Below are 57,671 nucleotides of genomic sequence, written 5' to 3'. Positions count from 1 at the left end.
TCACGTCATCCGGTGGCTGGTTGGCCAGCAGGTTATCCACATAGGTACTGGGCGAACTGATCAGCTCGCGTTGCTGGTTGACCTCGAACTGGTACAGGCGAATGTTGGCAATGTCGTCCGCCAGGTCGCGGTCCACGGTGAGGCGCGGCAGGGCCTGCTTCTGCTTGTAGAGGATCTTGGACAGCAGCAGGCTGCCCTTGAGCACGTTGATCTGCTCGTCCAGGGCCGAATCGCTCTGGGTCACGGTGTCCAGTTGCTGCTTGGTCTGCAGGTTCTTCTGGGTCAGGTCGTTGAGGCGGTCGGTGCTTTTGAGCAGGTAGTCGGACAGCTTCAGGTTGGCCGCGCTTTCGGTGGCCAACAGGCTGCTGCCCCCGGCCTTTTGCGCCTCGATGGACTGTTGGGTCACGGTCTGTTGGGACTGGGCCAGGCGTTTCTGGTTGATCAGGGTTTGCAGGTCCTGGATCTCTTGTTCCAGGCGCGCGGTTTTTTCCACCACCAGGTCATGCTGGCTGTTACCCAGGTCTTGCAGTTGGCTGTTGCCGGCCAGTTCCTGGCGGCGCAGTGGGATTAGCGCGTTGAGCGCGGCGAGTTCGGCGTTGAGCTGGTTGCGCTGGTCGCCGCTGAGGGTTTTGCCGTTGTCCTTGCCGACCTTGAGGATCGAGTTGATCTGCAGGATGCGGGTCTGGCTGCTGCTGATTTCGGTCTGGGCGCGTTCCGGGCGGGTCTGTGCGGCGATGGTCAGGCTGTTGGCGTCGGCCAGGTCTTTTTGCAGGTCGCCTTGCTGGGTGGTGCGCTGCACCAGCAATTGTTCGAGCTGTGGCACCGGCAGGGTGGCATAGCGCTGGGCGACGGGAATGACTTTGGTGGCCTTGAGCCTTACCAACTCCCGCTGGTTCTCGGTGGTCTGGCGCGGCGCATCTTCCAGCTGGCGCTTGAGGTCGACCAGGCGCTGCTCGTAATCCTGCTTGTTGCCCAGGTACGTCAGGGTCTGCTGCAGGATGGTCTGCAGCGCCTTCATGTCGGCGTCGGGCAGCTTGCGGTCGGGCAGCTTGTCCAGGGTTTGCTGGATAGCGTCGGCGCTGGGCGGGTCGGCCGCGTGAACGGTGCCGACACAAAGGGTCAGGCCCAGCAGGGCAGTGGCGAGAAACGTGCGCAGGGTTGGCATAGAGACCGGTCGAGCAAAATGAAGAAAAGGGAGCGAATTGTCGCTCCGCAGTTTAGAGGAAGAGTCCGGGGCCCGGGCGACTTCCTTCGGGGAATCTGACGCCGACTTTGCCGATCTTGTTCCCGTCCATGACCGCGACGGTCCAGATGGTGTTGTTCCATTCCACCTGGTCGCCGACGATGGGCGCGCCGCCGACTTTCTGGGTAATGAAACTGCTCAATGGCATGTCCGGGTCGATGCCCTCCAGCTTCAAGCCGTATAAGGCTGAAACCGCGCCCAGCTGGGCGTCGCCTTCGAGTACGAAGTCGCCGAAGAAGCGCAGGTCCAGACCCCGTTGCGGGGCCTGGCTGAACAGTTTGCCCAGGGCCGGCAGGTTGTGTTCGTGGCCGATCACGCAGAGCAAATCGCCGACTTCCAGCACCGTACTACCCGACGGATGGAGCAGTTGCTGGCCACGAAACAGTGCCGCGATCCGCGTGCCTTCGGGCATTTTCAGCTCGCGCAGGGCCGCACCGATGCACCATTTTTCCGCACCCAGGCGGTAGACGAACAGCTCCCACTCGCTGGTGACGTGCACTTCCAGGGCTGCGCGGGAGATCGGCGCCGGGTCTGGCGGTACGGTCACTTTCAGCAGCTTGGCCACCCACGGCAGGCTGGTGCCTTGCACCAGCAGGGAGACCAGCACGATAAAGAACGCCAGGTTGAAGTACAGCTGTGCGTGGGGCAGGCCGGCCATCAGCGGGAACACCGCCAAAATGATCGGGACCGCACCGCGCAGGCCGACCCAGGCGATAAAGGCTTTTTCGCGACCGTGGAACGCCTTGAACGGCAGCAGGCCGACCATCACCGACAGCGGCCGCGCAAATAGGATCATCCACAGCGCCAGGCCCAGCGCCGGCAGGGCAATCGGCAGCAGGTCATGGGGCGTGACCAGCAGGCCCAGCACCAAAAACATGCCGATCTGTGCCAGCCAGGCCATGCCGTCGAGCATATGCAGAATGCCGTGGCGGCTGCGCACCGGGCGGTTGCCGATCACCAGGCCGCACAGGTACACGGCGAGGAAGCCGCTGCCGTGCAGGGCGTTGGTCAGCGCGAACACCACCAGGCCGCCGGCGATCACCAGGATCGGGTACAGGCCGGTGGCCAGGTTGATGCGGTTGACCATCTGCAGCATCAGCCAGCCGCCGCCCAGGCCGACGATGCCCCCAATGCCGAACTCGCGCACCAGGTGGGTCAGCAGGCTCCAGTGCAGGCCGGTCTGGCCGCTGGCGAGCATGTCGATGAGGGTGACAGTAAGGAACACCGCCATCGGGTCGTTGCTGCCGGACTCGATTTCCAGGCTGGCGGTGACCCGTTCGTTCAGGCCCTTGCCGCCGAGCAACGAGAACACCGCCGCGGCGTCCGTGGAGCCGACGATGGCGCCGATCAGCAGGCCCTGGATGATATTGAGGTTGAACAACCAGGCGGCGGCCATGCCGGTGAGGCCGGTGGTAATCAATACTCCCACCGTGGCCAGCGACAACGCCGGCCAGAGTGCTACGCGGAAACTCGCCACCCGTGTGCGCAGGCCACCGTCGAGTAGGATCACGGCCAGTGCGAGGTTGCCCACCAGGTAGGCGGTCGGGTAGTTGTCGAAGATGATGCCGCCGCCGTCGACGCCGGCGACCATGCCCACGGCCAGGATGATCACCAGGATCGGGATCCCCAGGCGGGACGAAAGAGAACTCACCAGAATGCTCGCACCCACCAGCAACGCGCCGATCAAGAACAGGCTGTTGATGGTCGTCGCATTCAAAGGCAGTACTCCATGAGCAATAAGGACGAGACGCAAACTGACCATGCAGTCTGCGTGCCAGCGATTCTAACCTGTTGAATTGCTGCGCTGTCAAAAAGCTTTTTCTGATTCGTGTAGATCCAATGTGGGAGCGGGCTTGCTCGCGAATGCGGTACATCAGCTAGAAATATGCTGACTGAAACACCGTATTCGCGAGCAAGCCCGCTCCCACATTTTTGACCGAGGTGTGTCAGTTAGAGGCGGAAGCGTCCGACCATCCCGTTCAGGTCCACCGCCAGGCGCGACAACTCGCTGCTCGCCGCGCTGGTCTGGCTGGCGCCGGTGGCCGACTGCACCGACAGGTCGCGGATGTTCACCAGGTTGCGGTCCACTTCCCGCGCTACCTGGGCCTGCTCTTCGGCCGCGCTGGCGATGACCAGGTTGCGTTCGTTGATCTCGACAATGGCCGTGTTGATGGTGTCTAGGGACATCCCTGCACCTTTGGCGATGTTCAACGTCGATTCCGCACGCTCGGTGCTGTTGCGCATCGAGTCCACCGCGTGTTCGGTGCCGGCCTGGATGCTGCCGATCATCCGCTCGATTTCGCTGGTGGACTGCTGGGTGCGATGGGCCAGTGCACGGACCTCGTCGGCCACCACGGCAAACCCACGGCCGGCTTCACCGGCGCGGGCCGCTTCAATGGCGGCGTTGAGGGCCAGCAGGTTGGTCTGGTCGGCCAGGCCGCGAATCACATCCAGCACTTTGCCGATATCGCGGGATTCGTTGGCCAGGTCGCCAATCAAGGTCGCGGTGGCTTGCACATCGCCGCTCATGCGCTCGATCGCGCTGACGGTTTCCTGCACCAGGTCGCGACCGTCGCCGGCGGAGGTGGTGGCGTTGCGCGATGCCTCGGAGGTGCTCACTGCGTTGCGTGCGACTTCTTCGACAGCGCTGGTCATCTCGTTGACGGCGGTGGCGGCCTGTTCGATTTCATTGTTCTGCTGGGTCAGGCCCCGGGCGCTTTCGTCGGTGACCGCGTTCAGCTCTTCAGCGGCAGACGCCAGTTGCGTGGCGGAACCTGCGATGCGTTGCAGGGTGTCGCGCAGCTTGTCCTGCATCTTGGCCATGGCGGCGAGCAGGCGGCCGGCCTCATCGTTGCCATCGACCTTGATCGGACGGGTCAGGTTACCTTCGGCGACTTCTTCCGCCGCTTCAAGCGCCTGGGAGATGGGCTGGGTAATGCTACGAGTCAGCAGCCAGGCGAACAGCAGTGTCAGCACGGTGGCAACAATCAGCAGGCCCACGACCAGGTCAAAGGCCATGTTGTACTGGTCTTCGGCTTGCTGGTTGGTGGCGTTGGCCATCTTGTTATTGATGTCCACCAAGCGCGTCAGCACAGCGTTGACCTGCTCGGAGTTGGCCAGCAGTTCGCTGTTGAGCAAGGCGCGCAGTTCTTCAACTTGATTGGCCTGGGACAGGCTCTTCATGCGTGCTTCGATCTGATGGTATTGGCCGAGCAGGCGCACGTATTCATCGTAGGTCGCGCGCTCTTCGCTGCTGTCGATCAGCTTCTCGTAGATGCCCTGGGCAGTACGTATCTGCTGGTTGCGCATATCGAAGGCTTCCAGGGTCTTTTGCTGAACGTCCGGTTCGCGGTTGGTCAGCAAGCGGTACGACAGCACCCGCAGGCGCAGGGTCAGTTGGGTGAACTCGTCGAGGGCGCGAATGCTGGGCACGCTGGTCAGGGTGATGTCTTCGGTGGCGGCGCGGATCTTGCTCATCTGGTTCAGGGCGAAAACACCGAGAAACAACATCAACGCACCAATAAACGCGAAGCCGAGGAAGGCCCTCGGGGCGATATTCATATTACGAAGTGACATGCGGGAATCCTGGGGAGAAGCGCGATCCGTGCGGCCATGAGACGGGGTGTGCATGTCGTATCGGCCATACGACTAAAGTCTTAAGGGGGCGCGCGCTTTTGTCGCATCTGACGAGGGGTTGGGCGGATTCAGGAACCAGATCCGGTAAATGCAGTCACTAAGGCTCGAAAGTACGGCCCGGCCCTTAAAAAACGGGCTGTGCGCCGGGGATAACCCTGGCATCCGAGGTGAATTTTCTTTATCGTCACCGCCCTTTGAAAAAGCCCGAGAAATCAAAATGTTAGAAGCATCCCTCAGCCAATTGGAACAACTGGTCAGCGACCTGGTACAGCAGAATCAGGACCTGCTGGGCAGCAACGAATCCCTCAAGGCCGAACTGGCCCGTGCCAAGGATGAAAACGACAGCCTGCAATTGAACCTGATGGAGCAGGAAGAAAAGCACAGCGCCACCGCCGCGCGCATCCAGGCGCTGGTTGAGCGCGTGAGTGCAGGGCCTGTCAGCGCATGAACGAAGGGATAAAGGTCGTTTCGATTCTCGGAGAGGATTACTCGATCAAGGCGCCAGCCGGGGAAGAACTGACCCTGATGCACGCCGTGACCATGCTCAAGGCCTCCCTGGCCACCACCAAGAAAAAGTACCCGACGCTGATCGGTGACAAATTATTGGTACTGGCCGCGCTGAACCTGTGCGCCGAGCAGATCGAAATGCAACAGGCTCACCAACAGGAACTCGACCGTTACCAAGAGCAAGTCAGCGCCACGGTCGATGTGATTTCCAAGGCGATCGGACAGCCTTAGAACCAATCATCCTGCATCCCCAGGCACGTATCGTCGCGTGCCTCCAGAATCGCCAGTTCATGATGGCAGCCCGGTACTTCCCAGGTCAGGAAGTAGCGGGCGGCCTGGAGCTTGCCCTTATAGAAGGCCACGTCGGCCGCATTGCCCTTGGCCAGCCCTTCTTCGGCGCGGATCGCCTGCTCCAGCCAGCGCCAGCCGATCACCGTGTGCCCGAATACCTTCAAGTACAACGCCGAGTTCGCCAGGCTGCTGTTGACCTTGCCGTGGGCCAGGTCCGTCAGCAGACCGAGGGTGACGCTTTGCAGGCGGTTGACCAACTGTTCCAGCGGTTCCCTCAGCGTGGTGAGGCTCGGGTATTCCTGGGCGCGGGCGCCGGTTTCGGCGATCAGCCTGATCAGTTGCTTCAAGCCTGCGCCGCCGTTCTGTGCCAGTTTGCGCCCCAGCAAGTCCAGGGATTGAATGCCGTGAGTGCCTTCATGAATCGGGTTCAGGCGGTTGTCGCGGTAATACTGTTCCACCGGGTATTCGCGGGTGTAGCCATGGCCGCCGAGGATCTGGATCGCCAGCTCGTTGGCCTTGAGGCAAAACTCCGACGGCCAGGATTTGACGATAGGGGTGAGCAGGTCCAGCAGTTCGTGGGCTTGCTTGCGTTCGGCTTCGGTCTCGAGTGTGGTGGTGTCGTCGAACAGGCGCGCGGCGTACAGGCCCAGGTCGAAAGCGCCTTCGACGTAGGCTTTTTGGGTCAGCAGCATGCGTTTGATGTCGGCGTGCTGAATGATCGAGACCGGTGCCGTAGTAGGGTCTTTGCTGTCAGGCAGGCGGCCTTGTGGGCGTTCGCGGGCGTACTCCAGTGAATAGAGGTAGCCGGCGTAGCCGAGCATTACCGCGCCCATGCCCACGCCAATGCGCGCCTCATTCATCATCTGGAACATGCAGCTCAAGCCTTGGTGCGGCTTGCCTACCAAGTAGCCGACGCAGTTGCCGTTATCACCGAAGTTCAGCGCGGTGGACGTGGTGCCGCGCCAGCCCATCTTGTGGAACAGGCCCGCCAGCAACACATCGTTGCGTGCGCCCAGGCTGCCGTCGTCGTTAACCAGGAACTTGGGCACGATAAACAGCGAGATGCCTTTGACCCCGGGCGGCGCATCCGGCAGTTTGGCCAGCACCATGTGCACGATGTTTTCCGACAGCGGGTGGTCGCCACCCGAGATGAAGATCTTGTTGCCCTTGAGACGATAAGTGCCGTCAGCCGCGGGTTCTGCGCGTGTACGAATATCCGACAGTGACGAGCCCGCATGGGGTTCGGTGAGCGCCATGGTGCCGAAGAAACGGCCGTCGATCATCGGTTGCAGGAAGCGTTGTTTCTGATCGTCGGTGCCGAAGCTTTCGATCAGGTTGGCGGCGCCCATGGTCAGGAAGGGGTAGGACGTGGACGCGGCGTTCGCCGACTGGAAATGCGCGAAGCAGGCCTGGGACAACAAGGTTGGCAACTGCATGCCACCGGCTTCGAAACTGCGGGCAGCGTTGAGGAAACCGGCTTCGAGGAAGGCATCCACGGCGGGTTTCACTTCAGGGATGAGGACCGCCTTGCCATCCTCGAAGCGCGGTTCGTTCTCGTCATTTTTGCGGTTATGCGGTGCGAAGTACTTTTCCGCGATGCTGCGCGCCGTGCTGATGGCCGCATCGAAGGTCTCGCGATTGTGCTCGGCAAACCGCTCGCGCCGGGTCAGGCCCTCGGCATCGAGGACTTCGTACAGCTCGAAAGCCAGATTGCGGGAACTGAGCAGCGTCTCGGACATGGCGGCTTACCTATGTGGGAATAGGGCCGAGTCTAAGTGCGCGAATAGAGGCTGGATAGCAAGATTGATCTGGGTGATGGAGGGGCAAAACGCGGATGGGAGGCAGGGAGCAGTAAATGTGGGAGCGGGCTTGCCTGCGATGAGGCAGTGCCAGTCGACATCTCTGTCGCTGACCCACCGCTATCGCAGGCAAGCCAGCTCCCACAGGGTTTACCGCGTTTTTACAGTTAGCCGATGGTCATCAGGCTGGCGTTACCGCCTGCTGCAGCGGTGTTGACGCTCAACGCACGTTCGATCACCAAACGCTCCAGCGCGATCGCTGTCTCGCCTTGGGACAAACCATGCACCCCGACAATCGCACCACCACGCTGTGCCACTTGCTGGCACACCGCGCGCAATTGATCGGAATCGCCGTGGTGCAGAACCGCATCGAACACCACGTCGTCCTTGGTCCAGTCGGCCACGCGCTTGATCTTCGCCTGAATCTCTTTAGGCAGACGTGGGAACAAGGCCTTGGTCAGGTCAGTCTCCGGCCATACTGCCGACCCCCCCACGGCCAATACCGCCGCCAGTTGCGTCAGCAGATCGCCTTCCACTTCCGCCAGGCACAGCACGTGCTCGCGGGGCAGGATGGCGTAGCTGTTGCGCTCGCCGGTCGGGCCGGCGAGTTGGCGGGTGATCCCGCTTTGCGACTGTGCGGCGAACTGGCTGCACAGGGTGCTCAGGTCGCTGAACTTATTGCTGTCGGCCCAGGTTTTCAGGGCGGTCAGCGGTTGGCTCATGGCGTCACGCAGGCGCACATCCGGTGCGGCCAATGCATCGCCACGGACGAAGGATTGCTCGATGGCATCCGTAGGACGCGTCGACAGCAGGCGGTACAGGTACAGCGGGCCACCGGCTTTCGGGCCGGTACCCGACAGGCCTTCGCCGCCGAACGGTTGCACGCCCACCACGGCACCCACGATGTTGCGGTTCACGTAGACGTTGCCGGCGTTGACGTTGTCGATCACCTTGGCGATGGTCTCGTCGATGCGGGTGTGCACACCCAAGGTCAGGCCGTAGCCCGACGCATTGATCTGGCCGATAAGCTGGTCGATCTCTTTGCGCTTGTAGCGCACCACGTGCAGCACCGGGCCGAAGATCTCCCGTTGCAGTTCGTCGAAGCTTTCCAGTTCGATCAAGGTGGGCATCACGAAGGTGCCGCGCTTGATCTCTTCACCGTCGGCAATCGCAACTTGATAAACGTTGCGGCCTTTGTCGCGCATGGCCTGGATGTGTTTCTCGATGCCAGCCTTGGCCTCGGCGTCGATCACCGGGCCGATATCGACCGACAGGCGCTCCGGGTTGCCCAGGCGGCATTCAGCCATGGCGCCCTTGAGCATTTCGATGACACGATCTGCCGAATCTTCCTGCAGGCACAGTACACGCAGGGCCGAGCAACGTTGGCCGGCGCTGTCGAAGGCCGAGGACACCACGTCGATGACCACTTGCTCGGTCAGCGCCGAGGAGTCGACGATCATCGCGTTCTGACCGCCGGTTTCGGCGATCAGCGGGATCGGGCGGCCCTGGGCATCCAGGCGGCCGGCGACATTGCGTTGCAGCAGGCGAGCCACTTCGGTGGAGCCAGTGAACATCACGCCTTTGACGCGATCATCGCCGACCAGGCGGGCACCGACGGTTTCGCCCTGGCCCGGCAGCAGTTGCAGCACGCCTTCCGGAATGCCGGCCTCCAGCAGGATGCGCACGGCTTGTGCGGCGACCAGCGGAGTCTGCTCGGCAGGCTTGGCCAATACCGGGTTGCCGGCGGCCAGCGCAGCGGCAACCTGACCGCTGAAGATGGCCAGCGGGAAGTTCCACGGGCTGATGCAGACCACCGGGCCCAGTGGGCGATGGGCATCGTTGGTGAAATCGTTGCGTGCCTGCACTGCGTAGTAGCGCAGGAAATCCACGGCTTCGCGCACTTCGGCGATGGCATTGGCGAAGGTCTTGCCAGCTTCGCGAGCCAGCAGGCCCATCAATGGCTGAATCTCACCTTCCATCAGGTCGGCGGCGCGTTCGAGGATCGCGGCGCGCTCGGCGGGCGGGGTGGCCTGCCAGATCGGGCCGGCGCTGATGGCGCACTGGATAGCGTTGTCGACGTCTTGAACGGTGGCTTCTTGCACGTGGCCGACTACATCACGCAGGTCGGACGGGTTCAGTACCGGTGCCGGCGGTTGCTCGCTGGAGGCGCAACCGAGCATTGGCGCGGCTTTCCAGTTGTTGTGAGCGGTGGCCAGCAAGGCACAGGACAGCGACGCCAGGCGATGTTCATTGGCCAGGTCGATACCGGCCGAGTTGGCGCGGTCGCTGCCGTAGAGGTCACGCGGCAACGGGATGCGTGGGTGCGGCAGGCCGAAGCCACCTTCCAGCGTGGCCATGTGTTCGATGCTGGCCACCGGGTCGGCCACCAGCTCCTGGATCGAGATGGACTGGTCGGCGATACGGTTGACGAACGAGGTGTTCGCGCCGTTTTCCAGCAGGCGACGCACCAGGTAAGCCAGCAGGGTTTCGTGGGTGCCGACCGGAGCGTACACGCGGCACGGACGGTTCAGCTTGCCATCGGAGACCTTGCCTACAACCTGCTCGTACAACGGTTCACCCATGCCGTGCAGGCATTGGAACTCGTACTGGCCGGGGTAATAGTTCTGGCCGGCAATATGGTAGATGGCCGACAAGGTGTGGGCATTGTGCGTGGCGAACTGCGGGTAGATGACTTCCGGCACCGACAGCAGTTTGCGTGCACAGGCGATGTAGGACACGTCGGTGTACACCTTGCGGGTGTACACCGGGTAGCCTTCCAGGCCTTCGACCTGGGCGCGCTTGATTTCGCTGTCCCAGTACGCGCCTTTTACCAGGCGGATCATCAGGCGATGACGGCTGCGGCGCGCCAGGTCGATGACGTAGTCGATCACATATGGGCAGCGCTTCTGGTAGGCCTGGATCACGAAACCGATGCCGTTCCAGCCGGTCAGTTGCGGCTCGAAGCACAGGCGCTCGAGCAGGTCCAGGGACAGCTCCAGGCGGTCGGCCTCTTCGGCGTCGATGTTCAAACCGATGTCGTATTGCTTGGCCAGCAGGGTCAGGGACAGCAGGCGTGGGTACAGCTCATCCATCACGCGTTCGTACTGCGCGCGGCTGTAGCGTGGGTGCAATGCCGACAGCTTGATGGAGATGCCCGGGCCTTCATAAATCCCACGGCCGTGGGACGCTTTGCCGATGGAGTGAATGGCTTGTTCGTACGAGGCCAGGTATTTCTGTGCGTCGTGTTCGGTAAGTGCAGCTTCACCGAGCATGTCGTAGGAATAGCGGAAGCCCTTGGCTTCGAACTTGCTCGCGTTGGCCAAGGCTTCGGCGATGGTTTCACCGGTGACGAACTGCTCGCCCATCAGGCGCATGGCCATGTCGACGCCCTTGCGGATCATCGGCTCGCCGCTCTTGCCAATGATGCGGCTCAGGGACGATGTCAGGCCGGCTTCATTGTGGGTGGCGACCAATTTGCCGGTCAGCAGCAGGCCCCACGTGGCGGCGTTGACGAACAGCGACGGGCTGTTGCCCAGGTGCGGCTGCCAGTTGCCGGTGCTGATCTTGTCGCGGATCAGTGCGTCGCGGGTGCCTTTGTCCGGGATGCGCAACAGCGCCTCGGCCAGGCACATCAGTGCCACGCCTTCCTGGGACGACAGGGAGAATTCTTGCAGCAGGCCCTGAACAATACCGGCACGGCCGCCAGCACTTTTCTGGTTACGCAGTTTTTCGGCGATCGAGGCGGCCAGCTTGTTGGTGGCTTCGGCCATCGGTGCCGGCAGACGGGCTTGTTCGATCAGCATCGGTACCACTTCCGGCTCGGGGCGGCGGTAAGCGGCGGTGATCGAGGCGCGCAACACGGATTGCGGCAGGATGCTTTCGGCGAACTCAAGGAAGCACTGGTGGGCGTGGTCGGTCTGGACTTCGCCTGCGTCGTCGGCGTCCTTGGTGCTCAAACCGTTGAGCTCGGTCAGGGTTGCACCACCCTCGAGTTTCTCCAGGTAATTGAAAATCGCCTGCTTGATCAGCCAGTGGGGCGTGCGATCAATGGAGGCCGCGGCAGCTTTCAGGCGCTCGCGGGTCGGGTCGTCGAGTTTGACCCCAAGGGTGGTTGTCGCCATTTTCTTATCCTCATGGGTGCCACTACCGAGTGGCATCTGCTGGCGGCAAGATTAGCTTTGCCCATGAGGAGGTGCAACCGGGTGCAACCCTTTTTATTCAGGAAATTTTTGATCGTGATCGGGAAAATAATGCGAGGTCGACGGATTCCGCTCTGCCTTGGTGCATTTACTTCTGAGATCGGCTGTTCTTGCTCCGAAAAGGAGCAAAAAACGGGGTGTTTGCTGTATTTCACATCAAGGTGCAACTTATTCTCACGAAACTGGTTGCACCTTATTTGCTTTGTTGAATAGCATTCGCGCCCTAGGTGCAACCGACTCAACGAGCCGGTTCATCGGCTGACGGCTTTCCTGGGGAAACGTCAGTCATAAATGCGCGGCACACCGTTACGTCTACCTACTTCCAGTGGGTGGCCGTCTCACAGACCGCTGCTACATAAAAACAAAGCCAGGGCGTCACTCTTATGAGCGTTAGTAATCCAACCCTGATCACGTTCGTGATCTATATCGCAGCAATGGTGCTGATCGGCTTCATGGCCTATCGCTCCACCAACAACCTTTCCGATTACATCCTGGGCGGTCGCAGCCTCGGCAGCGTGGTGACGGCCTTGTCCGCCGGCGCTTCCGACATGAGTGGCTGGTTGTTGATGGGCTTGCCGGGCGCGATCTACATGTCCGGCCTGTCGGAAAGCTGGATCGCCATCGGCCTGATCGTCGGTGCCTACCTCAACTGGCTGTTTGTTGCCGGTCGCCTGCGGGTGCAGACCGAGCACAACGGCGACGCCCTGACACTGCCGGATTACTTCTCCAGCCGTTTCGAAGATAAAAGCGGCCTGTTGCGGATCATCTCCGCCGTCGTGATCCTGGTGTTCTTCACCATCTACTGCGCTTCGGGCATCGTGGCCGGTGCCCGCCTGTTCGAAAGCACCTTCGGCATGTCCTACGAAACGGCGCTGTGGGCCGGCGCTGCGGCGACGATTGCCTACACCTTTGTCGGTGGTTTCCTGGCCGTTAGCTGGACCGACACCGTACAAGCCACCCTGATGATCTTCGCGCTGATCCTCACGCCGATCATCGTGCTGCTGGCCACTGGTGGCGTCGACACCACGTTCCTGGCCATCGAAGCCAAGAACCCCGACAACTTCAACATGCTGAAGAACACCACCTTCATCGGCATCATCTCGCTGATGGGCTGGGGCCTGGGTTACTTCGGCCAGCCGCACATCCTGGCGCGTTTCATGGCGGCGGATTCGGTGAAGTCGATCGCCAATGCACGTCGCATTTCCATGACCTGGATGATCCTGTGCCTGGGCGGCACCGTCGCGGTGGGTTTCTTCGGTATCGCCTACTTCTCGGCCCATCCGGAAGTGGCGGGCCCGGTCACCGAAAACCACGAGCGTGTGTTCATCGAGTTGGCCAAGCTGCTGTTCAACCCATGGATCGCCGGCGTGCTACTGTCGGCCATCCTGGCTGCCGTGATGAGCACCTTGAGCTGCCAGCTGCTGGTGTGCTCCAGTGCGCTGACCGAAGACTTCTACAAAACCTTCCTGCGCAAGAATGCCTCCCAGCTTGAGCTGGTATGGGTCGGCCGTGCGATGGTGCTGGTGGTTGCCCTGATCGCCATCGCCATGGCTGCCAACCCGGACAACCGCGTCCTGGGCCTGGTGAGCTACGCCTGGGCCGGTTTTGGTGCGGCCTTCGGCCCTGTCGTCCTGATCTCGGTGATCTGGAAAGGCATGACCCGCAACGGCGCATTGGCCGGCATCCTGGTGGGTGCGATCACTGTGATCGTGTGGAAACACTTCAGCCTGTTGGGGCTGTACGAAATCATCCCGGGCTTCATCTTTGCCAGCCTGGCGATCTACTTCGTGAGCAAGCTGGGCGCGCCGACGGCAGGCATGGTTGCGCGTTTTGATGCTGCGGAAAAAGACTACAACCTCAACAAGTAATCCTCGGGCGCCGAGCGTCCGTTGAGTTGAAAAAAAGGCCCGCATCCTACGGATGGCGGGCCTTTTTTATGGTCGGTTCAATCCGTGTCCGGCTGGTTGAGAAAGATCAGCACGCCCACAATCGCCATGTAGAACTTGAAGGCCGCTTCCTGGCCATTCCATTGGTGGGACTGCCACATCAAGAACCATTCACCGCCCACCACCATGAAACCGAAAAACCACACCACGAAGCCGAGGGCGAGGCCGGTGGTGGCGCGTACCTTGGCACGGTTGAATTCGGCAGCGCTGCCTTGGCGGGTGCGCCACAACGCCAACGCACCCCAAGAGAGCATCAGCGCAGTGAGAGCTTCACCGAGGATGATCAGGCCGTAGGCGCCGTGCCACAGCCAGGGCGTGGTGATGGCGCGGTACATGGCGGCGTTGCCGGGAAACGTGGTGTCCATGCTCAACACATGTTTGACGAAGGCAAAGTTGGAGCCGTAGTCGGTGATGTTGTTGAACGCCACCAGGCTGGCGAAGGCGGCAAGGGCGAGGACCAGTGTGATTTTTGCGTAGCGTGTACCCATGTTCTTTACCGGCAATTGTGCGAAGAGGGGCAGTTACGCTAGCACGGCGTCGAGGTGTCTACGACGCCTCGCACATGAAGAATTAGGCACTCCAAACGTAGGACGCAACTGATTTTCCAGCAGCCCGCTCAGGCCCGGGCAAAGCTGGCGCAGAATCGGTCGCCCACCCTTCGCAGAGAAACACCGGATGTTCGCTCCTGCCAATCAAAGTGCCTTTACCCTGACCGTCGATGGAGAGCCCAGTGAGCTCAAGGTGTTCGCTTTCACCGGCACCGAAGCCATCAGTCAGCCTTACTGTTTCGACCTGGAACTGGTCAGCGAACAGCCTGATCTTGACCTTGAAAGCCTGCTGCATCGCCAGGTGTACCTGGGCTTTGATGACCGAGGGCACGGTGTTCATGGCCAGGTTTACCGGGTGGCGCAAGGCGACTCCGGGCGTCGCCTTACGCGTTACCAGATCAGCCTGGTGCCGCAATTGGCGTACTTGGCCCACAGCAGCCGCCAACGTATTTTCCAGTACAAGACCGTGCCGCAGATTATTGCGCAGGTCTTGACGGGCCAGGGTATTCAGAGCGACCGCTTCGAGTTCCGCCTGAGTGGCACCTACCTGGAGCGTGAATACTGCGTGCAGTTCGGTGAGACTGACCTGGCCTTCATCCAGCGGTTGTGTGCCGAGCTGGGCATTCACTATCACTTCCAGCATTCAGCCGAACGGCATTTGCTGGTGTTCGGTGATGACCAGGCCGTATTTGCCCAGGCCGATCACACCACGCCCTACATGCCCGGTTCAGGGATGGTGGCCGATACACCGGCGATCAAGCGTTTTGCGGTGCAATTGGAAACCCGTACCACGGCGCTGAACCTGAGGGACTATGACTTCCGCAAGCCGCGCCTGGCACTGGAAAGCGCTGTGGCGGGCGAGCAGCTTCCCAGCCTCGAAACCCAGGACTATCCCGGTTATTTCAGCGACCGCGCCCATGGCAAGTACCTCGCGCAACGTGGCCTTGAACGTCACCGCCGTGACTATCAAGTGGCCCGCGGCGAGGGTGATGAACCGGCCTTGCTGTGCGGGCGTTTTCTGAAGCTTGCGGGCCACCCGCGTGAAGCGTGGAATGACTTGTGGCTGGTGACGCAGGTCACTCACGACGGCAAGCAGCCTCAGGTGCTGGAAGAAGCGGTGACTGAGGTCGCGGGTAGTGATTTTCGCCAGGGTTATCGCAATGAATTTGTTGCCGCGCCTTGGGATGTGATCTTTCGTCCTCCGATGCCCGAGCAACCGCGACCGGCTGTAGCCGGATATCAACATGCCGTGGTCACCGGCCCTGGTGACAGCGAAATCCACTGTGACGAGTTCGGCCGGGTCAAAGTGCAAATGGCTTGGGATCGCGCTGGGGAGCACAACGAACATTCCAGTTGCTGGCTGAGAGTGGCCACCGGGTGGGCGCATGACCGCTACGGCTCGGTGCTTATTCCACGGGTTGGGATGGAAGTGCTGGTGGGCTTCGTCAATGGCGACCTGGACATGCCAGTGGTGATGGGGTGCCTGCCCAACGCGGCGACCCCGGTGCCCCTCGACCTGCCTGCGGAAAAGACCCGCAGTATCTGGCGCAGCCACAGCAGCCCTGGCGGTGGTGGCTATAACGAACTGCGCATTGAAGACCGTAAAGGTGCCGAGGAAATCTACCTGCGCGCCCAGCGGGACTGGACCCAGCATGTGCTGAATGACCAGCAGGTGCAGGTGGATAACCGGCGCCAGGTGAAGGTGGGCGGTGAGTCGCACCATGAATTGCAGGGCGAGGAGCAGCGCATTACCCACGGTAATCGCCTGACTGAGCTCAAGCAGGATGACCACTTGGTGATCGGCGGTTCGCAGCAGATGCGTGCGGGGCGAACCATCCAGATCGGTGCAGGGCAAAGCGTCGTGATTGACGCGGGCGCCATCGTGACGATTCAGGCCGGGGGGCAGTCGATCACGTTGTCGGCGGCAGGGATATTCAGCAGCGTGCCGATCATGCTGGGCGGGGTGCCCGCCGTGGGCGCTTCGCCGTTGAAGCCTGGACTCACGGAGAAACTGCTGGCGGTGATACCCGCACCGCTCAGCGCGGTACAAGTGGCCAGCCTGAAGCGCAGTGCGCCGTTTTGCGAGGAGTGCGAGCGTTGCAGGAACGGGCAGTGCGATATCCCATGACACAGCAAGCCACCCAACTCGAAAAGGAATTTACCCCCATGGATCAACCTTTGGCTCCCCGCGCTTGGCTGGCAAAACATCCTCTGCAACCTGAGGAACAACTCTTTGCGGTGCTGGGCAATGCCAGCGACGCCAAGCCTCTGGAGGCCTGGCGAACAGTGTCAGAGGGGATGGCACCAGAATCGATCTGGGCGGGCACGGCCTATGCCGAGTGGCGTGAGGTGATGCCGTATGTCGTCGCCGTAGAGCCCGGCACCCCCTTCCTCGATTGGATAGCCAATACCGGTTCAACCGACTGGGGTTGGTTGGCGGTATCGTCCAGCTCGCTGGAAACCGTGGCTGCGCATTTGCAAAGCCTCACGAAGGTCTACCTGCCCGACGGCCAGGAGGTGTTCCTGCGTTTCTGGGATGGGGCCCAGACTTTGCCGATCATTCAGCAATGTGGGGCTGAAATATTGCCGGTTTTCCAGCGCTACCTGATCAATGGCCAGTCGCTGACTACGACGACTGGCCCGGACACCGCTGCGAAAACCAGCCCTTGGTGGACAGTGCCTGCGCTGTTACTGGAGCACCTGGCCGAGCAATCACCGCGCACCCTGATCGACAACCTGCTGCAATGGCTCGAAGAGCAGCGCCCCGACCTCTACACCGCCTTCACGCCGACGACCCTGCAGCACAAGGTCGCCTATTTCGTGCGCTCGCCGGGTATCAGCCATGAAGCGCTGGCCGACTTCCTGACCTCAGAGCTGAGTTGAAGTCAGCGCCTGTTGCAGGTCTTCGATCAAGTCTTCGATGGCTTCGATGCCCACTGATAGGCGAATCATTTCCGGTTTCACACCGGCCTTGGCCTGCTCTGCCTCGTTCATCTGCCGATGGGTAGTGGAGGCAGGGTGACAGGCCAGGGACTTGGCATCGCCAATGTTCACCAGGCGCTTGAAGATCTGCAACGTGTCGTAGAAGCGCACGCCGGCCTGGTAGCCACCTTTGAGGCCGAACGAGAGGATCGCCGACGGTTTGCCTTGCAGGTATTTCTGCGCCAGCTCGTGGTGAGGGTGGTCTGGAAGGCCGGCGTAGCTGACCCATTCCACACCGGCGTGGCCTTGCAGGAACTGCGCGACCTTCAGGGCGTTTTCGGTGTGACGCTCCATGCGCAGGGCCAGGGTTTCCAGGCCTTGCAGCAACAGGAAGGCGTTCATCGGGGCGAGGGCTGCGCCGGTATTTCGCAGTGGCACAGTGCGGGCGCGGGCGATGAAGGCGGCGGGGCCGAATTTTTCGGTGTAGACCACGCCGTGGTAGGCCGGCTCGGGGTTGTTGAGGCCGGGGAATTTCTCCGGGTAGTCGGCCCAGGGGAAGGTGCCGCTGTCGACGATGACACCGCCCAGGGAGTTGCCGTGGCCGCCAATGTATTTGGTGACCGAGTGCACCACGATATCGGCGCCGAACCGAATGGGCTTGCACAGGATCGGCGTGGCCACGGTGTTGTCCACAACCAAAGGCACGCCACGGGCGTGAGCCACCGTTGCCAGGGCTTCCAGGTCGATGATATTGCCAGCCGGGTTGCCGATGCTTTCGCAGTACACCAGCTTGGTGTTGTCGTCGATCAGCTCGGCGATGGCTTCGGCGGAGTCGTTGCGGGCGAAGCGCACGTCGACGCCAAAGCTGGGCAGCAAATGGGCGAACAGCGTGTAGGTGCCGCCATACAGTTGTGGCGTGGTGACGATGTTGTCGCCGGCGCGGGTGAGGGTCTGGATCGCGTAGTGAATCGCGGCGCTGCCGGCCGACACGGCCAGTGCTGCGATACCGCCTTCGAGGGCGGCGAGACGCTGCTCCAGCACGTCGTTGGTGGGGTTCATGATGCGTGTGTAGATATTGCCGGGCACGTCGAGGTTGAACAGGTCGGCGCCGTGCTGGGCGTTATCGAATTCGAAGGCCACGTTCTGGTAGATCGGTACGGCGACGGCCTTGGTGGTCGGGTCCGACGTGAAGCCCTGGTGCAGGGCGATGGTAGCGTCTTTCATGATGGTGACTGACCTCCTTGGATTCCATGGGCGCCCCTACACCGTAGGAGCCGGCTTGCCGGCGATAGCATCAGCGCGGTGTGCAGGTAATACCCCGCCACCCGCATCACGGGCAAGCCCGCTCCCCCATAACCGATTAGACCGTTTTAAGCATTCCGCCTCCGTTTACGGCATATGCCCCGCCCGACACGCAGCCCTGCACCTTTGCCCTTGTAGAAGGTAAACTTCGCCCCCTGCGCAGGAGCAACCATGAATTATCGTCACGCCTTTCACGCCGGCAATCACGCCGATGTCTTCAAACACCTGACCTTGACCCGCCTCATCGCCCTGATGTCGCGCAAGGAGCAGCCGTTCGCCTACCTCGACACCCATGCCGGCATCGGCCTGTATGACCTGCAGGGTGACCAGGCCAACCGCACCGGTGAGTACCTGGAAGGCATTGCGCGCCTGTGGGGCGAAAGCGACCTGCCGCCCCTGACCGCCGACTACATGCGCGTGCTGCACGAGATGAACCCGGATGGCCAGTTGCGCTACTACCCGGGCTCGCCGGAGCTGGCGCGTCGGCTGACACGCCCTCAGGACCGTGTGCTGCTCAATGAGAAACACCCGGACGACGGCGTGTTGCTCAAGGACAACATGAAGGGCGACCGTCGCGTCAAAGTGCACCTGGGCGAAGGCTGGCATGTGCCGCGTGCCTTACTGCCGGTGCCGGAAAAACGCGCGTTGATGCTGATCGATCCGCCGTTCGAGAAGCTCGACGAGATGCAGCGGTGCGCGGCATCGCTCAAGGAAGCGGTCGGCCGCATGCGCCAGACCGTCGCGGCGATCTGGTACCCGGTGAAGGACCAGCGCATGTTGCGTCGTTTCTACCAGGACCTGGCCGGTACCGGTGCGCCAAAGTTGTTGCGCGTGGAACTGCTGGTGCATCCTCTGGACACGCCCAACACCCTGACCGGCTCGGGCCTGGCGATTGCCAACCCGCCGTGGGGCCTGGAAGAGGAATTGCGCGAGCTGCTGCCGTGGCTGTCCAAGAAGCTGGGCCAGACCCAGGGTGGGTGGCAGATGGATTGGCTGATCGCCGAGTAAACAGTTACCCGTCAGAAGCGCTATCGCGGGCAAGCCCGCTCCCACATTTGGAATGCATTCCAAGGTGGGAGCGGGCTTGCCCGCGATGCTTTTGGCTTCAGATCGGGCAGGTCACGCCCGTGCCGCCAATCCCGCAATAGCCCTGCGGGTTCTTCGCCAGGTACTGCTGGTGATACGCCTCGGCGAAGTACACCGTCGGCGCTTCTTCGATTTCCGTGGTGATCACACCCAGGCCGGCCTTGGTCAATTCACCCTGATACGCCTCGGCACTGGCTTGCGCTGCTGCCAGTTGCTCCGGCGTGGTCGCGTAGATCACCGAGCGGTACTGGCTGCCGATGTCGTTGCCCTGGCGCATGCCCTGGGTCGGGTTGTGCAGTTCCCAGAACATCTTCAGCAGGTCTTCGTATTTCACCTTGGCCTGGTCGTACACCACCAGCACCACTTCGCTGTGGCCGGTCAGGCCCGAGCAGACTTCTTCATAAGTCGGGTTCGGCGTGTAGCCGCCGGCATAACCGACCACGGTGCTGACCACGCCATCGCGCTGCCAGAACCGCCGCTCGGCGCCCCAGAAGCAGCCCAGACCGAAGATGGCAAAGCCGACGTCATCGAGGAACGGACCGAGCAGTGGGTTGCCGTTGACGAAGTGTGTCTCTGGCAGTGCCATCGGCGTTTCACGGCCAGGCAATGCTTGTTCTTGAGTAGGCAGCACGTTTTTGTTCACCAGAATTTCCGAGCGCAAGACCATGATCAGTCCTCTCGTCAGGTTGGGTTAGCGGTAAATATTCAGACAGGCAGTGTGCCCGAGTGTTACAGCGCTGTCAGGCAATTGGCCCGCGTGGGTAGCGTTTAAGCTTCTCCAGCAGCTCTGCACCGGGGATCGGGCGGTCGAACAGGTAGCCCTGGCCCACGTCGCAACGGTGTCGGCGCAGGAACGCCAGCTGCTCGGAGGTTTCGACACCTTCGGCCACCACCTTGAGCTTGAGGTTGTGGGCCATGGCGATCACCGCCGAGGTGATTTCCATGTCGTCCTGGTTGTCCGGGATCTCGTGGATAAAGCTACGATCGATCTTGATGATGTCGATGGGGAATTTTTTCAGGTAGCTCAGCGACGAGTAACCCGTGCCGAAGTCGTCCATGGCCAGGGTCAGGCCAAAGCTCTTCAATTGATCAAGCTGCAGGCGCGTGTCTTCGGTGGCTTCCAGCAGCAGGCCTTCGGTCAATTCCAGTTCCAGCAGACTGGCCGGCAGTTGTTCTTCCTTGAGGATCGTGGCGATCGAGGCCACCAGGTCGGGATCGGAGAACTGCTTGGGCGACAGGTTGATCGCCACCTGCAGATTGCCCATGCCACCGGCGCTCAGTTGCTTGCTCATGCGGCAGGCCTGGCGCGCGATCCATTTGCCGATAGGGATAATCAGCCCGGTTTCTTCGGCCACGCTGATGAACTGGTCGGGGCGGATCATGCCCTTTTCCGGATGGTTCCAGCGCAGCAGCGCTTCCATGCCCAGCAGGCGACCGCTGCGCAGGCACAGCTTGGGCTGGTAGAACACGTCCAGTTCGTTTTGCGTCAGGGCGCGGCGCAGGTTGTTTTCCACGAACAGCTTGTAGCTGGCCTCGGCGTTCAACGCTTCGGTAAACACCTGCACCTGGTGTTTGCCGTTGGCCTTGGCCTTGTGCAGGGCCAGGCCTGCGTTGCGCATCAAGGTCTGCGGGTCGCGGCCATGCAGCGGCGCACAGGCCAGGCCCACGGAGCCGGTGACGCTGATCAATTGGTTGTCGACAAACATCGGCTTGTCGAGGGTCGTCAGCAGCTGGCTGGCGACTTGCTGGCCGCTTTCCAGGTCGGTGTCGTCCAGCAGCACGGCAAATTCGTTACTGGCGAAACGCGCCAGGCTGCCGCCCGCGCTCAAGCTGTTGCGCAAGCGACGCGCCAGGCTGATCAGCAGCTTGTCGCCGGTCTGGTGGCCGAGGCTGTCGTTGATCCGCTTGAAGTTGTCGATGTCCACCAGCAGCAGGCTGATCGGGCTGTCGCTGTCGCGGGCAAAGCGTTCATCAAGGTTGCGGATGAACGCCGGGCGGTTGCCCAGGTTGGTCAGGTTGTCGGTATAGGCCAGGCGTTCGATGCGCTGTTGCGCCAACTTGGTCTGGGTGATGTCTTCGTAGATACCGATGTAGTGAGTCAACTCGCGGTTGTCGCCATACACCTTGGAAATCGACAGCTGGCCCCAGTAGGGTTCCAGGTTCTTGCGCCGGCTCTTGAACTCACCCTGCCAGCTGTTGCTCTTGGCCAGGCTTGACGGCGCATCGAACAGCAGCTCGCTGAGGTTCTCCAGCGCCGGTAGTTGCGCCAGGCGGTGGCCGTGCACTTCTTCGGCGCTGTACTGGGTGATCGCGGTAAAGCTCGGGTTGACGTACTCCACCACGCCGTCGCAATTGACCAGCAGAAAGGCGTTGGCGCTTTGCTCCACCGCCCGCTGGAATAGGTGCAGGGCGCTGGTGGCGGTGCGGCGGTTGTGGTTGTTGATCACCAGCGCAAACTGGTCGGCCAGCTCGCCGGCAAACGCGATTTCGTCCGCCTGCCAGGCGCGCGGGCTGCCGGCCTGTTCCAGGCACAGCACGCCGACGACTTGGCCGTCGACACGGATACTGGCGTCGAGCATCGCGTGGATGTCTTTGTCGCGCAGGCTCTCGGCCATTTCCCGGGTGCGCGGGTCACGCAGGGCATTGGTGGCGTCGATGGCACGGCTGGTCTGCAGGGCTTCGAGGTAATCCGGGAAGCCGCTGGCGTCGATGGCTTCGGGCAAATGGTACTGCTGGTCGGCCTGGCGATAGGCCGAGATCGGTACCAGGCGCTGGCCTTCGAGGTTCCAGATGCTGGCGCAATCGATCTCATAGATATCGCAAGCGCTGCGGGTGATCAGCTCGGCGGCTTCTTGCAGCGAATTGTTGGTGGTGTAGCGCTGGCGGGCCAGCAGCAGGATCAACTCTTGCTGGGCGCGCACCCGCTCCAGGTGCTGCAGCTGTTCCTGTTGGGCGCGCTGGTTGAGCTCCAGGGCGATCTGCAGGCGGCTGTTCTGGTTTTCCAGGTCGGCGCTCGGGGCCACGTAGGGCATTTCGCTGAACAGGCCGTCAACCACCATCAGGTAACCGCGCAACAAGTGACGATTGTGCTGTTTGTAGGCTTCACCCATTTCCAGCAGGCTCAGGGGGCCGTCGCTGGTGTGCAGGGTGTAGCGCACCAGGTAATGGGGGCTCTGGGTCAGTTGTTGCTGGATGGCGTCGTGCAACTGATACCGTGCCTGGGGTTCCATCAGGCTGGCGTAGGGGGTGCCGATCAGGGCGCAGAGCTCGACTGCCGGCAGGCCGAATTGGCGCTCGCAATTGGGGTCGAGGTACAGCAGGGCCCAACTCGCCTCATTAAGCCGCTCGAAACGCAGCATACCGAGGCGCGAAGGCACCGGTAACTGCGTCACGACCTCGGCCGCCATACGGGCGACATCGGGTTGGCTTTTCATGGGGGGAACTCACTTGAAATTACGCGCACGGCGCCGGGCTCACGCCCTCTTTTCTGTTGCCTGCGGCAAGGTTGCATCATGCGGCGCGGGCTGACAAGAGAGGATGAAGGCTAAGTGCTATAAGGGGGTTATCGGCTGCTCGGGGGATTTCTGCAATCGGGGTGATGGAAGGTGTACAAGCCTGTTTTTCTTGTCCAATAAACAGGCAAAAAAAGCCCCGCCAAGTGGCGGGGTTGAGGTACGAGCGTGGCGCTCGGAAATCGGTGCAACAGGGCCTCCCCGGTGAAGGGGAGGCCCGTTGTGGCTTACAGCAAGATGGTGCGGATGTCGTTGAGCAGCTGGCTCAGGCGCTGCGTGAAGCGAGCAGCAGCGGCGCCGTTGATCACGCGGTGATCGTAGGACAGCGACAGTGGCAACATCAGCTTCGGCTGGAACGCTTTACCGTCCCAGACAGGCTGGATAGTGGCCTTGGACACACCCAGGATCGCCACTTCCGGCGCGTTGACGATTGGCGTGAAGCCAGTGCCGCCAATGTGACCGAGGCTGGAGATGGTGAAGCAGGCACCCTGCATGTCGTCCGGGGTGAGCTTCTTGTCGCGGGCCTTGGCAGCCAGTGCAGCGGCCTCAGCGGCAAGTTGCAGCAGGCTCTTCTGGTCGACGTTCTTGATGACCGGTACCAGCAGGCCATCCGGGGTGTCGACGGCAAAGCCGATGTGCACGTACTTCTTGCGGATGATCGCCTTGCCGCTTGGTGCCAGCGAGGCGTTGAAGTCCGGCAGTTCCTTGAGCAGGTGTGCGCACGCCTTGAGCAGCAGAGGCAGCACGGTCAGTTTCACGCCGGCTTTTTCAGCCACGGCTTTCTGCGCAACGCGGAAAGCTTCCAGGTCGGTGATGTCGGCCTGGTCGAACTGAGTCACGTGCGGGATGTTCAGCCAGCTGGCGTGCAGGCCGGCCGCGCCGATTTGCATCAGACGGGTCATCGGCACTTCTTCGATTTCACCGAAGCGGCTGAAATCGACGGTGCGGATCGGCGGAATGCCTGAACCACCGGTAGCGCCGCCAGCAGCTGGCGCTTCCTTGGCTTTCTGCATCATGGCTTTGACGTAAGCCTGCACGTCTTCCTTCAGCACACGGCCGTGAGGACCGCTGGCCGCGACAGCACTCAGCTCAACGCCGAACTCACGGGCCAACTGACGCACGGCAGGGCCGGCGTGAACCTTGGCACCGCTTGGCGCAGGTGCGGCAGCAGCAGGGGCCGGTGCGGCCTCGGCTTTTGCAGCCGGTGCAGGGGCGGCAGCGGCGGGAGCCGCTTCAGCCTTGGCAGCCGGCGCGGCGGCAGGTGCAGGGGCAGCAGCCGGTGCAGCGCCTTGTACTTTCAGCTTGAGGATGAAGTCGCCAGTGCCGACTTCGTCTTCCAGCTTGACCGCGATGCTTTCCACCACGCCGGCCGCCGGCGAAGGGATTTCCATGGAGGCCTTGTCGGACTCCAGGGTGATCAGCGACTGGTCGGCTTCGACGGTGTCGCCGACCTTGACCAGCAACTCGATGATCTTGGCCTTGCCCGACGAACCGATGTCCGGGACGTGGATGTCCTGGACAGAGGCTGCAGCCGGCGCAGCAGCCGGGGCCGCAGGGGCCTCGGCAGCAGCAGGTTTTTCAGCAGGCGCGGGTGCAGCAGCGGCAGCAGGAGCCGCCGCAGGGGCCGCATCAGCGGCACCTTCGATTTCCAGCTCAAGCAGTTCGTCGCCTTCTTTCAGGCGGTCGCCCAGCTTCACTTTCAGGCTCTTGACCACACCGGCCTTGGGAGCAGGGATTTCCATGCTCGCCTTGTCCGACTCCAGGGTCAGGATGCTCTGGTCGGCTTCGACGGTGTCGCCGACCTTCACAAACAGCTCGATTACTTCACCTTCACCGCTGCCGATGTCAGGTACGCGAATGAGTTCGCTCACAAAAAGTCTCCTCAGCAGTCCAGTGGGTTGCGTTTTTCCGGGTTGATCCCGAACTTGACGATAGCGTCTGCCACCACCTTGGGTTCGATCTCACCACGGTCAGCCAAGGCTTCCAGGGCTGCCAACACCACGAAGTGACGGTCAACTTCGAAGAAGTGACGCAGCTTCTTGCGGCTGTCACTGCGGCCGAAACCGTCGGTGCCCAGGACTTTGAATTCCTTGGACGGGACCCACTGGCGAATTTGTTCAGCAAACAGTTTCATGTAGTCGGTCGAAGCGATCACCGGGCCTTTACGGCCGGTCAGGCACTCTTCAACGAAGGTGCGCTGTGGCTTCTGGCCAGGGTGCAGGCGGTTGTGACGCTCTACGGCCAGGCCATCGCGACGCAGTTCGTTGAAGCTGGTTACGCTCCACACGTCAGCGCCGACATTGAACTCTTCACGCAGGATCTTCGCCGCTTCACGCACTTCGCGCAGGATGGTGCCGGAGCCCATCAGCTGTACGTGGTGCGCTGCTTCCTTGGTGTCTTCTTCGAGCAGGTACATGCCCTTGATGATGCCTTCTTCCACGCCAGCCGGCATTGCAGGCTGCTGGTAGGACTCGTTCATCACGGTGATGTAGTAGAAAACGTCCTGCTGCTCTTCGGTCATCTTCTTCATGCCGTCCTGGATGATCACCGCCAGCTCATAGCCGTAGGTTGGATCAAAGGTGCGGCAGTTCGGGATGGTGGCAGCCAGGATGTGGCTGTGACCGTCTTCGTGTTGCAGGCCTTCGCCGTTCAGCGTGGTACGGCCGGCGGTACCGCCGATCAGGAAGCCACGGGTACGGCTGTCGCCTGCTGCCCACGCCAGGTCGCCAATGCGCTGGAAGCCGAACATCGAGTAGAAGATGTAGAACGGCAGCATCGGCTGGTTGTGGCTGGAGTACGAAGTACCGGCAGCGATGAAGGAGCTCATGGCGCCCGCTTCGTTGATGCCTTCTTCGAGGATCTGGCCCTTCTTGTCTTCCTTGTAGAACATCACCTGGTCTTTATCGACTGGCTCGTAGAGCTGGCCGACGGAGGAGTAGATGCCCAACTGACGGAACATGCCTTCCATACCGAAGGTACGGGCTTCGTCCGGGATGATCGGCACGATGCGCGGGCCGATGTCCTTGTCCTTGACCAGCTGCGCCAGGATGCGCACGAAAGCCATGGTGGTGGAGATTTCACGGTCGCCCGAGCCGTCGAGGATGGCCTTGAGGGTGCTCAGGTCTGGCGTCGGTACGCTGAAGCTGTTGGCGCGACGCTGTGGCACGAAACCACCCAGTGCGGCGCGGCGCTCGGCCAGGTAACGGGCTTCGGCGCTGTTCGGCTCCGGCTTGAAGAACGGCAGGTTCTCCAGCTCTTCGTCCTTGACCGGGATGTCGAAGCGGTCGCGGAACAACTTCAGGCTGTCGACATCGACTTTCTTGGTGTTGTGCGCAGTGTTCTTCGCTTCGCCGGCACCGGTGCCATAACCCTTGATGGTCTTGGCCAGGATGACGGTCGGTTGTTCTTTGTGGTTCACCGCTTCGTGGTACGCCGCGTAGACCTTGTACGGGTCGTGGCCGCCACGGTTGAGTTTCCAGATCTCGTCGTCGGACAGGTCTGCAACCATCGCCTTGAGTTCAGGCGTGTTGAAGAAGTGTTCGCGCACGAACGCGCCGTCTTTGGCCTTGTAGTTCTGGTACTCGCCGTCGATGACTTCGTCCATGCGACGTTGCAGGATGCCGTCGACGTCCTTGGCCAGCAGTGGGTCCCAGAAACGGCCCCAGATGACTTTGGTCACGTTCCACTGAGCACCGCGGAACACGCCTTCGAGTTCCTGGATGATCTTGCCGTTGCCGCGAACCGGGCCGTCGAGGCGCTGCAGGTTGCAGTTGATGACGAAGATCAGGTTGTCCAGCTTCTCGCGGCCAGCCAGGGAGATGGCGCCCAGGGATTCCGGCTCGTCGCACTCGCCGTCGCCCAGGAAGCACCAGACTTTCTGCTTGCCTTCAGGGATGAAGCCACGGGCTTCCAGGTACTTCATGAAGCGAGCCTGGTAGATCGCCTGGATCGGGCCCAGGCCCATGGATACAGTCGGGAACTGCCAGAAATCAGGCATCAGCCAAGGGTGCGGGTACGACGACAGGCCGTTACCGTCCACTTCCTGGCGGAAGTTGTTCATGTGTTCTTCGGTGATGCGGCCTTCCATGAACGCACGGGCGTAGACGCCTGGGGAGGTGTGGCCCTGGAAGTAGATCAGGTCGCCGCCGTGTTCGTCGGTCGGGGCCTGGAAGAAGTAGTTGAAGCCGATGTCATACAGGGTTGCGCTGGAAGCGAAGCTGGAGATGTGACCGCCCAGGTCCGAATCTTTCAAGTTCGTGCGCATTACCATCGCCATGGCGTTCCAACGTACCAGCGAGCGAATGCGGCGTTCCATGAACAGGTCGCCAGGCATGCGTGCTTCGTGGGTAACGGGGATGGTGTTGCGGTATGGCGTGGTGATGGCGTAGGGCAGTTGCGAGCCGCTGCGGGTCGCGAGTTCGCCCATACGGGTCATCAGGTAGTGAGCACGGTCTTCGCCTTCTTTGTCGAGAACCGATTCCAGGGCGTCCAGCCATTCCTGGGTTTCGACGGGATCGAGGTCTTGCATGGCTTGCTCCAGGGCGGAAAGGCTACCAGAATCGGTTGCCTGAGTTTGCGACTGGCCTTGTGGGCAGACGACATAAATTCTTGGATGGCCGAAGGTTGCTTCGGCGTCCTGTAGTTTTACTACAAATCGTCGGCCATTTCAGCCTTTCGAATGTATATACGAGTAGTAAAACTACACAAGACTGAGCGTATGGCTCGGTCTGGCTGGTGAGCATAATCGTTATTGTTGATCTTTTGCGAACAAGAAAAGGTGAAAGTTTGATGCTGGCTGCCAAAATGAAATTAATTTCAGCTATTTCTCACCTTTGTTCGACAGTCCTTCACCAAGCGTGGTTCTTGCCTTCACGGCAACACGCCTTTTACGCGCCGAACAAGGATAGACCATGAGCCTTCCCACGCTGGCCGAACTGCCGGCCGTTCTCTTGCCTTTTGCCCAGCGGGCCGAGCAGTCATTTCGTGACGCAGTGGCCGCGCTGGACGACGATCATGGACTTTCTGCGTGGACGCCGCAACGGTGGGCCGACTTCGCCCGCGTATGCGCCGCCAGTGATTTCGTCATTGAACAGAGCCTTCGTGACCCTTTGATGTTGCTTGAGCTGGTGGCCTGGGGCGAGTTGGATCGCGGCTTTGCGCCCGACGAACTGTGCGGGCAGATCGCCGCCGCCGTGCAACAGGCCGAAACAGAAGAGGAGCTGGGCCGCGTGCTGCGCCGCCAGCGCACCCGCCAGCAGGTGCGCATCATCTGGCGCGACCTGACGCGCCAGGCCGACCTGGTGCAAACCTGCCGCGACCTCTCCGACATGGCCGATGCCAGCATCGACCAGGCCTACCAATGGCTGTACCAGCGCCACTGCGTGCAGTTCGGTACGCCCACCGGGCGGCGCAGCGGCGAGGCGCAGCACATGGTCATCCTCGGCATGGGCAAGCTCGGCGCCGTGGAGCTGAACCTCTCTTCCGACATCGACCTGATCTTCGCCTACCCCGAAGGCGGCGAAACCGTGGGGGTCAAGCGCGCCCTGGACAACCAGGAATTTTTCATTCGACTGGGTCAAAAACTGATCAAGGCCCTCGACCCGATGACCGTCGACGGCTTTGTATTCCGTGTCGACATGCGCCTGCGCCCTTACGGCTCGGCCGGTGCTCTGGTGCTCAGCTTCAATGCGCTGGAACAGTACTACCAGGACCAGGGCCGCGACTGGGAACGCTACGCCATGATCAAGGCGCGCGTAGTGGCCGGTGATCAGGTGGCCGGCGCGCAGCTGCTCGACATGCTGCGGCCGTTCGTCTACCGCCGTTACCTGGATTTTTCCGCCATCGAAGCGCTGCGCACCATGAAGCAGCTGATCCAGCAGGAAGTGCGGCGCAAGGGCATGGCCGACAACATCAAGCTGGGGGCGGGCGGCATTCGCGAGGTGGAGTTCATCGCCCAGGCGTTCCAGCTGATCCACGGCGGCCGCGACCTCAGTCTGCAGCAACGGCCGTTGCTCAAGGTGCTCGGCACCCTGGAAGGCCAGGGCTACCTGCCGCCGGCGGTGATCGCCGAGTTGCGCAATGGCTATGAATTCCTGCGCTACACCGAACACGCTATCCAGGCGATTGCCGACCGTCAGACCCAGATGCTCCCCGACAGCCCGGAAGACCAGGCGCGCATTGCCTTTATGCTGGGGTTTGCCGATTGGGCGAGCTTCCATGAGCGCCTGATGGACTGGCGCGGTCGCATTGACTGGCATTTCCGCCAGGTCATCGCCGACCCGGATGAAGAAGAGGGCGAAGAAAGCGAGCTGGTTGTGGGCGGTGAGTGGTTGCCGCTGTGGGAAGAATCCCAAGATGAAGACGCTGCCTGTCGCCAATTGGCCGAGGGTGGCTTCACCGACGCGCCCAAAGCCCTGAAAGCCCTGACCAGCCTGCGCAGCAGCCCGCAGTTGCGCGCTATGCAGCGCCTGGGCCGAGAGCGACTGGATGCGTTTATCCCGCGTTTATTGGCCCAGGCCGTCGAGCATGCCAACCCGGACCTGGTGTTGGAGCGCGTGCTGCCGCTGGTCGAGGCCGTCGCCCGTCGTTCCGCTTATTTGGTGCTGCTCACGGAAAACCCCGACGCCCTGCGCCGGCTGCTGACCCTGTGCGCCGCCAGCCCGTGGATCGCCGAGCAGATCACGCGTTTCCCATTGTTGCTGGACGAATTGCTCAACGAAGGCCGCCTGTTCAAGCCGCCCTTGGCGCCGGAACTGGCCGCCGAACTGCGCGAACGCCTCACGCGCATTCCCGAGGATGACCTTGAGCAGCAGATGGAGGCCCTGCGCCACTTCAAGCTGGCCCACCGCCTGCGCGTCGCGGCGTCGGAAATCGCCGGCAGCCTGCCATTGATGAAGGTCAGCGACTACTTGACCTGGCTCGCCGAAGCCATCCTTGAGCAAGTGCTGGCGCTGGCCTGGCGCCAGACCGTGGCGCGCCACGGCTCGCCGCAACGGCTGGACGGGACGTTGTGCGATCCTGGCTTCATCATTGTCGGTTATGGGAAAGTCGGCGGGATCGAACTGGGGCATGGTTCGGACCTGGACCTGGTGTTTATCCATGACGGCGACCCGCAGGCCGAAACCGACGGTGCCAAGCCGATCGACGGTGCGCAATTCTTCACGCGCCTGGGCCAGCGGATCATCCATTTGCTGACGACCCAGACCAACTCCGGGCAGCTCTATGAAGTGGACATGCGCCTGCGTCCTTCCGGTGCCTCCGGTTTGCTGGTGAGTTCGCTCGGTGCGTTTGATCGCTATCAACAAAATGAAGCCTGGACCTGGGAACATCAGGCCTTGATCCGTGCGCGGGTGCTGGTGGGCAGCCAGGATGTGGGCCGCGCATTCGAGCAGGTGCGGGCCAACGTATTGGGGCGTGAGCGCGACCTGGAGACGCTGCGCCAGGAAGTCAGTGAGATGCGTGCCAAGATGCGTGACAACCTGGGCACCAAGACCACGGCGGCCGGCACCGGCGCCAATGCCTTCGAGCCCACGGCGGTGTTCGACCTCAAGCAGGACGCCGGAGGTATCGTCGATATTGAATTTATGGTGCAATACGCGGCTTTGGCGTGGTCTGCGCAACATCCGTCGTTGCTGCGCTATACCGACAATATCCGCATCCTGGAAGGCCTGGAGCAGGTCGGGCTGATGCCCGCCGCCGATGCCCACTTGCTGCGTGAGGTGTACAAGGCCTACCGTTCCGCCGCGCATCGCCAGGCCTTGCAAAACGAGGCCGGCACGGTCGCCGGGGATCAGTTCGCCGACGAACGGCGCCAGGTGATGCGGATCTGGAAAGAACTGGGGTTAAGTTGAGTCAACTGTAGGAGCCGGCTTGCCGGCGATTGAGGCCCTTGGCATCCATGGTGATCTTTCGGACGTCATCGCCGGCAAGCCGGCTCCTGCAGGTTGTTCGTCTCCTACAGAAATTATCGAGGCGGGGAGGCATTAGCCTCCCCGTATCGTTTGTGGAAACTACATGAATATTCTGATCGTTGGGCCCAGTTGGGTCGGTGACATGGTGATGGCACAGACACTGTTCCAGTGCCTGCGCCTGCGCCATCCAGACTGCCAGATCGACGTGCTTGCCCCGGAGTGGAGCCGCCCGATCCTCGAGCGCATGCCCGAAGTGCGCAAGGCCTTGAGCTTTCCGCTCGGCCATGGCGCGCTGGAACTGGCGACCCGCCGTCGCATCGGCAAATCCCTGGCCGGCCAGTACGACCAGGCGATCCTGCTGCCCAACTCGCTCAAGTCGGCGCTGGTGCCGTATTTTGCTGGCATCCCCAAGCGCACCGGCTGGCGTGGTGAGTTTCGCTACGTGCTGCTCAACGACGTGCGCACCCTGGACAAGGCGCGCTACCCGCTGATGATCGAGCGCTTCATGGCCCTGGCCTATGAGCCGGGCGCCGAATTGCCACAGCCGTATCCACGCCCGAGCCTTGAGATCGACCCGGTCAGCCGCGACGCGGCGCTGGCCAAGTTCGGCCTGACCCTGGACCGCCCGGTGTTGGCCCTATGCCCCGGTGCCGAGTTCGGCGAATCCAAGCGCTGGCCGTCCGAGCATTACGCCAAGGTCGCCGAAGCCAAGATCCGCGAAGGCTGGCAGGTGTGGCTGTTCGGTTCGAAAAAGGACCATCCGGTGGGCGAAGACATCCGCCAGCGCCTGATTCCCGGCCTGCGCGAAGAAGCGGTGAACCTGAGTGGCGACACGTCGCTCGCCGAGGCCATCGACCTGCTGTCCTGCGCCGACTCGGTGGTGTCCAATGACTCCGGCCTGATGCACGTGGCCGCGGCGCTGAATCGCCCATTGGTCGCGGTGTACGGCTCCACCTCGCCGGGTTTCACCCCGCCCTTGGCCGACAAGGTCGAAGTGGTGCGCCTGGGCCTGGACTGCAGCCCGTGTTTTGAACGCACTTGCCGTTTTGGCCACTACAACTGCATGCGCCAGTTGCTGCCCCAGCCGGTGAACGAAGCCTTGCAGCGGTTGCAGGGCACTGTGGTCGAGGTCCGATAGTTTGCGCGTTCTGGTAATCAAGACCTCATCCCTGGGCGATGTGATCCACGCCTTGCCGGCGCTGACCGATGCGGCGCGGGCGATCCCCGGCATCCGTTTCGACTGGGTGGTGGAAGAAGGCTTTGCCGAGATCCCCACCTGGCACCCTGCGGTGGACAAGGTGATCCCGGTGGCCATTCGCCGCTGGCGCAAAAACATCTGGCAGACCATCAAGAGTGGCGAGTGGCGACGCTTCAAGCAGAGCGTCCAGTCGACCAAGTACGACCTGGTGATCGACGCCCAAGGCTTGTTCAAAAGCGCCTGGCTGACGCGCTACGTGCGTGCCCCGGTGGCCGGTTTCGACAAAAACTCCGCCCGCGAACCCATTGCCGCACGCTTCTACTCGCGACGCCTGGCCGTGGCCCGTGGGCAGCATGCGGTGGAGCGCTTGCGCCAGCTGTTCGCCGTGGCCCTGGGGTATGACCTGCCCAAGGCCCTGGGTGACTACGGCCTGAGTGTCGACAAGCTGCTCGGCCTGCCGCCGAAAAAACCGTTCGTGCTGCTGTTGCACGGCACCACCTGGGACACCAAGCACTGGCCCGAAGCCTACTGGCGCGAGCTGGCCGAACGCATGGGCCGGTTGGGCGTGGACGTGAAATTGCCGTGGGGCAATGCCGCCGAAAAAGCCCGGGCCGAACGCCTGGCCAAAGGCTTGAGCAACGCCGAAGTGCTGCCCAAGTTGAACCTCGCCGGCGTCGCCCGCGTACTGGCCGGCGCCCGTGCCTGTGTGGCGGTGGACACCGGCCTGGGTCACCTGGCTGCAGCCCTGGACGTGCCGACCATTTCCCTGTTCGGCCCCACCAACCCCGGCCTGACTGGCGCCTACGGCAAGGGCCAGATTCACCTCGCCAGCGACTTCCCCTGCGCACCGTGCCTGCAAAAAACCTGTACCTATCAACCGACGGCCGACGACTTGCGTCGGTTCGACATCAAGCGTGAGTCGCCCCTGTGCTTCACGCGCCTGAACCCTGAGCGTGTGGCAAGCCGGCTGAGCACGTTGTTACTGGCTGAGGAGCTGCACTGATGCAACTGGCTTTTGTTCTGTACAAATACTTCCCCTTTGGCGGCTTGCAGCGCGATTTCATGCGCATCGCCCTGGAGTGCCAGCAGCGCGGCCACCAGATTCGTGTGTATACGCTGATCTGGGAAGGCGACATCCCGCCCGGGTTCGAAGTGCTGGTGGCGCCGGTCAAGGCGTTCTTCAACCATCGGCGCAACGAGAAACTCAGCGCGTGGATGGAAGCCGACCTGGCCAAACGCCCGGTGGACCGTTTGATTGGCTTCAACAAGATGCCTGGCCTGGACGTGTACTACGCCGCCGACGGCTGCTTTGAAGACAAGGCGCAGAATCTGCGCCACTCGCTGTACCGCTATTTTGGCCGCTACAAACACTTTGCCGAGTACGAGCGCGCGGTGTTTGCCAAGGACGCCAAGACCGAAGTCCTGATGATTTCCGAAGTGCAGCAGCCGCTGTTCATCAAGCACTACGACACGCCGCTGGAACGTTTCCACCTGCTGCCGCCGGGCATTGCCCAGGACCGTCGTGCGCCGCCGAATGCCGCCGAAATCCGCGAAGGTTTCCGCAAGGAATTCAACCTGGGTGACGACGACTTGCTGCTGGTGCAGATCGGCTCGGGTTTCAAGACCAAGGGCGTCGACCGCAGCCTCAAGGCCGTGGCCGCACTGCCGGCTGAACTGAAAAAACGCACGCGCCTGTTTGTAATCGGCCAGGACGACCCCAAAGTATTCCAACTGCAAAGCGCCACCCTGGGCCTGGGGGACAATGTGCAGTTCCTCAAGGGCCGCAGCGATATCCCGCGCTTCCTGCTGGGCGCTGACCTGTTGATTCACCCGGCGTACAACGAAAACACCGGCACCGTGTTGCTCGAAGCCCTGGTGGCCGGGCTGCCGGTGCTGGTCTCGGCGGTGTGTGGTTATGCCCACTACATCAGCGAGGCCAACAGCGGCCTGGTGCTGGATGAGCCGTTCGAACAGAACCAGCTCAACGAGTACCTGACGCAGATGCTCACCGACACTGCACAGCGCGCGGCCTGGGGCCGCAATGGGTTGGCCTTCGCCGAGACGGCCGACCTCTACAGCATGCCGCAGCACGCTGCGGATGTGATTCTGGCGGAGCCGAACCGATGAAGTTGATTCTTGCCGAACCGTTCAAGACGTTATGGGCCGGGCGTGATGCCTTTGCCGAAGTCGAGAAGCTGCAAGGCGAAGTATTCCGTGAACTGGCGGCGCGCCGCACGTTGCGTACCGTGGTGGAGGGCCGGCCGTATTTCGTGAAGATCCACCGTGGCATCGGCTGGGGTGAGATCTTCAAGAACCTGATCACCGCCAAGTTGCCAGTGCTCGGCGCAGGCCTTGAGTGGGCGGCGATTCATCGCTTGCAGCAGCTCGGCGTGCCGACCATGACCGGCGTGGCGTTCGGTGAAAAAGGCAACAACCCGGCCGACCAACACTCGTTCATCATCACCGAAGAGCTGGCGCCGACCGTCAGCCTCGAAGACCTGACGATCAACTGGGTGGCCGAGCCGCCCGCGCCTGCGTTGCGTCATGCGCTCACCCTTGAGCTGGCGCGCATGGTCGGCGACATGCACCGTGGCGGCGTAAACCACCGCGACTGCTACCTGTGCCACTTCCTGCTGGACACCGCGCAACCTGTCGATGCAAAGCACATCAAGCTGTCGGTGATCGACCTGCACCGTGCCCAGTTGCGGGCGCACCTGCCGCTGCGCTGGCGCGACAAGGACTTGTCGGCGCTGTATTACTCGGCACTGGAAATCGGCCTGACCCGCCGTGACAAGCTGCGTTTCCTCAAGGGCTACTTCCGCCAGCCGCTGCGCCAGATCCTGGCCGAGCAATCGGCGTCCTTGAACCTGCTGCAGCGCAAGGCGGACAAGCTGTACGCGCGCAAGCAACGCTTGGGGGATGCGATCTGATGGCGGGTTGGAACCTGGAACCGGCCTACTCTGCCCTGGCGGATGATTTTGGAACCCTTGAAGCGGTGTTCGCGCTGCAAGGTGAACAATTGACCCGTGACCCCTTGTCGGAAGTGATCCGCGTGGAGCGGGGCGGGGTCAATTATTACGTCAAGCGCTACACCGGCGCCGGCAAGGGCCTGCGCCGCTACCTGGGCAAGCCCCGAGTGAAGTCCGAATGGCAGAACCTCAAGCGTTTTGCCAAGTGGGGCATTCCCACCGCCGACGTGGTTGCCTGGGGCCTGGAGCGCAAGGGCCTGGCCTACGACCGTGGCGCGATGATCACCCGTGAGCTGCCAGAAACCGAAGACCTGTCGGCACTCGCCGAGCGCCGTGACGCGAGGCTCAAGGACCCCAAGTGGGTCGATGCGGTCAGCCGCCAGCTCGCCGAATACACCCGGACCATGCACGATCACCGCTTCACCCATAACGACTTGAAGTGGCGCAACCTGCTGATCGATGACCAGCAGACCCTGTACCTGATCGACTGCCCCAACGGTGATTTCTGGCGCGGTTTCTGGCTCAAGTACCGCATCACCAAAGACCTGGCCTGCCTGGACAAGGTCGCCAAGTATCACTTGTCGGCCACCCAGCGCCTGCGTTTCTACATGCAATATCGCCAACGCACGCACCTGACGGCGTCGGACAAACAGCGAATTCGCCATGTGGTGAAGTTTTTCGAGGGACGCGAATGAGTGATTTCCTGGCGGCCGAAGACCGTGCCCTGCTTGAGCGCAACGGCCTGGCGAGCTTCGATGCCCTGTGGGCCAAGCAATTGGACGCAGTGGATGAGCCCAACACCAGCCGTGGCGGTTGGAGCAGCGTGTTCCGCCTGGAGCTTGAAGGCCAGGGTTACTACCTCAAGCGCCAGAGCAACTACCTGACGCGCAGCTTGCACCGCCCGTTTGGCGAGCCCAGTTTCTCCCGCGAGTTTCGCAACATCAGCCGCTACCGCTCGTTGGGCATTCCTGCCTTGCAAGCGGCGTTCTACGGCGAACGCAAGGTCGCCGGTGAATACCGCGCAATGTTGCTGACGCGTGCGCTGGATGGCTGGAATGACCTGGATTCCCTGCTGGAGCAATGGCCGCAGTTGAGCGATGCCCAGCACCGCGCGATCCTGCTGGCGTGCGGCCAATTGGCGCGCCGCCTGCACAGCGTTGGGCAGGTGCATGGCTGTTTCTACCCCAAGCATATTTTCCTGCAGGCGACTGCTGACGGTTATGCCGCGCAGTTGATCGACCTGGAGAAAACCCGCCCGCTGCTCTTTGGCTGGCGTGATCGGGTCAAGGATCTGGAACCGTTGTTGCGTCGCGCGCCACAATGGTCGGATGCGCAGGTACGCCAGCTGTTGGCGGCGTACTTGGAGCAACCTGCGGACAGCTCGCTGGTCGCCACGTGGTACCAGCGTTTGAGCGCCCGACGTAGCCACAAGGAAAACCGTTGATGCGTTTGTCCGAGCTGAAAACCGCCGGTCGTACCCCGAGTTTGCCGCTGACGATTGAGCTTGCCGATGCGGCGGGCCCTGCTCAGTTGCAACTGCTCAGCCTGCTGCGCGTGCTGCCGGGCGAGCGCTACGTGGGCGCGGGCGTCTGGCGCGGTCGCCCGGTGCTGGCCAAGTTGCTGGTGGGAGGCAAGGCGGCGCGGCATTTTCAGCGTGAACTCAGCGGCGTACGCTTGCTGGCCGAACAAGGCCTGACCACACCGTTGCTGCTGGCCGACGGGTTGCAGGAAGGCGAGGGCGGTTGGCTGCTGTTCGAATTTATCGAGGGCGCCGAGAGCCTGGCTGATGCCTGGCACGGCGTCGAACACCTGCCACCCTTGGCAGACGAACAAACCGCCGTGCTCGCCGAAGCGCTGGGGGCGATTGCCCAGATGCATACCCGGGGCCTGTGGCAGGAAGACTTGCACCTGGACAACCTGCTGCGCCAAGACGGCAAGCTGTATTTGATCGATGGCGCGGGGATTCGCGTCGAAGAGGCCGGCAAGCCACTGTCGCGCAACCGTGTGCTGGAAAACCTCGGGGTGTTTTTCGCCCAGTTGCCGAAGAACCTCGAACCCTTTACCGAAGAGTTGCTGGTGTACTACCTGCTGGCCAACGGTGAACATGCCTTGCCGCTTGAGGCCTTGGAAAAACAGGTGCGCAAGGTCAGCGCCTGGCGCCTGAAGGACTTCCTGAGCAAAGTCGGCCGCGAGTGCACGCTGTTCAGCGTGGTGCGTGGTCCGTTTGCATTGCGTGCGGTCCGCCGTGAGGAAGAAGCCGCCATGCTGCCAGTGCTGGAGCAGGCTGACACGTTGCTCGACAGCGGCCACCTCTTCAAGACCGGTGGTGCCGCGACGGTGGCCAAGACCGACCTGGCTGGGCGCGCGCTGGTGATCAAACGCTACAACATCAAAGGGTTCGTCCATTGGCTCAAGCGCTTCTGGCGCCCGAGCCGCGCCTGGCATTCCTGGCGCGAGGGCAATCGCCTGGCGTTTCTCGGCATCGCCACGCCCAAGCCGCTGGCCGTGCTGGAAAAGCGCTTTTTCTGGCTGCGCAGTCGCGCCTATCTGGTGACGGAATTGATCGCGGGCCCGGACATCATCGAGCGTTTCGCGCCCTACGTCGAAAGCGGCGACGCGCCGGAAAATGAACTGCAGGCCCTGGATCACCTGTTCGCCGAACTGATCCGCGAACGCATCAGCCATGGTGATTTCAAGGGCCATAACCTGTTCTGGGACAAGGACCGCTGGTCGCTGATCGACCTGGACGCCATGCGCCAACACAGCTCTGACGCCAGCTTCGCCCCGGCGTACGCCAAGGACCGCGCGCGGTTCATGCGCAACTGGCCTGAACGCAGCGCGTTGTACCAACTGATCGATCAACGCCTGCCCAAACAGACCACCTAGCACTCACGGGCTTACGCAACTGTAGTGAGCGGGCCTGCCCCGCGCGGCGGCGCGTCATTCACGCGTGAGGTGCCTGGCACACTACGGCGCGGCGGCGTGTCAGTCACGCTTGAGGCGCCTGATACACCGCGGCGCGGGGCAAGCCCGCTCACTACAAGTGTTGCGTGGGCAACAGTGATTGGGCAGTTGTGCTTAGGAATGACAGTCCGTTTTTACGCGCGTTTTCTATCTTTCTGATTTAAAACGATAAAAATCCTGGCACGGGCGCTGCAATGCCATCGGGTGAACCCTTTCACCGGTGGCTCAGGAGCCCTGTATGCCTTCCAGCCTTTCCTCGCTTTCCCGCTTGATCTGCCTCGGCGCCGCCCTGTTGCTGAGCTGCACCGCCCACGCCGCAGACGGCGATGATGCCGTGCCGTCACTGGCCGGCAAACGTATCGCTGTGAGCATGACGGGCACCAGTCACTATTTTGATATCAAGGCGTTCCAGGCCCAGGTCGAAGAAATCAAGCGCTTGGGCGGTACACCCATCACCCTCGACGCCGGGCGCAACGACAAAAACCTGGTGACCCAGCTGCAAACCGTGGTCACGCAAAAGCCCGATGCTGTGATCCAGACCCTCGGTACCCTCAGCGTGATCGACCCCTGGCTCAAGCGCATCAGTAAGGCCGGCATCCCGCTGTTCACCATCGATGCGCCGTCGCAGTACAGCCTCAATAACACCACGTCGGACAACGTCGCCACGGGCAAGGCGCTGGCCGACCAGTTGATCAAGGATGCCGGCGGCAAGGGCAAGATCCTGGTGTTCAACGGCTTCTACGGAGTGCCGGTCTGCGCGATTCGCTATGACCAGTTGAAGCTGGCACTCAAGGATTACCCGCAGCTCGAAATCATCCAGCCGGAACTGCGCGATGTGATTCCCAACACCGTGCAGGACGCGTATTCCCAGGTCTCGGCGCTGCTGAACAAATACCCGGCGGGCACGGTGTCGGCGATCTGGTCGGCGTGGGATATCCCGCAACTCGGCGCGAGCAAGGCGTTGATCGATGCCAAGCGCACTGAGATCAAGACCTATGGCGTCGACGGTACGCCGGAAGTGCTGGCGCTGTTGGGCCAGGCGAATTCGCCGGTCGGTGCCGTGGTGGCGCAGCAGCCCGCGCTGATCGGCAAGACGGCGGTGCAGAACGTTGCACGCTACCTGGCCGGGCAGCATGACCTGCCGAAGGAAACCCATGTAGCGACGTTGCTGACCACTGCCGCCAACCTGTCACAGGTTCAGCAACTGCGGGGTGATTGATGACAGCGTTGCACTTGCAGCATCTGCGCAAGCGGTTTGGCGCCACGTTGGCGCTGGAGGATGCGAGCCTCAAGGTCGAGCGCGGCACGATTCACGGCCTGGTGGGTGAGAACGGCGCGGGCAAGTCGACGCTGATCAAGATTCTCGCCGGCATTCACAAGGCGGATGCCGGGCAGGTGAGCATTGGCGGTCAGGCCTACGCTGCGTTGTCGCCGCGCCAAGTGGATGCATTGGGCGTGCAGTTCATCCATCAGGAGCGTCTGCTGCCGGCGAGTTTCACGGTGGGCGAAGCGCTGTTTTTCGGGCATGAGTTGCGCCGTGGGCCGTTTGTCGACCGTCGGCGGCAGCAGCGTGAAGCCGAGCGCTTGCTGGCGGAGTATTTCGACCTGCAGTTACCGGCCAGCGCGTTGATCAGCGAGTTGAACAGCGCCGAGCGCCAGGTGCTGCAAATCACCCGCGCGCTGATTCGCCAACCGAAGATCCTGGTGTTCGATGAGCCCAGCGTGGCGTTGGTCAAGCGCGAGGTCGACCAGTTGTTGCGTATCGTCAAGCGCCTGCGCGACCAGGGGTTGTCGATCCTGTACATCTCCCATTACCTGCAGGAAATCGACAGCTTGTGTGATGAGGTCACGGTGTTGCGCAATGGCCGGGACGTCGCGGTGGTGGAGCCTCGGCACACCTCGAGTGCCGAGATTGCGCGGCTGATGGTCAACCGCGACGTGCAGGACATGTACCCCAAGGCCCGCGTCGAACTTGGCAAGCCGCTGCTGCAAGTGCGTGGGTTGAACCTGGCCCGGCGTTACCGCCAGATCGATCTTGAGGTGCGGCGTGGTGAGATCGTCGGGCTGACCGGGCTGGTGGGCTCGGGGGCCAAGGAATTGCTCAAGACCCTGTTTGGCGTGGTGCGTGCAGACAGCGGCAGCATTCATCTTGATGGGCGTGTATTGCGCCTGCGTTCCCCCGGCCAGGCGATTGCGGCCGGTATCGCCCTGGTGCCGGAAGAGCGCCGCAGCCAAGGGATTTCGCCGCTGCTGTCGGTGCTGGAAAACCTCACGTTGGCAGGGCTTTCGCGGTTCAGTCGCGGGGGCCTGTTGAGCCGTCGCGAGGAGCACGCAGAAAGCCTGCGCTTGATCGACGAACTGGCGATCAAGGCGCCTGGGCCTCACGCGGCGGTGAGCCAGCTCAGTGGTGGCAATCAGCAGAAAGTTGCCCTGGGTAAATGGCTGAGTCGGCGCTCGGCGGTGTACCTGTTGGATGAGCCGTGTGTGGGCGTGGATGTCGGTGCCAAAGTGGAAATTTATCGATTGATCGGGCGCTTGGTCGAGGGGGGCGCCGCGGTGTTGGTGTTGTCATCGGACTTGCCGGAATTGTTGGGCATCAGCGATCGAATTCTGGTCCTGCATCGTGGCGAAATAGCCGGTGAGTTTCGCGCCGGGGACGCCGACAGTGACCTGTTGTTGGCGTGTGCCACGGGCGCGGTGCCAGTACCTGCTGTGCAACCGCGGGAGGTCGAACATGCTTGAGGCAACCGCGTCAGGTTTTTCGCAACGCGTGTGGGTGCTGGTGTTACGTCGAGGGGCCGTGGGCGTGTTTCTGGCGATCCTGCTGGGGTTTGCCGTGGCGGCGCCGAACTTCCTCTCGGTGGCCAACCTTGCGAATGTGTTCAGCCAGTCGGCGATCCTCGGGGTGCTGGCCTTTGGGCTCACCTGCGTGATTATCGGCGGCGGCTCGAATGTGGTCGCCGGTGGGTTGGACCTGTCACTGGCAGCGAACCTTGGCTTGTGCGCGGCGGTATTCAGCCGGCTCAACAATGCCGGGCTGGAACTCTGGCTCACCCTGTTGCTGACCCTGGGTTGCGGTCTCGCGGTCGGGCTGCTCAATGGCTTGGCGGTGGTAGTGCTGCGCTTGCCGCCTTTGTTGGCGACGCTGGCAAGCATGAATGTGCTGGCCGGACTCGAACTGGTGCTGACCGAGAACACCGTGGTTTCCACCGACTCGCCCCTGCTCGATGTGCTCAGCGGCGGCAGTTGGCTGGGCGTGCCGGCGCTGGCGTGGGTGTTGCTGGTCACGGGCGGGCTGTTGACGCTGCTGATCCAGCATTCAGCCTATGGGCTGCGTTTGCACGCGGTGGGTGAATACCCTCAGGCGGCCGAGGCGGCGGGTCTGCACAATGCAGGGTATGTGGTGTCGAGTTACCTGCTGTCGGGCGCGTGTGCGGCGGTGGCCGCGTTGTGCTCGGCGGCTTTTTTCAGCGGCAGCACCACCGGTTCCGGTGAGATGCTGCTGTCGGTGGTGGCGATCGCGTTTCTCGGCGTGGTGTTTTCCTGGCGGTTGGTGGCAAGCATCCCGGGCACGTTGCTCGCGACCTTGCTGATCGGTTTTCTGATCAACGGATTTCAGCTGTTGAACGTGTCGAGTTTCTGGGTCAACGGCGTGCAGGGTGTGTTGATCCTGTTGGTGGTGGCGGCCTCCAGTGCCTTGAATCGAGGAGCCCGCTCATGAACCCACGTGCATTACTGCCGCTGACATTGCCGCTGGTGTTCGCGGTCATCGTCCTGGTGTTTGCGCTACAGGCGCCGGGGTTTCTCAGCAGCGGCAACTTGAAAAGCCTGGTGCTGAACAATTTCGTGTTGCTGGCGGTCGTGGCCATCGGCATGACCTACGCGGTGGCGGCGGGCGGCATCGACCTGTCGGTGGGCACCGCGCTGGATTTCGCCAGCTTTACGTTCGTGGTGCTGCTCAATGGCGGCCATGGCTGGGCGATTGCAGTCGTGGGGGCGCTGGCGGCTGCGTTGTCAGTGGGGCTGGTGAATGCAGGGCTGATCGCGGGGCTGCGGATCAGTCCGTTTCTCGCCACGCTCGGTACGTTATTTATCGGCACCAGCGCCCAGCAACTGATGTCGGGCGGCGGCCAGCCGATTTACATCGCCGAGGGCCTTAAGCCGGGGCTGACCGGCCTGCCTGCGCTGTTGATCGTGTTGGGGCTGGCATTGTTCTATGGCCTGGCACTGGCTCGCGGGCGCCTGGGGCGCGAGCTGCTGGCCCAAGGTACGCAGCCGCTGTTGGCGTACTACTCGGGGTTGTCGGTGCGGCGGATCGTCACCGTGGTGGCGCTGGCCACTGCCCTGGCGTGCGGGGTGGCCGGGGTGCTGCTCAGTTCGACGGTCAGTGCCTATGTCCCCTTGTCTGGCAATGCATTCCTGCTCAATGCCATTGGCGCGGTGTTTATCGGCACCACGTTGAGTCGGCAGGGCCGGGCGAATATCCCCGGGACTCTGCTCGGCGTGCTGTTCATCAACGTCATCGCCAACGGCCTGCTGCTGATCGGCTGGAACTTCTATTGGCAGCAGGTGGCGACCGGCGTGCTGATTTTTGTGGTGTTGAGCTTCAGCTTTGCCAGTCGTCGAGTGGTGGCGGGCCACTAGCGGGTTATTGGGCCTTGAGCAGGATCATGCCTTCGTACTGGGCTTGGTAGGTCATCTGAACGTCGCGTCGTGATGCTAATTGCAGGGTGCCGGCCGTTACCTTCAGGCTGGCGCGATCGATCAGAATTGGTATTCGGCGCCGGCGCCCGCATACCACGAACGGCCGGGCGCAGCTTCGTAGTAGCGGCCATTGCCGTCGCCGACGATCACCGAGCCCACGTATTGGCGATCCAGCAGGTTGTCCAGGCGCAACGTCTGGTGGAAGGTCCAGTGCTCGACCTTCTGCTCGAAGCGCGCACGCCAGTTGAACACGCTGTAGCCGGGTGCTGCGTACTGTTGGTTGGTGTCTTCGACGTAGACCTTGCTGCGGTACAGGCCTTCGAGGGCGGTGCTGAGCCAGTCCCGGGGCTTCCAGTTCAACTCGGCAAACAAGGTGGTCTGCGGCACGCCGGGCAAGTAGTTGCCTTTGTCGACAGTGGTAGTGCCGCCGCTGACGAAGTCACTGTCGTAGGTGGCTTGCAGGCGGGTGTAGGCGAGGCTGGTGCTCCATTGTTCACTCAACTGGCTTTCCAGGCCCAATTCAAAGCCCCGACGCAAGGTGCGGCCCGCATTCTGGTAGGTGGTGCGGCCGCCGACGGATTGTTGCACCACCAACTCGTCCTCGGTGGTGATCTGGAACAGCGCGGCATTAACACGGGTGTCTTGACCGACGCGTGCTTTCAAGCCGACTTCATATTGCTTGCTGACCGATGGCTTGAGCGCAAAGTTGAAACCGTTGGCGGTGCTGGAATAGGCCGACTCGGCCTGGGTCGGGGTTTCAAACCCCTTGCCCGCGCTTACATAGCCATGCAGGTCCGGGGTGAAGGCATACATGACGCTGACCGACGGCGTGTTCTTCTGATAGGTCTTGTTGCCGCTGTCATTGCCGTCGCTGAGGTAGTGGTCGTCCACGTCCATGGTCATGCTGCTGTGGCGCAGGCCCGCTTGCAGGGTCCAGTCGCCGAGCAGCCAGTTGGCCTGCACGAACGGATCGAGGCTGGTAGCGGTGTCGATTTCATCACGGCCCAGGGCGCCCTTGACGCCGTGCACGCCATTGACGGTATTGGAATAGCCCTGGCGGTCATCCCGGCTGCGGTCGTAGTCGAGGCCGGTGATCAGGGTCAGGTCGCCGGGGGCGCTGGTGATGGGTTGCAGCCAATGGACGGAGCCGCCGTAGAACGTGCGGTCGAAGTCGACAACGCCGCCGCGCTTGTCGGCGGCGCTGCCACCTTGGATCGACAGGTACTGAATCACGCTCCGCCGCCCCGTATAGGCATTCACTTGCAGGGTTGCATCGCCGATGTAGCGCTCGTAATTCAGGCCTATTTGCTGGTGATCGATACTTTTGCGCGTGTTGTACAACAACGCCGCCGGTGCCACCGAGCGCGGATCTGCCTTGTAAGCCGCCCAGGTTTGCCCCAGTGGGTCCTGGGTGCCGTTCTGCTCCAGGCTGCTGTAGATCAGCGCGAGCTTGCTGTCATCGTCCGGCTGGACGTTGAGCTTGGCAAAGGTCTGGTCGCGACGTGCGCTGCTGTGGTCGCGGTAGCCATCGGTGTCCATGCGCGAAGCGTCGAGCACAAAGCCTGCGCCATTCGCGGCGCCTTCAGCCGTGAGGTGGTTTTTGCTCAGGCCGTCGCTGCCCACCAGGGTCTCGGCACCGATGCGCGGCGGGCCTTCGCCGTCGCGGGAAAACATCTGGATCACCCCGCCGGCGTTGCTGCCGTACAGGGTGGCGGCCGGACCGCGCAGCACTTCGATGCGTTCGGCCGTATCAAGGTTGAACGTCGCTGCCTGGCCCTGGCCGTCCGGGGTGCTGGCCGGAATGGCATCGGCGATCAGCTTGATGCCGCGCACGCCGAACGCCGAGCGGGCGCCGAAGCCACGGGAAGAGATCTGCAGGTCCTGCGCATAATTCTGGCGGTTCTGTACCACCAGGCCGGGCACGCGGGACAAGGCTTCGGAGGCGTTGATGCCCAGTTGGCCGTCACTGATCTGCTCGTGGCTGATGCTGTTTACCGAGTAGGGCAGGTCGAAGGTCGGGCTGGCGCTGCGTGAACCGGTGACCACGCTGGGGTCGAGGATCAGTGGGGCGTCTTCCGCCCATGCGGGGGCGCCCAAGGCGAGCAGGCTGGGCAGTAACAGGGTAAAGCGGGCAAGGGTTTTCATGGGGCAGCCGAAATCTGTGGCGCATAGGTCATAGACGCGCAAAAGGGCGCGAGTTTAGTGGTTTGGGCGATTTTTACCATTTCGGAGTTTTCTTACGAGTCGCATCGGCGCGCCTGCCTGGGGTACGGAGTGGGTGGGTGCTAGCGTGGCGGACCCTTGGAGAGGACTCGTCATGACCTTGAAAAACACGACGATACTGAGTGTCGTTGCCCTTGCCTTGAACGGCTGCGGTACGCTGAATACCGTACTGCGCGACGATGTGGCGGCCACCCGGGAGTTGCGTAACCAGAAGACTTACTGTCAGTCCATCCCCCGCGTTTATAGTGGCCTGGCTTTCGACTTTTGCCTGCTGAATGCAGCGCCCGACTACACCGGTGTGTTGTTACCGTTGGTCCTGGTCGACATGGCAGCTTCCGGGGTTGCTGATACCGTTGTGCTGCCCTATACGATTTACCAGCAGAATACGCTGGGCAACCTGGGGATCTATTGGCGGTCGAGTCGATCATGAGCTGGAGCCACATAGGTGTTCCGGGCCAGGCTCGGTTCTAGCCTTTCGGGTAAAAGGAGACGTCCATGAATCGTGGAACCCAAGTACTGCTGGTAGCAGCCGTGCTGTTGCTTTCCGGTTGCGGAACCATCAACACGGTTTTTCGCCCGGACGCCGTGGCCAGCCAGAACCTCAAGGATTCGCGCAGCCACTGTGAAAACGTACCGCGTATCTACAGCGGAGTGATCTACGGGTTTTGCACGCTCAACGGTGAACCCAGGCCTGAAAAAAGCCTGAAAGACCAGAGCGTGCTGGACAGCGCGGGCAATGCCTTCCCGGTCATCGCCATCGAAGCCGTGGCCTCGGGCGTACTGGACACGCTGGTGCTGCCCTACACGATCTACCGGCAGAGCAAGGACGGCAGTATCGAGATCTACCGCTAGGGTGCAGTGACAACCGGTCACCACATTCCCTAGATCATCACGCGGCGTGTTTACGCTATAATCCCGCCCTTTAGCTGTTTCTCGCCCAGGCGAGAGGCACACTTTTTTCAGGCGCAACCCGCCTGCATGCAGACTAAAAGAGGCTAGACCCCTGTGGCATTGACGATTCTTGGCCTGTCCGGCGCCCTTAGCCATGATCCTTCCGCAGCCCTGTATATCGACGGCAAGCTGATCGCGGCCGCCGAAGAAGAGCGCTTCGTACGCGACAAACATGCAAAGAACCGCATGCCCTACGAGTCGGCGAAGTTCTGCCTGGAGCAGGCCGGCATCAAGCCTTCCGACGTTGACGTGGTTGCGATCCCGTTCGCCCCGATCAGCCTGTTCGGCGAGGCGCGCTGGCACTACGCCAAGCGTTACTGGTACGCCCCGGACCGCGCCCTCGACGCAATCCTGATGGGCAACCGCCGCTACAAGCGCTATCGCAACAAGATCGTCTGGTGCCTGGAGCAACTGGGCTTCGATCCGAAGAAAATCAAGATCGAGCCGGTTGAACACCACCTGGCCCACGCTTCCAGCGCCTACCACTGCTCCGGCTTCCAGGAAAAAACCGCGATTCTGGGCATCGATGGTAAAGGTGAGTACGCCACTACGTTCTTCGGCTACGGCGAGAACGGCAAGATCCACAAGATCAAGGAATTCTACGATCCGGACTCCCTGGGCGGCCTGTATGGCGCGATCACCGAGTTCCTCGGCTTCGAGATGCTCGACGGCGAGTTCAAGGTCATGGGCATGGCGCCGTACGGCGATGCCAGCAAATACGACTTCTCGCGCCTGGCCTCCTTTGAGAACGGCGAACTGGTGATCAACACCGAATACGCCAATGTCATCGGCCTGCGCCGTTACAAAGAGAAGGGCAAGGGCTTCTACTTCTCGCCAAAACTGATCGAGTGGCTGGGTCCGAAGCGCGAAGGCGACATCGCCGACGAGCCTTACATCCACTACGCCGCGAGCATGCAGGCGCTGTTCGAGAAGCTGGCCCTGCAGATGATCGACCACTACCTGGGCGACATCCTCAAGGACACCGGCAAGCTGGCCTTTGCCGGTGGTTGTGCGTTGAACGTGAAGCTGAACCAGAAAATCATTGCCCGTGATGACGTGAAAGAGCTGTTCGTACAGCCTGCGTCCGGCGATGCCGGCACCGCCGTTGGCGCGGCGGCCTACGTGTCCCACGCCCGTGGTGTGCCGGTGGAGAAGATGGAACACGTCTACCTCGGCCCGTCCTACAGCAACGAAGACGTGATTGCCGCGTGCGCCAAGCACGAGAGCAAGCCGAACTGGCGCAAGATCGAGAACATGCCCAAGCGCATCGCCAAGATCATGGTCGACGGCAACCCGGTGGCCTGGTTCCAGGGCCGCATGGAGTTTGGCCCGCGTGCGTTGGGTGGTCGTTCGATCATCGGTTGCCCAAGCGCCACCGGCGTGGCCGATCGCATCAACCACCAGATCAAGTTCCGCGAGCGTTGGAGGCCTTTCTGCCCGTCGATGCTCGACACCGTGGCCCCGCAGATGATCAAGGTCGATCACCCCGCACCGTTCATGACCTTCACCTTTGAAGTGGCTGAAGAGTGGAAGACCCGCGTGCCGGAAGTGGTCCATGAAGATGGTACCTCCCGCGCCCAGGTGCTCAAGCGCGAGTACAACCCGCGCTACTACGACATGATGAAAGAGCTGGAAGTGCTGACCGGCAACGGTGTGTCGCTGAACACCTCGCTCAACCGTCGTGGCGAGGCGATGATCTGCTCACCGACCGACGCGCTGAACATGTTCTTCGGTTCCGACCTGCAGTACCTGATCATGGAAGACATCCTGGTGGTCAAGGACGGCGTGGACCCCTATGACGCTGTGGTCTAAATGCTGAACCGCTTCCAGGGCTGGCGTGAACGTGGCTGGGCGCCTGTCGAGCCCGAGGTTTACGCCAGGGCCTGGCAGCGATTTGGTGGCAGTGTGGCAACCCATCCGCTCGTGATCGAGCGGCTGGCCAGCCTGGCACAGATTCCCGTGCGTTACCTGGGCTGGGAGCAGGGCGGCGAGCTCAAGGGGGCGATTGCCACCTGGGGCCGCGACCTGGCCTTGTCCAAGGACGTGCTCAAGCGCAGCGGCAAGAAAGGCCTGTTTGACCTGGGCAATGCCGAGATCATCCTGCCGATTGCTGCAGACGCGCAGTTGCCGGTACGCCATCGCGGGCGCTACCTGTCGGCGCTGAACGAAGGGCGCATCAGCACCCTCAAACCTCAGGCCGAGCAACTGGCCATGGCGCGTACCCCTGAAGACCTGTCGAAGAAGTTTCGCTACAACCAGCGCCGCGAGTTGCGCTTGCTGGAAGAAGCGGGCGGCGTGGTACGGGCCGTCAGCGAGTTTTCCAGCACTGAACTGGCGGCGATCTATTGCGACCTGTTCCAGCGTCGCTGGGGGTTTGCCGCCACCGGCGCCGAGCGACTGGCCGACGTGCTGGAGTTGCTCAAGGAATTTTTGATCGGCTCGGTGCTGTTTCTCAATGACGCCCCCATCGCCGTGCAGTTGGTGTACCGCGTCGAGGCGCCCGAGTGGGTGAGCATCGAGTATGTCAATGGTGGGGTCGACCCTGAAACCCGTGCGTTCAGCCCCGGCAGCGTATTGAGTTTTCTCAATACGCAAAGTGCCTGGGAGCAGGCGCGCGCCGTGAATAAACCCCTGCGTTTCTCCTTCGGACGCGCCGACCGTGAATACAAAGAGCGTTGGTGCAACCCCGTGCCGGTGTTCAGCCTATGAGCCGTAAACGTCAATTGCTGCAGCGCCACCGCCGTAACAAACGCGTGGCGCTGTTGATCGCCCTTGTAGGGCTGTTGCTCGCCGGTGTGCTGGTGGCCTGGTGGTTGACGCCACTGCTGGCGGTGCTGCTGTGGGCTGCCCATGAAGCGTGGTTTGCCGACCATCTGTTTTATTCACCCAAGGAAGACTATCAGTACCGCTTCCCGGCGGGCAGCCAGACAGCCGCCTTGCGCGTGGAGGCTGGTCGCCTGGTTCCCCAGGCACCGCTGAGCCTGGTGGGCGATGAGACGTTGATCGTCGAAGTGCAGCTGAAAAGTAATCTGCTGGGGCGTTTTCTTGACCCGGCCGTGCTGTTGTCGGGCGATCGCCAAGTGTTTGAGCGTGGGGTGTCTGGCAAGCGTTACCTGAACCTCACGGGCTCGGCACAGGCGTTGGCAGCCGGTGAGCTGAGCCTGCGCGGGCGCTACTGCCGTGTGGTCGGCGACCTGACACTGTGGGTGTTCCGCCAACCGGATTACGCCCGCCAGCGGGTCATGGTGATTGCGCCCCATGCCGATGATGCCGAGCTGGCGGCGTTCGGTTTGTACGGCCAGGCGGATGAAAGCTGGATCGTGACGCTGACGGCAGGCGAAATCGAGGCTGAGCACTATCAACAGATGGGCATGCCCAAGGCCGATGCCGCGCGGAACAAGGGGCGCCTGCGCGCCTGGGACAGCATTGCCGTGCCGCGTTGGGCCGGGGTTCCCGAAGCGCACTGCGTGCAGCTGGGTTATTTTTGCCTGCAACTGCCGGCCATGCGCGCCACGCCGGATCAGCCCCAGGCCTCCCGCGAAGCGCAAATTGACGATACACGGCTGTTTCGTCAGTTCAATGCATTCGCCCTGCCGGGCGATGTGGACGGCGCGCCGACCTGGGTCAACCTGATTGCGGACCTGCGGGCGGTGCTGCTCAAGGCGCGTCCCGAGGTGATTGTGTTGCCCACGCCGGTCCTTGACCCGCATCCGGATCACATCTATGCGCATGCCGCAGTGGTTGAAGCGCTGGAAGGGCTTGAGTGGCAACCGACCACGTTGCTCGGTTATGCCAACCATCTGCATGATAATGACCGTTGGCCCATGGGCGACTCCGGCGCCGGTGTGGCCTTGCCGCCACAGTTTGATACGGATCAGGTGCTTGAGCCGTGCTGCCGGGTGCTATCGTTGCGCACTCAACAAGACAAGGCCATGGCGCTGGGCATGATGCATGACCTGCAGCCACGCCCGCCGTTCAAGCGCCGTGTGCGTCGCCTGTTGCAGCGAGTGCTGGCAGGGCGTGGACCATCGCCTTACGGGGAGAATGAGTTCTTCCGCAAGGCGGTACGGCGTCACGAGCTGCTCTGGGTCCTGAAACAGGATTGAGCCTTTACCTATTCGTTGGGCTGCCGCCCGCAGCCTGATTGCCCCATGGAGTGATATGGAACCTCGTTTCAAGGTGTTGCAGTTACAGCCGGACTACAACGTCAAGGTCAATGATTTCGCCGACCTCGGTGAGCAGATCGTCAAGTCGTTGCCGGTTGAACGTTTTGAGGTGACCTCGGCGTTTCTCAGCGGTCGCCCGCAACCGGGCCAGCCCCTCAGCGTGGCTGACCATTCCAAGTATTTCGAGTTTCCGGAGAAGGCTCTCAAGGGCATCCGCCTCGGTGCCATGTGGGAAATCTACAAGTATTGCCGTGAGCAGAAGTTCGATGTGGTCATCTGTAACCGTTTCAAGTCGGTGAACATGATGCTGTCGCTCAACCGCTGGTTGAAGATCCCGCTGTGCATCGGCATTTCCCACGGCTTTGGCGAATACGAGCGAGCCTATCGCCGGCGCCAGACGCGTCGGTTGGTCAGCCCGGCGTGGCGCTTTGTCGGGGTGTCGGCGGCGGTCAGGGATTACCTGGTCGGTCTCAATTGCGGCTTCACGCGCGACAACACCTCCTTCGTGACCAATGCCATCGACATCCCCCAGGCCGAAGCCTTGCAGCTGCCCCGTGAGCAAGCGCGGCAAGCCTTGGGACTGCCCATGGATGCGCGCATCATCGGGGCCCTGGGCCGCCTGGTGCCGATCAAGGGCCACACCCATCTGCTGCAGGCTTTTGCCCGCCTGAAGGACAAGTACCCGAACGCCCAGGTCGGCATCATCGGTTCTGGCCGCGCCGAGGCGGACCTGCGCGCAGACATCGAGCGCCTGGGCCTGACCGGCCGTGCACACCTGCTGGGTTTTCGTGAAGACGGCCTCCAGTACGTACGTGCCTTTGACATCTGGACCATGCCGTCCCTGCTCGAAGGCCTGGGGCTGGCATTGCTCGAAGGCATGAGCGGGCGCCTGCCGGTGATCGCCTCAAACGGCCCGGCCATGTTGCCGCTGGTCGAGGGGGCGGGCGGCTTGTCCCATGAGCCTGGCAATGTGGAGCAACTGACGACGGCCCTGGACACTTACCTGGCCATGAGCGACGAGCAACTGCGCGCCAAGGGCGAGCAGGTGTTCCAGTACCTGGAACAGAATCACGCGCTGGCGGAATTCCAGCAGAAATACCTAGACCTGATCGAAACCGGTTTGAAAGAAGTAGGTAGAGCATGACGTCGCAACAACCCCTGGTCTCGGTAATCATCGCGTCCTACAACCACGCCCAATACATCGAGCAAAGTATCCTCAGTGTGCTTGGTCAGACGTATCCCAACATCGAGTTGCTGGTGGTGGACGACGGTTCCAAGGATGACAGTGTCGAACGTATCCGGCGCTTGCAGGCCGAGCATGGTTTTGATTTTCAGGTGCAGCAGAACCAGGGCCTGACTGCCACGCTGAACGGGGCGATCGCCCGAGCCAAGGGCAGCTTGATTGCGCCCTTCGGCTCCGATGACATCATGTTGCCGGATCGCATCGCCACCCAGGTGGCCTATATGGCAGACAAGCCCAAGGTCGGGATTTGCGCCGGTAACATCGAGCTGATCGATGCCGACGGCAACCTGCACCCAGAGAAAAAGCAGCGTCGCGACGTGCCGTTTCGCAGCCTGGATTTCGACGACATGTTCATGGATCGCAAGCCTTTCCCGCCTGCGCCGACCATGCTGATCCGCCGCGAAGTGCTGGATGAAGTCGGCGGCTTCGACCCGGATATCCCGCTGGAAGACCTGTTGATCCAGCTGAAGATCACGGCGGCGGGGTACACCATTGACGCGCTGGGTGTGGTGATGGCGCGCTATCGGCAGCATGCCAGCAACACCTACAAGAACCACCGCTACATGATCCAGAACATCCTCAAGACCTACGCCAAGTTCAGTGAGCACCCGGCCTATGATGCTGTGCGCTATAACTTCCTGAACTCGATGTTCCTCAAGACTGCCGACCGTGACCGGCCGCTGGCGCGGGAAATCCTCAAGCAGATCCCGTTGAAGTTCTGGGGGCGCAAGACCTTGCGTGGGCTGGTGCGGCTGTATGTGTCGCCGCTCAGGAAGTGAGGCGGCGCAGGATGTGAAAAAGGCGACTATCAGTGTGTGATAGTCGCCTTTTTTATTCAGGTGGCGGGCTTGGCCAGGCTCAACACCCGGGCGCGGATTTTCGCCGTGGCCTCTGGGGTGGCGATCGAGGCGTACCCTTTGGCCAATTGCTCGAAATGAGTTTCGAACAGCCAGCTGCGGTCCTGAGGGTAGCGCTGCATATGGTTCAGGTTGCGCTGACGCAGCGCGTTGCGCAGGGGCGATGGATAGATGCGCAGGTCAGCCACATCGATCAGGCCAAACTCACCGTCGTCCATCAGCAGCACGTTGCCCAGGTGCAGCGAGCGGAAGTACACGCCACGCTCGTGAAGCACGGCGACGAAGCGACCGAAGCGTTCGATCAACGATTCACGCAGGCTGCTGTCCAGGCTTTGCAAGGCTTGGCGCAGGGTCAGGCCGGAAAGTGGCGCGTAGACCACGGCGCTGCTGCCATCGCGCAGGGCGTAGAGGTTGAGAATCTGTGGTGCAGGGATGCCCAGGTTATGCAATTGCTCGCTGTTGCTGGCAAACCGTTCGGAGTAAGGGTTGAAGCTGCCCGAGGTGTACCAGCGACGCGGGCGGAATACCTTGAGGAAACGGCCGTCTTCCAGGCGCAGCACTTTCGGGCCAAGGCCATCGGCTTCGATCACGTGGGCATTGCTGCTCAATTGCTCAAAGGCTTCGGGCTTGAGGATTTGCACCGGCATGCGCAGTACGCTGTTGCGGCGTTGGGCGATACTCAGGCCGGCGATGATTGCCAGGGGAATCCACAGCAGGAACCAATGCTCCTTGGGGCGCGACAGGATGCCACCGCCTTCGGTGAGGCCGGCGCCGATGCCGTAGGCCAGCAGGGACGACGCCAGGATGAACAGCGGTTGTGCGCGTTGCTTGAGGCCTTTGTACAAGCCCCAGCCGAGCATGAAGATCCATGGGATGAAGCCGATGATGCCGACGTAATACAGCACGCCCAACGCAAAGCTGTGGGGCTCGCGCAACTCGGAACCTTCTGAAATCGTCAGGTATAGCTCGGAGTCATAGCTGTGGCCGATCCACGGATGTTCGGCAATGCGGTGCAGTGACATGCCCCACAGTTCAAGGCGAAATGAGCTGCCGCGTTCGGTAATGGATTCCGGGTAGAGCAGTAATAGTCCGACAGCCCCCAACACCATGCTCGCGATCAGCAAGACAGAGCGGTGGTTGCGGCTGACAAAGGCCATCCACAGGGAGGCCAGGGTCAGCGCCACCAACGGCGTACGTGAGCCGGTGGCGAGCACGGTTGCAGCCATGATGGCCAGTGCCGGTATGCTGAACCACAGCACCTGCAGGCGCTTGGTGGTCATGCACACGTAGAGCCAGTAGACACAGAAAAAGCCAAAGATATGGGAGCTGAGCAAGGGGTTATCGAGGGCTCCGCGCCCACCGATCATGCGCATGCCTGGCGAGAAGTCTTTCACAAAGGCCGAAAGGCTGAACAGGCAGGACACCAACGCAATCACCGCAGCACTGAAGAAGATCGGCTTGAACAGGTCATTGCGATAATGCAGCAACAGCCCGCAGCCGCCGAACAGCAGGAAGGTGTGCAGGGGGCGTTTGAACAGGTCGGTGTCAGCGGTGGGTTCCGGACTCCACAGCAAACTGGTCAGTGCCCAGGCGGAAAACACCAGGAAGCCAATGGCCAGCGGCTCACGCAGCAACTCCTTGAATTCCCGCGGGCGCAGGAGCAGGAGCAGCAGGGTCGGTGCGCTGAAGAGGCCGTAGTAGAACTTGTGCAGCACATTGCGGTTGGTCACGAAGAACAGCGAGCTCAGGAGCAGCAACAAGCCAATGGGCAAAATCCATAGGACCAGGAAGTCGAAAACACGGTTTGAGCCATAGATCAGGCGCTTGGAGTGCATACAGAAAAGCCATTCCGGAAAGAGAAAGCCGACCATCTTAGAGTAGTGGCTATATAATGTCGCCGGTTGGATCCAACCGAGTTGAGGGTCATGCAGGGTGCAAGTACAACAGAGAAGCTGTGCTAAAGTCAGCCTCCTTTTTCAAAACGCCGCGTGATATGACCGACTCCAGTCCGAGCGCAAGCCCTTCGAGCTTGAAAATATACTTCCGCCTGCTCAGTTACGTTAAGCCCTACATGGGCCTGTTTGCGTTGAGTATCGTCGGATTTCTGATTTTCGCGTCGACCCAGCCGATGCTGGGTTACATCCTCAAGTACTTTGTCGATGGCCTTTCCAACCCGGAAGCCGTGCTGTTCCCTACCGTGCCCTTTCTGCGTGACCTGCAATTGCTGCAGGCCGTGCCGCTGCTGATCATCCTGATTGCCGCCTGGCAGGGCCTGGGTTCGTTCCTGGGCAACTACCTGCTGGCCAAGGTTTCCCTGGGCCTGGTCCATGACCTGCGCGTGCAGTTGTTCAACAACCTGCTGACGTTGCCCAACCGCTACTTCGACAACCACAACTCCGGGCACCTGATCTCCCGCATCACCTTCAACGTGACCATGGTCACGGGGGCGGCGACCGATGCCATCAAGGTGGTGATCCGCGAAGGCATGACGGTGATCTTCCTGTTCGCCTCCCTGCTGTTCATGAACTGGCGCCTGACGCTGGTGATGATCGCCATCCTGCCGCTGATCGCGGTGATGGTGAGCACGGCCAGCAAGAAATTCCGCAAGCAGAGCAAGAAGATCCAGGTGGCCATGGGCGACGTGACCCACGTCGCTTCGGAAACCATCCAGGGCTATCGTGTGGTGCGCAGCTTCGGCGGCGAGGTCTACGAGGAAAAACGCTTCCTCAAGGCCAGCCAGAGCAACACCGACAAGCAGTTGCGCATGACCCGCACCGGGGCGATCTACACCCCGGCGCTGCAATTGGTGATCTACACCGCCATGGCGGTGTTGATGTTCCTGGTTCTGTACCTTCGCGGCGATGCTTCGGCCGGTGACATGGTGGCCTACATCACCCTGGCCGGCCTGTTGCCCAAGCCTATCCGCCAGTTGTCGGAAGTCAGCTCGACCATCCAGAAAGGCGTGGCCGGTGCCGAAAGCATCTTCGAGCAATTGGACGAAGAGGTGGAGGTCGATCACGGCACCATCGAACGCGACAAGGTCAGCGGTCGTCTGGAAGTGCGCAACCTGAACTTCACCTACCCGGGCACCGAGCGCCATGTGCTCAAGGACATCAGCTTCGTAGCGGAGCCTGGGCAGATGATTGCCCTGGTGGGGCGTTCGGGCAGTGGCAAGTCGACCCTGGCCAGCCTGATCCCGCGTTTCTACCACCATGAGAGCGGCGAAATCCTGCTCGATGGCGTGGAGATCGAAGACTACAAGCTGCTCAATCTGCGCAGGCACATCGCTCAGGTGACCCAGCATGTGACCCTGTTCAGCGACACGGTGACCAACAACATCGCCTATGGCGATTTGGCCGGTGCACCGCGGGCGGATGTTGAAGCGGCGGCGCGGGATGCCAACGCCAAGGACTTCATCGACCAGTTGCCCAAGGGCTTCGACACCCAGGTGGGTGAGAATGGCGTGCTGTTGTCCGGCGGCCAACGCCAGCGCCTGGCCATCGCCCGCGCTTTGCTCAAGAACGCGCCGCTGCTGATTCTCGACGAGGCGACCTCGGCCCTCGACACCGAATCCGAACGCCACATCCAGGCGGCGCTGGACAAGGTCATGCAGGGCCGCACCACCTTGGTGATCGCGCACCGCTTGTCCACCATCGAGAAGGCCGACCTGATCCTGGTGATGGACGACGGCCGGATTGTCGAGCGAGGCACCCACGGCGAGCTGTTGGCACAGAACGGCTACTACGCCCGCCTGCATGCCATGGGCCTGGATGCGCCTGTCTCGGCCGACATCACCTGATCCAATGATTGTACCGGCCTTTTGTGGGAGCGGGCTTGCTCGCGAATGCTGTCTGACATTCAACTGTGATGTTGACTGATACACCGCTTTCGCGAGCAAGCCCGCTCCCACATTTGTCCTTCGCCGGATTCACAGCGCCACAAGCCTCCTGTAACCCTGTGCTAATATCGCGCCCCTGTTCATTTTGTATGTGGGTTGCTCCATGAAGTTGTCCATGCCGCGATTCGATCAAGCCCCTGTCTTGGTGGTCGGCGATGTCATGCTCGACCGTTACTGGCATGGCGGTACCTCACGGATTTCCCCTGAGGCACCGGTACCGGTAGTCAAGGTCGAGCAAATCGAAGACCGTCCAGGTGGCGCTGCCAACGTTGCCCTCAATATTGCCGCCCTCGGCGCACCGGCCTCCCTGGTGGGTGTGACCGGCGACGACGAAGCTGCCGACAGCCTGGCCAACAGCCTGCGCGGTGCTGGCGTGCGTGCGTTGTTCCAGCGCATCGCTCACCAGCCGACCATCGTCAAGCTGCGGGTGATGAGCCGTCACCAGCAATTGCTGCGTATCGATTTTGAAGAACCCTTCTCCACCGACGCCCTGGCCTTGAGCGGCCAGGTCGACGAGTTGCTCGAAGGCATCAAGGTGCTGGTGTTGTCCGACTACGGCAAAGGCGCCCTGAAGAACCACCAGGTGCTGATCCAGGCGGCCAAGGCCAAGGGCATTCCGGTGCTGGCCGATCCCAAGGGCAAGGACTTTTCGATTTATCGGGGCGCCAGCCTGATCACGCCAAACCTCAGTGAGTTCGAAGCCATTGTTGGCGGCTGTGCCGATGAGCACGAGTTGGTGAGCAAAGGCGCTGCACTGATGGCCGATCTCGACCTGGGCGCGTTGCTGGTGACCCGTGGGGAGCACGGCATGACCTTGCTTCGCCCCAATCACCCGGCGATCCATTTACCGGCCCGTGCCCGTGAAGTGTTCGACGTGACTGGCGCTGGCGATACCGTGATTTCGACCCTGGCCGCCTCCATCGCCGCCGGTGAAGAATTGCCTCACGCCGTGGCCCTGGCCAACCTGGCGGCGGGCATCGTGGTAGGCAAGCTGGGTACGGCAGCCATCAGTGCACCTGAGCTGCGCCGGGCGATCCAGCGTTCCGAAGGTTCGGAGCGTGGCGTGCTGGGTATCGAGCAATTGCTGCTGGCGATTGACGATGCCCGCGCCCACAACGAAAGCATCGTGTTCACCAACGGCTGTTTCGACATCCTGCACGCCGGCCACGTGACTTACCTTGAGCAAGCGCGTGCCCAAGGCGATCGCCTGATCGTCGCGGTCAATGACGACGCCTCGGTCAGTCGTCTCAAGGGCCCGGGCCGTCCGATCAACAGTGTTGATCGGCGCATGGCCGTGCTGGCCGGCCTGGGTGCCGTGGACTGGGTTATCAGCTTCCCTGAAGGGACGCCTGAAAACCTGCTGGCCCAGGTCAAGCCGGACGTGCTGGTCAAGGGCGGTGATTACTCGGTCGATCAAGTGGTCGGTGCCGATATCGTCAGCGCCTATGGCGGCAAGGTCAAAGTGCTGGGCCTGGTCGAGAACAGCTCGACCACGGCCATTGTCGAGAAGATCCGCAACAATGAGTAACGCTGATAAGTGGGTTCTGATCACCGGAGGGGCGGGTTTCATCGGCTCGCACCTGGTGGATGCATTGCT

At 61.8% G+C, this 57,671-nt stretch carries 40 protein-coding genes and 2 pseudogenes (2 of these 42 only partly in view); 28 read left to right on the top strand and 14 right to left on the bottom strand.

The window, feature by feature from the left end:
* From mscK to ACVWVP_RS07430, 4 genes and pseudogenes are all read right to left on the bottom strand, one after another.
* A protein-coding gene (mscK, locus tag ACVWVP_RS07445; RefSeq protein ID WP_176997201.1) for a mechanosensitive channel MscK crosses the window boundary here: on the bottom strand, positions 1-1,165 show its start. It extends 2,174 nt beyond the left edge of the window; only the first 1,165 of its 3,339 coding nucleotides appear in the window; its start codon is at positions 1,163-1,165; its stop codon lies off the left edge, out of view.
* A 52-nt stretch (positions 1,166-1,217) separates the two neighbouring features.
* On the bottom strand, positions 1,218-2,960 hold the full coding sequence (locus ACVWVP_RS07440; protein ID WP_176997200.1) for a potassium/proton antiporter: 1,743 nt from the start codon (positions 2,958-2,960) through the stop codon (positions 1,218-1,220).
* A gap of 233 nt (positions 2,961-3,193) precedes the next feature.
* Positions 3,194-3,793, bottom strand: a pseudogene (locus ACVWVP_RS07435) (methyl-accepting chemotaxis protein); the annotation flags it as partial.
* Positions 3,794-4,096: 303 nt separating this feature from the next.
* Positions 4,097-4,753 (bottom strand): annotated as a pseudogene (locus ACVWVP_RS07430) (MCP four helix bundle domain-containing protein); the annotation flags it as partial.
* A 343-nt stretch (positions 4,754-5,096) separates the two neighbouring features.
* Here ACVWVP_RS07430 and ACVWVP_RS07425 point away from each other — a divergent pair.
* Both ACVWVP_RS07425 and ACVWVP_RS07420 read left to right on the top strand, forming a co-directional pair.
* Positions 5,097-5,327: a hypothetical protein gene (locus tag ACVWVP_RS07425; RefSeq protein ID WP_176997198.1), complete on the top strand. Its 231-nt coding sequence runs from the start codon at positions 5,097-5,099 to the stop codon at positions 5,325-5,327.
* Positions 5,324-5,617, top strand: a complete 294-nt coding sequence (locus ACVWVP_RS07420; protein WP_176997197.1) for a cell division protein ZapA — start codon at positions 5,324-5,326, stop codon at positions 5,615-5,617. The genes ACVWVP_RS07425 and ACVWVP_RS07420 overlap by 4 nt, the downstream gene beginning before the upstream one ends.
* Here ACVWVP_RS07420 and ACVWVP_RS07415 read toward each other — a convergent pair.
* Entirely contained in the window at positions 5,614-7,416 is a 1,803-nt protein-coding gene (locus tag ACVWVP_RS07415) for an acyl-CoA dehydrogenase (protein WP_457405032.1), read from the bottom strand. The two genes, ACVWVP_RS07420 and ACVWVP_RS07415, sit on opposite strands and share 4 nt — an antisense overlap.
* A gap of 227 nt (positions 7,417-7,643) precedes the next feature.
* Positions 7,644-11,597: a trifunctional transcriptional regulator/proline dehydrogenase/L-glutamate gamma-semialdehyde dehydrogenase gene (putA, locus tag ACVWVP_RS07410; protein ID WP_457405030.1), complete on the bottom strand. Its 3,954-nt coding sequence runs from the start codon at positions 11,595-11,597 to the stop codon at positions 7,644-7,646.
* A 461-nt stretch (positions 11,598-12,058) separates the two neighbouring features.
* Here putA and putP point away from each other — a divergent pair, with 461 nt between their 5' ends.
* Positions 12,059-13,543, top strand: coding sequence for a sodium/proline symporter PutP (gene putP, locus ACVWVP_RS07405; RefSeq protein WP_178918621.1), 1,485 nt, complete (start codon positions 12,059-12,061; stop codon positions 13,541-13,543).
* Between the two features lie 77 nt (positions 13,544-13,620).
* On the opposite strand, the gene ACVWVP_RS07400 is transcribed toward putP, so the two are convergent.
* Positions 13,621-14,109 carry a DUF2165 family protein gene (locus ACVWVP_RS07400; protein WP_178918622.1) on the bottom strand — a complete coding sequence of 163 codons (489 nt, stop codon included), beginning with the start codon at positions 14,107-14,109 and terminating at the stop codon, positions 13,621-13,623.
* A gap of 187 nt (positions 14,110-14,296) precedes the next feature.
* Here ACVWVP_RS07400 and ACVWVP_RS07395 point away from each other — a divergent pair, with 187 nt between their 5' ends.
* Complete coding sequence (locus ACVWVP_RS07395) at positions 14,297-16,297, top strand: type VI secretion system Vgr family protein (protein ID WP_457405027.1); 2,001 nt, start codon at positions 14,297-14,299, stop codon at positions 16,295-16,297.
* 38 nt (positions 16,298-16,335) lie between these two features.
* A complete protein-coding gene (locus ACVWVP_RS07390) occupies positions 16,336-17,052 on the top strand; it encodes a DUF4123 domain-containing protein (RefSeq protein ID WP_457405025.1) in 717 nt (238 codons plus the stop codon).
* Here ACVWVP_RS07390 and ACVWVP_RS07385 read toward each other — a convergent pair.
* Positions 17,038-18,315, bottom strand: coding sequence for an O-acetylhomoserine aminocarboxypropyltransferase/cysteine synthase family protein (locus ACVWVP_RS07385; protein ID WP_457405022.1), 1,278 nt, complete (start codon positions 18,313-18,315; stop codon positions 17,038-17,040). The two genes, ACVWVP_RS07390 and ACVWVP_RS07385, sit on opposite strands and share 15 nt — an antisense overlap.
* A gap of 249 nt (positions 18,316-18,564) precedes the next feature.
* Between ACVWVP_RS07385 and ACVWVP_RS07380 the strand changes: the two genes are divergently transcribed.
* Complete coding sequence (locus ACVWVP_RS07380) at positions 18,565-19,401, top strand: 23S rRNA (adenine(2030)-N(6))-methyltransferase RlmJ (RefSeq protein ID WP_060755160.1); 837 nt, start codon at positions 18,565-18,567, stop codon at positions 19,399-19,401.
* Between the two features lie 97 nt (positions 19,402-19,498).
* Here the strand turns inward: ACVWVP_RS07380 and msrA are convergent, their stop codons facing one another.
* From msrA to aceE, 4 genes are all read right to left on the bottom strand, one after another.
* A complete protein-coding gene (gene msrA / locus ACVWVP_RS07375) occupies positions 19,499-20,146 on the bottom strand; it encodes a peptide-methionine (S)-S-oxide reductase MsrA (RefSeq protein ID WP_178918626.1) in 648 nt (215 codons plus the stop codon).
* A 73-nt stretch (positions 20,147-20,219) separates the two neighbouring features.
* Complete coding sequence (locus ACVWVP_RS07370) at positions 20,220-22,913, bottom strand: putative bifunctional diguanylate cyclase/phosphodiesterase (RefSeq protein WP_457405018.1); 2,694 nt, start codon at positions 22,911-22,913, stop codon at positions 20,220-20,222.
* 305 nt (positions 22,914-23,218) lie between these two features.
* Complete coding sequence (aceF, locus tag ACVWVP_RS07365; protein ID WP_178918628.1) at positions 23,219-24,862, bottom strand: dihydrolipoyllysine-residue acetyltransferase; 1,644 nt, start codon at positions 24,860-24,862, stop codon at positions 23,219-23,221.
* An 11-nt stretch (positions 24,863-24,873) separates the two neighbouring features.
* Positions 24,874-27,519, bottom strand: coding sequence for a pyruvate dehydrogenase (acetyl-transferring), homodimeric type (aceE, locus tag ACVWVP_RS07360; RefSeq protein WP_176997185.1), 2,646 nt, complete (start codon positions 27,517-27,519; stop codon positions 24,874-24,876).
* A gap of 382 nt (positions 27,520-27,901) precedes the next feature.
* Between aceE and glnE the strand changes: the two genes are divergently transcribed.
* The 12 genes from glnE (at position 27,902) to ACVWVP_RS07300 (ending at position 42,676) form a co-directional block, all read left to right on the top strand.
* The gene (glnE, locus tag ACVWVP_RS07355) at positions 27,902-30,841 is read left to right on the top strand and encodes a bifunctional [glutamate--ammonia ligase]-adenylyl-L-tyrosine phosphorylase/[glutamate--ammonia-ligase] adenylyltransferase (RefSeq protein WP_457405015.1); all 2,940 of its coding nucleotides are present in this window, start codon (positions 27,902-27,904) and stop codon (positions 30,839-30,841) included.
* Between the two features lie 163 nt (positions 30,842-31,004).
* Positions 31,005-32,039 (top strand): lipopolysaccharide heptosyltransferase II, encoded by a 1,035-nt coding sequence (gene waaF / locus ACVWVP_RS07350; RefSeq protein WP_178918630.1) that lies wholly within the window; start codon positions 31,005-31,007, stop codon positions 32,037-32,039.
* A gap of 1 nt (position 32,040) precedes the next feature.
* On the top strand, positions 32,041-33,102 hold the full coding sequence (gene waaC, locus ACVWVP_RS07345; RefSeq protein ID WP_176997182.1) for a lipopolysaccharide heptosyltransferase I: 1,062 nt from the start codon (positions 32,041-32,043) through the stop codon (positions 33,100-33,102).
* On the top strand, positions 33,102-34,226 hold the full coding sequence (locus ACVWVP_RS07340) for a glycosyltransferase family 4 protein (protein ID WP_457405012.1): 1,125 nt from the start codon (positions 33,102-33,104) through the stop codon (positions 34,224-34,226). Before waaC ends, ACVWVP_RS07340 begins: the two co-directional genes overlap by 1 nt.
* The gene (rfaP, locus tag ACVWVP_RS07335; protein ID WP_178918633.1) at positions 34,223-35,029 is read left to right on the top strand and encodes a lipopolysaccharide core heptose(I) kinase RfaP; all 807 of its coding nucleotides are present in this window, start codon (positions 34,223-34,225) and stop codon (positions 35,027-35,029) included. The genes ACVWVP_RS07340 and rfaP overlap by 4 nt, the downstream gene beginning before the upstream one ends.
* Positions 35,029-35,763, top strand: coding sequence for a lipopolysaccharide kinase InaA family protein (locus tag ACVWVP_RS07330; protein ID WP_178918634.1), 735 nt, complete (start codon positions 35,029-35,031; stop codon positions 35,761-35,763). Before rfaP ends, ACVWVP_RS07330 begins: the two co-directional genes overlap by 1 nt.
* Positions 35,760-36,512 carry a lipopolysaccharide kinase InaA family protein gene (locus ACVWVP_RS07325; protein WP_178918635.1) on the top strand — a complete coding sequence of 251 codons (753 nt, stop codon included), beginning with the start codon at positions 35,760-35,762 and terminating at the stop codon, positions 36,510-36,512. Before ACVWVP_RS07330 ends, ACVWVP_RS07325 begins: the two co-directional genes overlap by 4 nt.
* A complete protein-coding gene (locus ACVWVP_RS07320) occupies positions 36,512-37,954 on the top strand; it encodes a lipopolysaccharide kinase InaA family protein (protein ID WP_457405008.1) in 1,443 nt (480 codons plus the stop codon). Before ACVWVP_RS07325 ends, ACVWVP_RS07320 begins: the two co-directional genes overlap by 1 nt.
* Positions 37,955-38,270: 316 nt before the next feature.
* Positions 38,271-39,251, top strand: coding sequence for a sugar ABC transporter substrate-binding protein (locus ACVWVP_RS07315; RefSeq protein WP_259172693.1), 981 nt, complete (start codon positions 38,271-38,273; stop codon positions 39,249-39,251).
* Entirely contained in the window at positions 39,251-40,774 is a 1,524-nt protein-coding gene (locus ACVWVP_RS07310) for a sugar ABC transporter ATP-binding protein (RefSeq protein WP_457405005.1), read from the top strand. The genes ACVWVP_RS07315 and ACVWVP_RS07310 overlap by 1 nt, the downstream gene beginning before the upstream one ends.
* Positions 40,767-41,753 carry an ABC transporter permease gene (locus ACVWVP_RS07305; RefSeq protein ID WP_259172691.1) on the top strand — a complete coding sequence of 329 codons (987 nt, stop codon included), beginning with the start codon at positions 40,767-40,769 and terminating at the stop codon, positions 41,751-41,753. The genes ACVWVP_RS07310 and ACVWVP_RS07305 overlap by 8 nt, the downstream gene beginning before the upstream one ends.
* Positions 41,750-42,676, top strand: a complete 927-nt coding sequence (locus ACVWVP_RS07300) for an ABC transporter permease (RefSeq protein ID WP_457405002.1) — start codon at positions 41,750-41,752, stop codon at positions 42,674-42,676. The genes ACVWVP_RS07305 and ACVWVP_RS07300 overlap by 4 nt, the downstream gene beginning before the upstream one ends.
* 120 nt (positions 42,677-42,796) lie before the next feature.
* On the opposite strand, the gene ACVWVP_RS07295 is transcribed toward ACVWVP_RS07300, so the two are convergent.
* A complete protein-coding gene (locus tag ACVWVP_RS07295) occupies positions 42,797-44,881 on the bottom strand; it encodes a TonB-dependent receptor family protein (RefSeq protein WP_457405000.1) in 2,085 nt (694 codons plus the stop codon).
* A 172-nt stretch (positions 44,882-45,053) separates the two neighbouring features.
* Between ACVWVP_RS07295 and ACVWVP_RS07290 the strand changes: the two genes are divergently transcribed.
* The 7 genes from ACVWVP_RS07290 to ACVWVP_RS07260 all read left to right on the top strand — a co-directional run bounded on the left by ACVWVP_RS07290 (position 45,054) and on the right by ACVWVP_RS07260 (position 52,098).
* Positions 45,054-45,389, top strand: coding sequence for a YceK/YidQ family lipoprotein (locus ACVWVP_RS07290; protein ID WP_178918643.1), 336 nt, complete (start codon positions 45,054-45,056; stop codon positions 45,387-45,389).
* A 65-nt stretch (positions 45,390-45,454) separates the two neighbouring features.
* Complete coding sequence (locus ACVWVP_RS07285) at positions 45,455-45,811, top strand: YceK/YidQ family lipoprotein (RefSeq protein WP_178918644.1); 357 nt, start codon at positions 45,455-45,457, stop codon at positions 45,809-45,811.
* A gap of 153 nt (positions 45,812-45,964) precedes the next feature.
* The gene (locus ACVWVP_RS07280; RefSeq protein WP_178918645.1) at positions 45,965-47,722 is read left to right on the top strand and encodes a carbamoyltransferase family protein; all 1,758 of its coding nucleotides are present in this window, start codon (positions 45,965-45,967) and stop codon (positions 47,720-47,722) included.
* On the top strand, positions 47,723-48,619 hold the full coding sequence (locus ACVWVP_RS07275) for an antimicrobial resistance protein Mig-14 (protein ID WP_457404996.1): 897 nt from the start codon (positions 47,723-47,725) through the stop codon (positions 48,617-48,619).
* Entirely contained in the window at positions 48,616-50,016 is a 1,401-nt protein-coding gene (locus ACVWVP_RS07270) for a PIG-L deacetylase family protein (RefSeq protein ID WP_457404995.1), read from the top strand. Before ACVWVP_RS07275 ends, ACVWVP_RS07270 begins: the two co-directional genes overlap by 4 nt.
* Before the next feature lie 55 nt (positions 50,017-50,071).
* A complete protein-coding gene (locus ACVWVP_RS07265; RefSeq protein ID WP_259172686.1) occupies positions 50,072-51,220 on the top strand; it encodes a glycosyltransferase family 4 protein in 1,149 nt (382 codons plus the stop codon).
* A complete protein-coding gene (locus tag ACVWVP_RS07260; RefSeq protein ID WP_178918649.1) occupies positions 51,217-52,098 on the top strand; it encodes a glycosyltransferase in 882 nt (293 codons plus the stop codon). Before ACVWVP_RS07265 ends, ACVWVP_RS07260 begins: the two co-directional genes overlap by 4 nt.
* A gap of 56 nt (positions 52,099-52,154) precedes the next feature.
* Here ACVWVP_RS07260 and ACVWVP_RS07255 read toward each other — a convergent pair whose 3' ends face one another.
* Positions 52,155-54,011: an O-antigen ligase family protein gene (locus ACVWVP_RS07255; protein ID WP_457404991.1), complete on the bottom strand. Its 1,857-nt coding sequence runs from the start codon at positions 54,009-54,011 to the stop codon at positions 52,155-52,157.
* 158 nt (positions 54,012-54,169) lie between these two features.
* Between ACVWVP_RS07255 and msbA the strand changes: the two genes are divergently transcribed.
* From msbA to ACVWVP_RS07240, 3 genes are all read left to right on the top strand, one after another.
* Entirely contained in the window at positions 54,170-55,975 is a 1,806-nt protein-coding gene (gene msbA / locus ACVWVP_RS07250; RefSeq protein WP_178918651.1) for a lipid A export permease/ATP-binding protein MsbA, read from the top strand.
* A gap of 202 nt (positions 55,976-56,177) precedes the next feature.
* Positions 56,178-57,602 carry a bifunctional D-glycero-beta-D-manno-heptose-7-phosphate kinase/D-glycero-beta-D-manno-heptose 1-phosphate adenylyltransferase HldE gene (gene hldE, locus ACVWVP_RS07245; RefSeq protein WP_259172683.1) on the top strand — a complete coding sequence of 475 codons (1,425 nt, stop codon included), beginning with the start codon at positions 56,178-56,180 and terminating at the stop codon, positions 57,600-57,602.
* A protein-coding gene (locus ACVWVP_RS07240) for an NAD-dependent epimerase/dehydratase family protein (RefSeq protein WP_178918653.1) crosses the window boundary here: on the top strand, positions 57,595-57,671 show its start. It continues 859 nt past the right edge of the window; 77 of the gene's 936 nt are visible here — the first part of the coding sequence; the start codon lies at positions 57,595-57,597; its stop codon lies beyond the right edge, outside the window. The genes hldE and ACVWVP_RS07240 overlap by 8 nt, the downstream gene beginning before the upstream one ends.

This window comes from Pseudomonas sp. TE24901 (genome assembly GCF_054058375.1).
This window is presented reverse-complemented; position numbering and strand designations above follow the sequence as displayed.

Coding starts and splice junctions, on each gene's coding strand:
- ACVWVP_RS07425 (WP_176997198.1), top strand. CDS start 5,097: ATGTTAGAAGCATCCCTCAGCCAATTGGAACAACTGGTCAGCGACCTG.
- ACVWVP_RS07420 (WP_176997197.1), top strand. CDS start 5,324: ATGAACGAAGGGATAAAGGTCGTTTCGATTCTCGGAGAGGATTACTCG.
- ACVWVP_RS07415 (WP_457405032.1), bottom strand. CDS start 7,416: ATGTCCGAGACGCTGCTCAGTTCCCGCAATCTGGCTTTCGAGCTGTAC.
- putA (WP_457405030.1), bottom strand. CDS start 11,597: ATGGCGACAACCACCCTTGGGGTCAAACTCGACGACCCGACCCGCGAG.
- putP (WP_178918621.1), top strand. CDS start 12,059: ATGAGCGTTAGTAATCCAACCCTGATCACGTTCGTGATCTATATCGCA.
- ACVWVP_RS07400 (WP_178918622.1), bottom strand. CDS start 14,109: ATGGGTACACGCTACGCAAAAATCACACTGGTCCTCGCCCTTGCCGCC.
- ACVWVP_RS07395 (WP_457405027.1), top strand. CDS start 14,297: ATGTTCGCTCCTGCCAATCAAAGTGCCTTTACCCTGACCGTCGATGGA.
- ACVWVP_RS07390 (WP_457405025.1), top strand. CDS start 16,336: ATGGATCAACCTTTGGCTCCCCGCGCTTGGCTGGCAAAACATCCTCTG.
- ACVWVP_RS07385 (WP_457405022.1), bottom strand. CDS start 18,315: ATGAAAGACGCTACCATCGCCCTGCACCAGGGCTTCACGTCGGACCCG.
- ACVWVP_RS07380 (WP_060755160.1), top strand. CDS start 18,565: ATGAATTATCGTCACGCCTTTCACGCCGGCAATCACGCCGATGTCTTC.
- msrA (WP_178918626.1), bottom strand. CDS start 20,146: ATGGTCTTGCGCTCGGAAATTCTGGTGAACAAAAACGTGCTGCCTACT.
- ACVWVP_RS07370 (WP_457405018.1), bottom strand. CDS start 22,913: ATGAAAAGCCAACCCGATGTCGCCCGTATGGCGGCCGAGGTCGTGACG.
- aceE (WP_176997185.1), bottom strand. CDS start 27,519: ATGCAAGACCTCGATCCCGTCGAAACCCAGGAATGGCTGGACGCCCTG.
- glnE (WP_457405015.1), top strand. CDS start 27,902: ATGAGCCTTCCCACGCTGGCCGAACTGCCGGCCGTTCTCTTGCCTTTT.
- waaF (WP_178918630.1), top strand. CDS start 31,005: ATGAATATTCTGATCGTTGGGCCCAGTTGGGTCGGTGACATGGTGATG.
- ACVWVP_RS07340 (WP_457405012.1), top strand. CDS start 33,102: ATGCAACTGGCTTTTGTTCTGTACAAATACTTCCCCTTTGGCGGCTTG.
- rfaP (WP_178918633.1), top strand. CDS start 34,223: ATGAAGTTGATTCTTGCCGAACCGTTCAAGACGTTATGGGCCGGGCGT.
- ACVWVP_RS07330 (WP_178918634.1), top strand. CDS start 35,029: ATGGCGGGTTGGAACCTGGAACCGGCCTACTCTGCCCTGGCGGATGAT.
- ACVWVP_RS07325 (WP_178918635.1), top strand. CDS start 35,760: ATGAGTGATTTCCTGGCGGCCGAAGACCGTGCCCTGCTTGAGCGCAAC.
- ACVWVP_RS07320 (WP_457405008.1), top strand. CDS start 36,512: ATGCGTTTGTCCGAGCTGAAAACCGCCGGTCGTACCCCGAGTTTGCCG.
- ACVWVP_RS07315 (WP_259172693.1), top strand. CDS start 38,271: ATGCCTTCCAGCCTTTCCTCGCTTTCCCGCTTGATCTGCCTCGGCGCC.
- ACVWVP_RS07310 (WP_457405005.1), top strand. CDS start 39,251: ATGACAGCGTTGCACTTGCAGCATCTGCGCAAGCGGTTTGGCGCCACG.
- ACVWVP_RS07305 (WP_259172691.1), top strand. CDS start 40,767: ATGCTTGAGGCAACCGCGTCAGGTTTTTCGCAACGCGTGTGGGTGCTG.
- ACVWVP_RS07300 (WP_457405002.1), top strand. CDS start 41,750: ATGAACCCACGTGCATTACTGCCGCTGACATTGCCGCTGGTGTTCGCG.
- ACVWVP_RS07295 (WP_457405000.1), bottom strand. CDS start 44,881: ATGAAAACCCTTGCCCGCTTTACCCTGTTACTGCCCAGCCTGCTCGCC.
- ACVWVP_RS07290 (WP_178918643.1), top strand. CDS start 45,054: ATGACCTTGAAAAACACGACGATACTGAGTGTCGTTGCCCTTGCCTTG.
- ACVWVP_RS07285 (WP_178918644.1), top strand. CDS start 45,455: ATGAATCGTGGAACCCAAGTACTGCTGGTAGCAGCCGTGCTGTTGCTT.
- ACVWVP_RS07275 (WP_457404996.1), top strand. CDS start 47,723: ATGCTGAACCGCTTCCAGGGCTGGCGTGAACGTGGCTGGGCGCCTGTC.
- ACVWVP_RS07270 (WP_457404995.1), top strand. CDS start 48,616: ATGAGCCGTAAACGTCAATTGCTGCAGCGCCACCGCCGTAACAAACGC.
- ACVWVP_RS07265 (WP_259172686.1), top strand. CDS start 50,072: ATGGAACCTCGTTTCAAGGTGTTGCAGTTACAGCCGGACTACAACGTC.
- ACVWVP_RS07260 (WP_178918649.1), top strand. CDS start 51,217: ATGACGTCGCAACAACCCCTGGTCTCGGTAATCATCGCGTCCTACAAC.
- ACVWVP_RS07255 (WP_457404991.1), bottom strand. CDS start 54,011: ATGCACTCCAAGCGCCTGATCTATGGCTCAAACCGTGTTTTCGACTTC.
- msbA (WP_178918651.1), top strand. CDS start 54,170: ATGACCGACTCCAGTCCGAGCGCAAGCCCTTCGAGCTTGAAAATATAC.
- hldE (WP_259172683.1), top strand. CDS start 56,178: ATGAAGTTGTCCATGCCGCGATTCGATCAAGCCCCTGTCTTGGTGGTC.